This is a genomic window from Paraburkholderia acidicola, from assembly GCF_002362315.1.
GTDB classification, from domain to species: domain Bacteria; phylum Pseudomonadota; class Gammaproteobacteria; order Burkholderiales; family Burkholderiaceae; genus Paraburkholderia; species Paraburkholderia acidicola.
Genome location: NZ_MTZV01000001.1, coordinates 288,358 through 346,028 on the forward strand (window position 1 = coordinate 288,358; position 57,671 = coordinate 346,028).

The following is a 57,671-nucleotide window of genomic DNA, read 5'->3' on the forward strand; positions in this document are numbered from 1 at the left end:
CTGCGCTTCACGAGCGATATCAGCCACTGGGTGGTGGTCTGCGAGCGCCTGCTCGATGATGCCGCTGACGATCTCACGCCGTTCGTCGAGCGCGTCCATCACATCCAGGCACGCGTCGGCTACGACCAGGGGCCGCAGGTCCCGCACCCGGGCGCGCCTGAATACGCGGCGGCGCTCGCGTTCCATCAGCGGCATTGGGAAGCGGTGTGGCATGCACAGCGGGCGCGCGGCTACACGCACAGCACGCTGACACCCGAATTCGGCGCCGATGGCTATCTACACCACCTGCCGTTCACCGATGTGCCAGTCGCCGACCTGGCCGCGCTCAACGCATGGATGGTGCACACCGAACGCGAACATTTTCATCGGGCAATGAGCCTGCACTGAACCCAGGAGAACCACGCGATGCAAGCCGCTCCGATCCCGCACCTCACTCCGGCCAGTCATTTCACGTCGATTCCGGTCGTCGATATTGCCGGCCTCTTCAGCGAGCAAGTGGCCGACCGCGAAGCCGTCGCCGCGCAGCTCGGTCAGGCTGCACGCGATGTCGGCTTTCTGTATATCTCGGGCCACGGCATCGATACGGAAGTGATCGACGGTCTGCGTCAGGCGGCGAAGGATTACTTCGCGCAGTCGTTCGAACAGAAGATGGCGCATTACATCGGCACGTCGGAAACGCACAAGGGTTTCGTGCCCGAAGGCGAGGAAGTCTACGCAAAAGGGAAGCCGGACCATAAGGAAGCGTTCGACGTCGGCTACGAATTGCGCGCAGACGATCCGCTCGTGCTGGCCGGTACACCGTTGCTCGGCCCGAACCACTGGCCCGAGCTCGCGGGTTTCAAACCCGCGGTGCAGCGCTACTACGACCAGGTGTTCGCGCTCGGGCGCCGGTTGTTCGGCGGTTTCGCGCTCGCGCTCGGTCTGCCCGAGGATCACTTCGATGCGCTCGTCACGCGGCCACCGTCGAAGCTGCGTCTGATCCACTACCCGTTCGACGGCGCGGCACAGGACGCGCCTGGTATCGGTGCGCATACCGACTACGAATGCTTCACGATCCTGCACGCCGACGCGCCCGGTCTCGAAGTGATGAACGGACTCGGCCAGTGGATCGACACGCCACCGCTGCCGGGCAGCTTCGTCGTGAACATCGGCGACATGCTCGAAGTGATGACGGCGGGCGCATTCGTCGCTACGGCACACCGCGTGCGCACCGTCGGCGAAGAGCGTTACTCGTTCCCGCTCTTCTATGCGTGCGATTACCACACGTTGATCAAGCCGCTGCCCGCTTTCGCGCAGGACGGTGAGTCCTATGAAGCGATCACGATCGGTGAGCACATGTATGGGCAGGCGCTGCAGACGTACCAGTACCTGCGCAAACGCGTCGCGCTCGGAGAAGCAACGTTGCCGGCGCAGGCGCGCAAGCCGGCCAGCTTCGGCCATCTGAAGAAAAGCAATCAGCCGGGCTGAGCGACACCGAGTAACCCGCACGCGACCTTAAGCCTCGCCATGTCACATTCGAAACACCACTACCACGACCGGAGCACCACCATGACCTTCAAGCGAAACACGACACGCGTGCTGGCCGCTTTCGCCGCTAGCAGCCTCTTCGCCGCGTTCGCGTGCGCAGGTGCGGCCGCACAGACAGGCGACGCGGTCGCGACGCTGGCACCGGGACAGTTCAAGGTCGGCATGGAGATCACCTACCCGCCGTTCGAGTCGTATGACGGCGACAAGGTCGTGGGCTCCGATCCCGATCTTTCCCGGGCGCTCGCGAAACAACTGGGTGCGAACCCGAGCTTCGTCGATACGCGTTTCTCGGGGTTGATCCTCGGGCTCAATGCGCGTCACTACGACGCGATCATCTCCGGGATGTACGTGACGCCCGAGCGTGTCGCCCAGGCACAGGCGATTCCGTATGCGCAGACCGGAGCGGCGATCATGGTTCCGACGGCGAGTCCGCTCAAACCCAAAACCGCCGAAGACCTGTGCGGGCTGCGCGTCGGACTCGAACAGGGCACCACGTGGGTCGCGCAGTTGCAGTCACTGTCGACGTCGTATTGCAAGGCCAACGGCAAAGGGCCGATCGTCGTCAGCGAATATCCGTCCGCTCCCGAAGTGCTGCAGGCGCTGCTGTCGAACAACGTGCAGGCGCAGATGGAAATCGCCGGCGCGGCGCATGCGCTGTCCGCGAAATCGTCGGGGCGCGTGATCGTCTCATCGACGCAGCTGATCTATCCGCAGACGCTCGGCATCTATGTGCGTAAGGACAACAAGCCGCTCTTCGACGCACTGACGCGCGCACTCGACGCGCTGAAGAAGAACGGCGAATACGACGCGGTGCTGAAAAAGTACGACCTCGCGCCGCCTGCGGCAAAAGCCTCCTGATTCCATCGTTTTCTGCCTGCGTTACCGCGCACTGCGAGTTCGTCATGCACTTCGACTTCAGCTATTTCCTGTCGCTGTTCGCCCTGCCCGCGTTCTGGCAAGCCAGCGTCACCGTGGTCGAACTGAGCGCGCTGTCGTGGTCGATCGGTATGGTGCTGGGCTTTCCGCTTGCGGTTGCGAAGATGTCCGGTGTGCGCTGGCTCGCCGCACCCGCCGTGCTGTATATCTGGTTCTTTCGCAGCGTGCCGCTGCTGGTCCTCGTTGTCTTCGTCTACAACCTGCCGCAGTTGATTCCGTCCGCCGGCGTTGCGTTGTCGCATCCGTTCTTCTCCGGCCTGGTCGCGCTAGTGCTGACCGAGACCGCCTATATGGCGGAGATTCATCGCGGCGGATTGCTGGCGGTTGCAAAAGGTCAGCAGGAAGCCGGTACTGCGCTCGGTATCGGACGGCTGGGACTGCGTCGGTTGATCGTGATTCCACAGGCGTTCCGGGTCGCGCTGCCGACGCTGATCAACGAGTTCATCACCAACGTGAAGCTGACATCACTGGTGTCGGTCATCTCGCTGACCGAACTGCTGATGGTCGGCCAACGCCTGTATTCGCAGAACTTTCTCGTGATGGAAACGCTGTCCGCGATCGCGATCTACTACGTGCTGATCGTCACGGTGTTCGGCTGGTTGTTGCAATACTTCGAACGGTCGCTCGATCTGACGCGGCGCAAACCACACACGCTCGACGACACCGCGCTCGCAGCGCTGCGTTCGCGTCTGCCTGTGGCGGCACGCACGCGCACCGCTGTAGCCGGCGGTGGCGGGTCGCCCGATGCGCTGCTGCTCAAAGACCTGCACAAACGCTACGGCAACCATGAAGTGCTAAAGGGCATCGATCTCGCGGTCAGCGCAGGCGAAGTGATTTCGATCATCGGACCGTCGGGCTCGGGCAAGACTTCGCTGATCCGCACGATCAACGCACTCGAATCCATCGATCGCGGCGAAATCGTCCTGTTCGGCGAGGCGTTCATCGCCGCTGCGGACCGTCCCGGTATCCGTCGCGTGCGCGATGGCGTGACCCGCATCGGCATGGTGTTCCAGAGCTTCAACCTGTTTCCGCACCGGACCATCGTCGACAACGTCGCGCTCGCGCCGCGCTACCATCGCCGCGGCACGCGCGAGCAAACAACGCTGCGCGCGTTAGCGTTGCTCGACAAGGTGGGCCTGCTCGCGCATGCGTACAAATATCCGCATCAATTGTCGGGCGGCCAGCAGCAGCGCGTCGCAATCGCACGCGCGCTCGCGATGGACCCGGCGATCATGCTGTTCGACGAACCGACTTCGGCGCTCGATCCGGAACTGGTCGGCGACGTGCTCAATGTGATTCGCGCGCTCGCCGCGGAAGGCATGACGATGCTGATCGTCACACATGAAATGGACTTCGCAATGTCGTTGTCCGACCGGATCGTCTTCATGGAGAACGGCGTGATCGCGTTCGATGGAACGCCGCAAGCGATCGATGAATTGGCTTGCGCGGAGCGCGTGCGTCGCTTCATCGGTGTCGAATCGCATGACACGGTCGTGCCGGCCGCTGCGCCCACACAGATTCAAGCCGGCAATGCGCGCCGCAACGTTTCGCGAAACTTCAGCACTAGCGGTTCCTTCGACCGCCCTCTGCGTACAGCAAGCGAGAACGGCGCCTGATAGCCGAACGCGGACGGTGCCAGCACGCGCAGACTGCCGTCATCGACACGCGACTGCGCGAAATGCTCGGGCAGAAAACCGATGTAGGCGCCGGAGAGAATCAGGATCAACTGGCCTTCCATGCTGTCGACGGTTGCTTCGCTACGCTTGAAGCCCTGGCGTGCCAGCTCGGTCTGACTCCAGTACGCGCGCCCTACCATGCGCTGCTGGCTGATCACTTCGGCGGGGATGCTGCGCTCGTTGAATAGCGCGTGACGTCGGCTGCAATACAGCCAGTGCTGCTCGCGATGCAGCGCGTGATAGACGAGCCCGTTCATGCGGATCGGAAACGCGCCGATCGCCATGTCGAGACGATTGCCAAGCACGCTCAATTGCAATTCGTAGGGGCTCTGGACATGTAGATGCAGATGCACCGACGGGTGCTCGCGTGTGAATTCGCCGACGACATCGGGTAGCGGTAACGCGCTGTCGGTGACCGTCGCATCGAGCACACCGAGTTTCAGATTGCCGCGCAGCTCACCACGCAACCCTGCTGCATAGCGCTCGAACCCGTCGACCTCGCCGAGCAGCCTGAGCGCTTCCTGATGAAACTCTTCGCCCTTCGGCGTCAGGCTGAAACCGCCGCGTCCGCGATGACACAGCACCACACCGACCAGCGTTTCGAGTTGACCCATGTAGGTGCTGATTGCCGAGGTCGACAGGTTCAGTTCCTGCTGGGCGGCCGCGAACCCCTGATGACGCACGACACAGGTGAAGATGCGCAACAGTCGCGCTTCTGGCAGAACGGTGGCCAAGCCCGGTCCTCGTGAATGATGTGTGAGTTGAAGTGGTCATGCGGCGCAGTGGCGCCTCAGTGGGGAGCGTTACCTATACTTTAGAAATAACTGAACTAAATATTTCGCGCCAGCCATTTTTCCGCGGCGAGGACGTCGTCAGTATTGAACCTGTCCTGAACCTGTCAAGCCTGCACACACGCTACGAAAGAGCACGAGGAACAACATGGAAAAGCAGTTGTATCAACCGCTCGGCGGCAACGAAATGCCGCGCTTCGGCGGGATCGCGACGATGTTGCGGCTACCGCAGCGCGACTCCGCGGCCGGACTGGATGCGGCGTTTGTCGGTGTACCGCTCGACGTGGGTACCTCGCTGCGCCCCGGCACACGCTTCGGACCGCGTGGCATTCGCGCGGAGTCGGTGATGATCCGGCCGTACAACATGGCGACCGGCGCGGCACCGTTCGACTCACTTGCGGTCGCCGATATCGGCGACGTCGCGATCAATACGTTCAACCTGCTCGACTCGGTGCGCATCATCGAGCAGGCCTACGACGGCATCCTCGAACACGGCACGATTCCGCTCACACTCGGTGGCGATCACACGATCACCCTGCCGATCCTGCGCGCGATCAAACGTCGGCACGGCAAGGTTGGCCTCGTGCATGTCGACGCGCATGCAGACGTCAACGACCATATGTTCGGCGAGAAGATCGCGCATGGCACGACGTTCCGGCGTGCAGTCGAAGAAGAGTTACTCGACTGCGAACGCGTGGTGCAGATCGGCTTGCGCGCGCAAGGCTACACGGCAAACGATTTCAACTGGAGTCGCGAACAGGGTTTTCGCGTCGTGCAGGCCGAGGAATGCTGGCACAAGTCGCTCGAACCGCTGATGGCCGAAGTGCGGCGCAAAGTGGACGGCGGCCCGGTGTATCTGAGCTTCGATATCGACGGGATCGATCCGGCGTGGGCGCCGGGAACCGGTACGCCGGAGATCGGTGGCTTGACGACGATCCAGGCGATCGAGATCATCCGCGGTTGTCAGGGGCTCGATCTGGTCGGCTGCGATCTCGTCGAAGTGTCGCCGCCTTACGATACGACAGGCAATACGTCGTTACTCGGCGCGAACCTGCTGTACGAGATGTTGTGCGTGCTGCCAGGGGTGGTTCGTCGTTAGAGCGAGCGCTGGTAGTCGCGCCGCCGCCTCACCACAGGTGGCGCTGCGAACCTGTGTGAATCCGGTACATGGGCACCGCGTGAAATCCGCTTACGCTTGTCGAGCGAGGCCGCAGCTCCGTGTCAGTTCACCGCACCCGGAGGTTGCACCGGCACCTTCGGCGCAAGCTTGCGCAACCGGCCCGCAAACCGGTGCGACGGCCGCTCGACGGCAAGATAGAACGCGTAGCTCAGCGCAAATGCAAAAGCGACGGTCGCGAGCCAGGTCCACGCCGGTCCGGCCGGGTAACCCGCGGCGCTGAGTATCGCGAGCGCGAGTTTGTGGCACAGATAAAGGCTGTACGACCACGCGCCGAGCGCCCCAAGCCGCGCCCACACGCCGCGTGCTGCTTCGCGCGCCGGTGTCGCCGTTTCCGCGGCGATCCATGCGGCGGCAAAGAACTGGAACAGCGTCAACGAGATGTCGGGACCGACGGTCGGCAGAAACGCCGGCTTGATGTGCGACGACGACGCGAGCACGAAGGTCAGCGAGCCCGCCGCGACCAGGGCGACGCGTGCCACGACCAGTTGCGCGGACAGTGCGCGTACGGCGACCCGCAACCCACGCACAATCCATCCGGTCACTTTCGAATACGCGCGGCGGCCATCGATACCCCCGCGAGCACGCTGCATATCAGCAATCAGGCTGCCGAGCAGCCAGCCCGGGAAGTACAGCAGCGACGTGCCGGCAACGCCATAGTTCTGATAGACACAGTGATCGCACACGACCCGCGCCTGCATATGCGTGAGCCACACCATCAACGCCCCGCCGATCAACGCGCAGACGATCATCTCGCCGACCCGATGAAAACGCTGCCGAACGAGCGGATACACGGTGTAGTAGACCAGCTCGCAATACAGCGACCACAGCACCGATTCCAGCAGCGTCGCCGCGTCGCCGACCGGCTGCGAGACCAGCGCGACGACCGCGAGCGGAATCCCGATCCGCACGTAGCGGGACACGAAATAGCTGACCGGCCGCAGGCTCGCATCGCGATGGTAGGCGTTGTGAATGCAGTAACCGGAAATCACGAAGAACACGATGACCGCGGCCGGGCCGGCAAACAGCACGACCAGACCTGACCACAGCGCGCCACCCAGCGACGCCAGATGGCCCGTGAAAATCGACTTGAACGGCGGCGGCCCGAAATGATAGAAAACGACCCAGGCGGCCGCCATGAAGCGGATCGCGTCGATTTTCAGCGATTTCGCGGACTGCACCGGAACGGATGGATTTGCGCGCATGAAGCGCCTCTTTAAATGCCTCGGGAAAGGCTACCCCCGCCGGGCGTAAAGAAAATCCGAAATAAATCGGCGGATTGTGGCTTGGGGCTTGGGGCTTGGGGCTTGGGGCTTGGGGCTTGGCGCCGCGGGGAGTGCCCGGAACGCGGGTCGCGCAGGTTGACTGGAAGCCGCCCGACCCAGCCTGCGCCAACGGCCGCCGACGCCCGGCCAGCCGAACGGAAACCCCAGTTTGTGCGATGATTCGGGATAGCTAGAAATCCAGGTCCGGCGACACCTCCGGCACCCACATCGATCCAACCGCCGCTCGCGCGGGAGATCGAGTCTTTTATATGCACGATCGCGTCTGTTGCCGGCGCGAAACGATCTATTGAGTACAGCCGCCGGTGTCACCCGGGCGGTGTGACACGGTTATTGAGGAGAATTCCCAGTATGGCAGTGCCAATTTCGCAGGCATGGACGGTTGCCACCTATGTCCTGAAGCAAAAATTATTGCGTCGCAGCCGCTATCCGCTCGTGCTGATGCTCGAGCCGTTGATGCGCTGCAATCTGGCCTGTGCAGGGTGCGGCAAGATCCAGTACCCGGCCCACGTGCTGAAGTCGGAACTCACCCCCGAGCAGTGCTTCAAGGCCGTCGAGGAATGCGGCACGCCGATGGTCGCGATTCCGGGCGGCGAGCCGCTGCTGCATCCGCAGATGCCGGAAATCGTCGCTGGTCTCGTGGCGCGCAAGAAGTACGTGTACATGTGCACGAACGCGCTGCTGCTGGCCAAGCAACTGCATCTGTTCACGCCGAGCAAGTACCTGTCGTTCTCGGTCCACGTCGACGGCCAGCGCGAGCACCACGATTTCGCGGTATGCCGCGAAGGTGGCTACGACATCGCGATGGAAGGTGTGCGCGCCGCGGTCGCAGCGGGCTTCCGCGTCACGACCAACACGACGCTTTTCGATGGCGCCGATCCGAACAGCGTACGTCTGCACTTCGACGAAATGATGACGGCGGGCGTGGAAAGCATGATGGTGTCGCCGGGCTACACGTACGACAAGGCACCGGACCAGAAGCATTTTCTCGGCCGTGCCCGTTCGAAGAAGCTGTTCCGCGCGATCCTGTCGAACCGTAAAAAAAGCTGGCGCTTCAATGCATCGCCCATCTTCATGGAATTCCTGATGGGCAAGAAGCAGCTCACCTGCACGCCGTGGGGCATGCCGACGTACAGCATCTTCGGCTGGCAGAAGCCGTGCTACCTGCTGCAGGACGGTTATGCGGACACCTTCGACGAACTGATGGAAAGCGTGAAGTGGTCCGAATACGGCACCGAAAGCGGCAATCCGAAATGTGCGAACTGCATGGTGCACTCGGGCTACGAGGCGAGCGGTGTGAACTACACGTTCGGTTCGTTCAAGGGGCTGTTCCAGACCGTCAAGGCGATGGTGCTCAATCGCTACAAGGACCCGGAAGCGACCGAGATGCTCGCAGGCTGGAAGTCTCCTTCGCGCGAAGTGCCGATGGTGTTCGTTCCCACGCCGCCGCGGGCCGCTCAGGTTGCTGATGCTGCCGCGGCTCAAATCGCCGAACCGGTCGTAGCCAGTGCACCTGCGCAGGTTGCGCCGGTTGCTTCGGTCAACCCCGACCAGATGGAAACGGCTGCGGGTACGGTGCACGAAAAGCTCGAAGGCTGGACGCCGCCGCTCACGACCGAAGCCGAAGTGCGCGAAGCGCTCGAAAAAGCCTTTGATTATCGCGGCGACGTGACGATCACGCGCAAGAGCGGCGTCGTGGTGAAAGGTTATCTGTACGACCGGCAATACGGCGCGGCTTTCAAGGACTGCTTCGTGCGGATCATTCCGACCGGCACGCAGACGAAGGAAGTGATTCCGTACGCGGACATCGCCGTACTCGGCTTTACCGGCAAGGATACGGCGGCCGGCAAGACCTTCGAATCGTGGGTCAAGCGGTACTGGGAGAAGAAGGCCGCGGGTGAGAAGAACATCCAGATCGAGCCGGAGTACCTGGGCGAGTAATGCCCGCGGGAGCGACAGCGTTTGTAACTCTGGCGCTTCCCTACCCCTGGCTGGGCTCTCGCGGCACATGGCAGGCAGACCGCATCGGCGGATGCCTGCTACTAAAACGCTATCGGTCACCAGGGGGAATCTGTCATGAAGATCGAATCGCAATGGGTTTTTGAGTGCCAGCCGCAGCACGTGTGGCCGCACTTCCTGCACGCCCAGATGGATTCGTCCCGCCCCGTACTGTTCTGGTTCGGCATTCCGAAGCCGATGAGCTGTCGTGTGCTCGAAGGCGTGGCGGCAGTCGGCAACACGCGTCAGTGCACCACTGACCGCGGCACGATCGACCAACGCATCCTGCAACTCGAGCCCAACCGGCTGCTGCAATACCAGATGCAGCAAAGCACGGTGTGGTGCCGCGCATGGGTCGGCAAACTGATCGACACCTTCACGCTCGAAGCACTCGACGACCACCGGACGCTCGTGCGCCGCACGACCGAATTCGAGGCCACCGGGCTGTTGAGAGCGTTGCGGCTCGTTGGGCTGTGGGCCGCATTGCGCCAGGCTCATGCCTATGCCGCGAAGAACTGGCGAAGGCTCGCGCAGGACGCGAAAATTGCCGAGCGTCAGACAACGGCTTTGACCGCCTGACCGCATCGCGCGAGTCGCGCCGCAGCAACTGCCAGGTACAGACTTCGTTCGCAAACCGCGTTTCGCCCGCCTCCATTCCCCCTGCCAGACAGACTCCGCCACGCCGCGTGCGCCGCCGACGCGTACCTACCTGCCCCATAAACCAATAAAAGCACCTCGAACCCGCCGTTATCCGAACACGGCAAACCTCTCCAGATTTGTCTTCCGCGACTCAAGATGTCATACGACGTCTTATCTAAATATGGCACACCCGCCATCTTGTCTGACTCATTTCAGCGTAAAACATGTCCACTAGGCGTACTTACGAGAAAAAGTGTCGAATTTACGCTAAATGTTCGTCGTGTAAACCCTGATGTCACCACTATTGTCTCCGGACATCGTATGACTTAGCATGGCCCCAGTCGAGTCATGCTACCGGTTCTTCCGCTCCGGTACGTGTGGCCGCAAGAGTGCCCTCATAGAAAACACACGGAGACACACAACACATGGCGCACAAGATAAAGGGCCTTCGCTGGTGGATGATCGGCCTGCTCACGCTCGGGACCGTGATGAACTACCTCGCGCGCAGTTCGCTTAGCGTCGCGGCGCCCACGGTCATGCAGGACCTGCATATCAGCACCGCGCAATACGGCTGGATCACCGGTGCGTTTCTCGTGATGTATCCGATCGGTGGCCCGATCACCGGTTATCTGATGGACCGTATCGGTCTGCGCTTTGGTTTTCTGCTGTGCGGCGTGTTGTGGTCCATCGTGTGTATGGCGCACGGTTTGGCGAACGGTTGGGTCGGGCTCTTCGTGCTGCGCGGCATGCTCGGTCTCGTCGAAGCGTCGTTTATCCCCGCCGGCATGCGCGCCGCGGCATTCTGGTTTCCCGCGCACGAACGCGGGATCGCAGCGGGCGTGTTCAACATCGGCACATCGGTGGGTGCGATCGCGGCGCCGCCGCTCATCGCGTGGTCGATCCTGCGCTACAACTGGGAAACCGCGTTCGTGATCGCCGGTGCGCTTGGTCTCGTGTGGGCCGTGCTGTGGCTCGTGCTGTACCGGCATCCGAGCGAACACAAGGCGCTGTCGCAGGAGGAAGCCGCCTATATCGCCGGTGATGAACGCGTCGTGCCGGTGCCGGACGGCGATCGTCCGCGCATCAGCCGCATCTTCAAACAGCGCAATTTCTGGGGCATTGCGCTGCCGCGCTTCTTCGCCGACCCGGTGTGGGGCACGCTCGTGTTCTGGATGCCTCTCTATCTGCACCAGGCGCGCGGCTTCGACCTGAAGGCGATTGCGATGACCGCGTGGCTGCCGTTCGTCGCCGCCGACGTCGGCTGCATGATGGGCGGCACGATCTCGATGTTTCTGAACAGGCGCTTCAACATCGCGATCCTGAACGGCAAGCGCATCGTCTTCACGATCGGTGCGGTCATCATGATCTCGATGGCCGGCGTCGGTTACGTGAAAGACCCGGGGATGGCGATCTTCCTGCTGTGCCTCGGCGGCTTCGCCCACCAGACCCTGTCGGTCACCGTCATCTCGATGTCCGCCGATCTCTTCCCGAAGCAGGAAGTGGCCACCGTCACCGGCTTCGCGGCGCTGGCGGCTGGCATCGGCAACCTGCTCTTCACCCTGACGATCGGCGCACTCGTCGCGACCATCGGCTACACACCGTTCTTCGTTGCGCTTGGTTTCGGTGATCTGATCGGGGTCGCGCTGATCTGGTCGCTAGTCAAGCCAGCGGTCACGCGCGGGCTTGCACCGGCGGGCAAACCAGTCAACGCATAACCGTCTCGCGGCGGACCGCGCGGTCCGCCGTCGCTCACCTCTCGTTTCCGGCCCGCGAGCTGCCAACGCTCCGCGCCTGGGACGGGCTTCGCCGATCGAATCATGCAACTGGACGCTCAGCATCGATGCTGAGCCGGTCCGGGGCGGGGTTCGTCCGTTCTCATCAGGAGAAGGTCATGCGTAATCTGCGTCGCGATCATCGATACGCGTTTTTCACTGCCGCCTCTAGCGCTATGGACGCTGTGCCACCCGTCGCGGCACGGCGTCGCGCACTCGCTGCACTAGGCGCCGGTTCGCTCGGTCTGCTGCTGTACGGCTGTGGCGGTGTCGATGCCACGTTGCCGGCCACTGCATCGTCGACAACCGGATCGCAGAGCACACCGCCTGTCACACCGCCGCCTGCTGCGCCTACCCCACCCCGCGTCTTCACACTCGACGCGAACGAAATGCTCAAGGCAAAGCAGCTTATCGCCGCTGCCAACCCGTCGTTGCAAACGTCCTGGTCCGCCCTGCTCGCCAGCGCGAATGCTGCTCTTCAGCTTGCGCCGTTCTCGGTCGTCGACAAGAACATGGTGCCGCCGAGCGGCGACAAACACGACTACCTCAGCCTCGCACCGTACTGGTGGCCCGACCCCACCAAGCCCAATGGGTTGCCGTATATCCAGCGCGACGGCCAGATCAATCCATCGTCGAAGAACAACGATTCGGATTCCGTGCGGATGCAGGCGTTCTGTTCGGCCATCGGCACACTGACCACCGCGTGGTTTCTCAGCGGCGATGCGCGCTATGCCGACAAGGCGGCATCGCTGCTGCGCACGTGGTTCATCGACCCGACCACGCGCATGAATCCGAATCTCAACTATGGTCAGGGCATTCCAGGCATTACGACTGGCCGCGGCATCGGCATCATCGACACGCGCAACTTCTGGCAGATCACCGATGGCATCGGCCTGCTCGCCTCGTCGAATGCACTCAGCGCAAGCGACCTCAGCGCCCTGAACCTGTGGTTTGCGGATTACCTGAACTGGCTTCTGACCAGCAGCAACGGCACTGACGAAGCTGCGGCGCCGAACAACCACGGCACCTTCTACGACGCACAGGTCACGAACCTCGCGCTCTTCACCAGCGACACCGCGACCGCGCAGAACGCGCTCAATCACGCGCTAACCAAACTGCTGCCGACACAGTTCGACAAAACCGGCAAGGAACCGCTCGAGCTGTCGCGCACCCGGCCGTTTCACTACAGCGTGTTCAACCTCGTTGCGTTCCTGCGGCTCGCGAAATACGGCGCGGCGGCGAACGTGGACATTGCGCACGCGTCGGCGGTTGCGGGTAGTCCGCAATCGCTACAGGCATCGGTCGCGTTCCTTGCGCCGTACGTCGCGAATCCGTCGAGCTGGCCATACCAGGACCTGACGGGCATCGAGTACGACGGCGATGGCAACGAATTCGACGGCGTGCTGCCGGTGCTCCAGCAGGCGGTGCTGCTATACGGCGCTACCCCTCAACTGACGGCCGCACTCGATGCGGTGCGCAGTCACCTGCCCAATGCCGTGAGCTGGCTGCAATGGCCGCTCACGACGACGAGCTAGCTACACCTCACCTCAAACGCCTCAACTCGCACGCATTTCCCTCCGACAAAAAAGGAAAGCACGACAATGACCCGACGACAACATCGCAACCCGTCAGCCCCGACCGGCAAACTCAACGTAACGAGCCGCGCATCGGGCTTCAATAGTCTGTGCATCGGCGCGCTGCTCGGCACACTGCCGCTGCTCGCCCACGCGCAAAGCAGCGTGACGCTATACGGGATTCTCGACGATTCGATTTCCTGGCAGAGCAGCCAGACGTCGCTGGGCTCGACATCGGGCGGCCGTTCGAGCGTGAAGCTCGGCTCAGGCGTATGGGCGGGTAGCCGCTTCGGGCTCAAGGGCAGCGAAGATCTCGGCGGCGGGACGAAGGCGGTCTTCCAGCTCGAGTCGGGCTTCAACGTGAACACCGGCGGTGCGCAATACACCAACGCGCTGTTTGGACGCCAGGCATGGGTCGGTTTGAGCAATGCGACGTACGGTACGCTCACTGCGGGCCGGCAATACACGCCATATTTCCTGCTGCTCTCGCCGTATAGCCCGACCACCTGGCTCACGGGTTACTACGGTGCGCATCCGGGCGATCTCGATTCGCTCGATACGCTGTACCGCGCCAATAACACGCTGATGTACACGTCGCCGAACATTCGCGGCCTCGTGGTCAGTGCGTCGTACTCGCTAGGCGGCGTGCCGGGCACGCTGTCGCAAGGCTCGACGTGGAGCGGCGCGTTGCAGTACATCAACGGTCCGTTCGGCATTGCAGCGGGTTTTGTGCGCACGAAGAATTCGACGATCGGCGGCGGCCCATGGGGCAGCGACTCGACGATGAACAGCGGCGGCGAATCGGGGATCTCGGCGGTAACCAACGGTTACCAGGACGCGCAGTCGCAGCAACGATTTGCGGTGACGGGCGGCTACAAGTTCAACAGCGCGTGGGACATCTCCGTGTCCTACTCGAATGTCCAGTACATTCCCGGCGTCAATTCGCGCTTCACCGATTCGGCGATCTTCAATACAGCGGGCGCCGTACTGCACTGGAAGCCCGTCGTCGCGTGGGACTTCGCGACCGGCTACAGCTACACGCGTGCGACTAAAGCCAACGGTATTACGAGTCCGGCGCAGTATCAGCAGGTGAATCTCTCCGAGTACTACTCGCTGTCCAAACGCACGGGTCTGTATGCGTTGCAGGCGTTCCAGCGCGCGAACGGCAAGACGCTTGGCACGCCTTCGTTGAACCCGGCTACGGTCAATCAGCAGATCAACGCTACCCCGAGCATCGGCGACGGTTATCAGAGTTCTCCGGCTTCGTCGCGTAGTCAGTTTGCTGCGGGCGTGGGCATCATTCACCGCTTCTAACCAGCGCCGGGCTTCCGGGTCCGGCTGACCAGAATCAGGCGATTCTGGTCGCACCTCTGGAAAGTCCAAAGCTAAATGAACCCACCTCCGCTTCATGTCGCCATGCGCTAGTGCGGTGTGACGACATGAGTGGGTCTGCCCTCGACGAACGCCACGATATTGCCAATCAACTGATCGGCGAGACACTGGATTGCCTCGTCGCTTGCCCAGGCCACGTGAGGGGTCAGGATAAACGCCGGATGGTCGAGCACATCATTGAACGGATGGTCTGCCGGCAGCGGTTCCGTTGTGACGACGTCGAACCCTGCGCCAGCAATATGACCTGCCTTCAGTGCGGCGACCACGGCAGATTCATCGACAAGCCCCCCGCGGGCGGTATTCACGATCAGCGGCCGCCGGCCTCCCCGATCGATCAGTGCGAACTGAGGTTCGCCGATCAGGTTTCGCGTGGCCGGCGTCAACGGGCAATGCAGCGTGATGACGTCGGACTGTTGCAGCAGTTCGTCGAACGGCGTGTAGAGCGGCCCCATGTCCGTCCGGTCCTTGTACGCGGAGAAGAGCACGCGCATGCCGAGTGCCCTTCCGATGTCGGCGACGGCCCGACCCAACACGCCATCGCCGATGATCCCGAGCGTCGCCCCCTTCAGGTCCCTGATCGGAAAATCGAAGAAGCAAAACTGACCCGACTCGAGCCAGCGCCCCGCGCGTACGGCGTCGCGGTAGGCGACGAGGCTTCGCCGCAACGCGAAGATCAGCGCGAACGTATGCTCCGGTACCGTTTGCACGGCGTAGTTGCGAATGTTGCTCACCATCACATCGCGTGCGACGCAAGCCTGCAGGTCGACATGGTCCGTGCCCGTTGCTGCTACGGCGACCATCTTCAGGTTCTTCGCGCCCGCGATATCGTGCGCGGTCAGGCGGACCTTGTTGGTGATGACGATGTCTGCGGACTGGATGCGTGACGGGACTTGTGCGGCCGGCGTGCCGTCGAAGAGTTCGAACTCGTGCGGGAACGGCAGTTCTTTTAATATCGTCTGCGGCGAAATCGTCGCCCGGTCGAGAAAGACCACGCGCAGGGGACGTGCGGCGCTTTGCATATCGGAATCTCCTGTTGAACAAAGGCATTCGGGCAGTGAGGCGCCGCGACCTCAACGACGAACACCTGCGAAAGGCATTGTGCACAGGTCCATGCATAGTTCGGTTGCCGCTTGTTCCACCATGCTTGCCGAACGGGAAAGGATTGGCGACCCGCAGGTTCCCCTTCGAAGCAGGCAGAGTAGACTTTGTGCGGTCACCCACCCAAATCGCATCCGCTCGAATTCCTGCAATGGTCAACCCGACACACTTCGACCTCCAGTCCCTCAGAGTTTTTCTGCTCGTGGCCGAACACGGCAGCCTCACGAAAGCGGCCGAGCATGGCCAGTTGACGCTCTCGGCAATCAGTAAGCGCATCGCCGACCTCGAGAGCGTAACGGATTGCACGCTGCTGATTCGCCGGCCGCGTGGCGTCGAGCTGACGGCAGCGGGACGGGGTCTGCTAGAGCACGCGGGCCGCGTACTCGACCGGGTGAACAGTATGGCTAACGAAATGAGCGATTACGCCGTTGGCGTGCGCGGACACGTGAGCTTGTGGGCCAATACATCGTCGATTGTCCAGTTCCTTCCGGTCGATCTCGCGCGCTTCCTCGACGCGAACCAGGCCATCAAGATCAGTCTTGAAGAACGGTCGAGCAACGAGATCGTCGAAGCCCTGAAGTCGGGAAAAGCCGATCTCGGCGTGTTTGCGGACAACGTGCCGGCGCACGGCATCGAACGACGCCCGTACCGGCAGGACGAACTGGTGTTGCTCGTTCCACGGGCTCACCGACTCGCGAACGAAGAAGCGATCGGCTTCGCGCAGACGCTCGATGAAGACTACGTCGGGCTGCATGCCGGCAGCTCGCTGCTCGCAAGAATGACCGACGCAGCATTCGATGCCGGGCGGCCACTCAAGGTCAGGATTCAGATGTCGAGCTTCGACGGCATTTGTCGCATGATCGAGGCCGGGCTCGGAATCGGCATTCTGCCGAGCGCGGCAATCAGACCGGAGCTGGTCGCCGCAAAGTTGCGGATGATCAAACTCACGGATCCGTGGGCGACCCGAACGTTGTGGGTCGGTGCGAGTGATTCCGCCACGTCCGCGCCGGAGGTCATCCGACTGTTCGACTTCCTGTCCGGCGAGTCGGACGCGTGGGCGACGGGCGCTTCGCTCTGATTAGTCCGTGCGGACGGCGATCCTCCCATGCCGCGCGCGGCTCCTGATCTTCTTTGCCTGCGGCCTTCACACGGGGTTGATTTCGTCCTGGCTGCGTCGCGTGGTCAGCGGGCCCAACACGCGAACCACGCATGCCACGATCGCGAGTGCAACCGAGATGACGCCAAACATGGCGCCGGCACCGTACTGATTCAACACCGGCAACAGAAGGAATGGCAACGCGCCGCTCACGATGCGCGACAGCGCATACGTGCTGCCGATCGCCGTCGAACGCACACGCGCAGGAAAAATCTCAGCCTGGTAGACGTGGTACGCGTTGCTGAACACGTTCGATGCGCAGGTGGTCAACACCCCGAATGTGACGATCAGAACCGTGTTGCCGGAATACGCGAAGCCGAGACCAAACACAGCGATCGCCAAGATGGCCGTGATGACGAGTGTGCGGCGTTCGATCCAGTTGAGCAGCGGTATCGACAGTAGCGAGCCGACCGGATAGCCGAGAAACGACAGGGCCATAAATAGCGTCCCACCGGTCACGTCGAAGCCTCTGCTTTTCACCACGGTGCTGGCCAGCGTGCCGAAGCCGTAATAACCGAAGGCCTGAAACAGATGGAAGATGGCGAGCATCAGGTACCGCTTGCCGTAGGGCGCCTGTCGCAGTTCGGCGATGCGTTCGCCGATGCCCATCGAGCGCGGCCTGGCCGACACTTCGGCAACGATGGTGGGCAGGCGCATACCGGCGCTGTCAGCGAAACGACGCAACTCCGCGTGGGCTTCGTCGACGCGGCCGCGCGCGAGCAGCCAGCGCGGGCTTTCCGGCAACCGGTGCTGGACGAACAGCACGAACACCGCACCGAGGCTGCCGATCGCGAGAATGATGCGCCATCCCGCGATGGTGCCGAGCTGCAGTGGATTGAGCCAGACCGCGAGAAAACCCACCAGCGGCACTGCGACGTAAGACGTGGTGTAAGCCCATGCGGCCAGCCGACCTCTGCGCTCCTTCGGCAGGATTTCGGACAGGTAGCTGTCCGCGATCGGGTAGATCGCGCCCACGCCGATACCCGTGAGAAGCCGGCTGATCACGAGCATGCTGGCGTCGACCGACAATGCGCCGATCAGCGAGAAGGCGCTGTACCAGACGAGACTGAAGACGAATGCCTTGCGGCGACCAATGCGATCGGCGAGGCTGCCGAGGCACAGCGAACCGAAGAACATACCGATAAAGGCCGACGCCAGCAGCAGCTTGAAATCGGCGCTTTGCCGGTTGATGCCGAACTCGTGTTGCAGCGCAGACCCGATCGAGCTGACGAGAAATATCTCGTACATATCGAAGAAGAGACCAATACCGACGACCCAGACGACGAACCGGTGTAATGCGCCGACCGGCATGTCGTCCATCACGCTGCCGAGCGTCGCTCCATGGGTGCTGTGGTGAACGGAGCCGTGCGCGTTGCTGTCGCCAGCGAGCGGTAAGCTCGTAGCCACGTCGCCGCGCAGGTCGAGCGGATTGATGCCCATGATGTCTCCTTGATAAGTATGGGTACGTCTGTGCCGCCCGGGGTCTTTGCCCCGGTGCAAAAGCGGCGGCTGTGCTGCTATTTCGAGAGTTCGGAAATCTCAATCAGGTTCAGATCAGGGTCGCGCACGTAGACCGAACGGATTTTCTGCGTCGCACCCGTGCGCGCGACAGGACCTTCGATGATGGGCCATTCCATCCGGTTCAGATGGGCGATGACATCATCGAGCGGAACGGTGGCGATAAAGCAGAGATCCAGCGCCCCAGGTACGGGCACATGCGCCTTGGGCTCGAATTCCGCGCCGCGTACGTGCAGATTGATCTTCTGGTTGCCGAAGCGGAATGCCGTCCGGCCAGCGCCAAACGTTTCCAGTTCCATCTGCAACACGCGGGTATAGAAGTCTTTCGTCGCCTCGGGGTCCACACATGTGAGAACGAGGTGATCAAGATGGTCAATCAAAGCCATTTCATGCTCCTTGCTGCGCGAATGCGCGTTGTTCGGGAATGCCATCGCCTGCGGTGGCGGGCATCGGGTGAAGATCGAGACGGCGACCGGCCTTCAGTAACTGGCTCGGGACGTCATGACCGATCAGATCCGGTAGAAGCGTCGCTGCGTCGAGTAGCGCAGCAAGATCGACGCCGGTGTCGTATCCATCGAGTTCCAGCATATGCACGAGTTCTTCCGTGCAGACGTTGCCGGTCGCACCGGGCGCGTAGGGGCAACCGCCGAGCCCGCCGAGCGAAGCATCGAATCGATCGATACCTGCGTCGAGCGCCGCGAGCGTGTTGGCGAGCGCCATGCCGCGGGTATTGTGGAAATGCAACGTCAGTTCGAGCTGTGGAAAAGCAGCGATCGCCTCGCGGCACAGCTCGCCGACCTGCGACGGAAAAGCCATGCCTGTCGTATCGCACAGCGTGATGCCATGGACGCCGAGATCGGCGAAGCGCCCCATCCAGCCGAGCACTTCCGCAGCGGGCACGTCGCCTTCCATCGGGCAACCCATTGCGGTGGACAACGACACATTGATGGCAACTTCTGTCTGCCGCACGAGCGCAACGACATCGGCAAGCTGGGCAAAAGACTGCTCGCGTGTCATGCGCAGATTGGTCCGGTTGTGGCTTTCGCTCACCGACATCACCAGGTTGACCTCGTCGACACCGCTCGACAGCGCGCGCGCCGCACCGCGCAGGTTGGGCACGAGCACCGTATAGATCACGCCCGGCACGCGCGTGATCTGCTGCATGACTGCTTCGGCGTCGCGCAGTGCCGGGATGGCTTTGGGCGAAGTGAACGAGGTGACTTCGATTTTGGCGAAACCGCACTGGCTCAAACGATTGATCAGTGCAATCTTCGCGTCCGTATCGACGAAGCGCGCTTCGTTCTGAAAGCCGTCGCGGGTGGCGACTTCGTGGAGGTAGAGTTTCTTGTGTGCTGTCGACATGTCGTGGGCTCCTTGCTAGATCACGCTGCGCGCGCGCCATGCGGCGCGGGTGTCGGCATCGATGCCCAGATCACCGAGCACTTCGTCGGTGTGGTCGCCGAGTGCCGGCGCGGCATGGACGATCGCACCTGGCGTCGCACTGAGCTTCGGCACGATGCCGGGTACCTGGATCGGTGTCCCGTCCGGGAGCTGGGCATCCACGATCATTCCGCGCGCCTTGTAGTGCGGGTCGGCCGCGATGTCGGCGACGTCGTAGATGCGGCCGGCGGGAATCCGCATCTCGGTGAGCGCAGCCAGCACGTCTTCGAGCGAACGCTGGGCCGTCCATTCGCTGATCGCGGCGTCGATGCGCTCCACGTGCTTCACGCGGCCGTCGTTCTGTGCGAGCGCCGGGTCGTCGCCGAGATCGGATCGGCCGATCAACTCCATGAGTCGGAGAAAGATGCTGTCGCCGTTACCGGCGATCAGCGCGTATTTGCCGTCGCGGCACTGATACGCATTGGTCGGTGCGATGCCGGGCAGGCTGCTGCCGGCGGACTCGCGAACGACACCGAATGCCGAATACTCGGGAAGCAGGCTCTCCATCATGTTGAAGACGGACTCGTAGAGTGCAACGTCGACCACCTGTCCCTGGCCGTCCTGTTGTTCCCGATGCCGCAGCGCCAGCAGGATGCCGATCACGCCGTGTAGTGCCGAGAGTGAGTCGCCGAGCGAGACGCCGACGCGCACAGGCGTGCGGCCCGGTTCGCCGGTCAGATGCCGCAATCCCCCCATCGCTTCCGCGACAACGCCGAAGCCGGGCCGGTCGCGATAGGGCCCGGACTGTCCGTATCCGGAGACGCGCAGCATGATGAGACCGGGGTTGATCTGTTGCAGCTCGTCCCAGCCGAGGTTCCAGCCTTCAAGTGTGCCAGGCCGAAAATTCTCGATCAGTACATCGCTTTGCGCGATCAGCTGGCGCGCGACGTCCTGACCTTCGGTGGAACGCAGATCGAGCGTGACGGATTTCTTGTTGCGGGACTGCACGGCCCACCAGACAGAGGTGCCTTCATGCAGCAGGCGCCATTTACGCAGCGGGTCGCCGGTTCCAGGCGGCTCGATCTTGATCACGTCGGCGCCAAACTCCGCCAGCATTTTCCCGGCGAACGGTCCGGCGATGAGTTGCCCCATCTCGAGTACCCGAATTCCTTCCAAAGGCCGCTTCATCACCGTGTCTCCGTCTGTCGACTTTATGACGGCCATGTTGCAGGATTTCCGCGGACGCGATAATCGATGGATCATCAAGCATCCTTTCCTGGCGGGAAAGTCACGAGGAACGCGGTCGGTCTGCCGCCGAACTCGCTTACACGAACGCTTTCAGGTTTCGCAATGCCGGGGAATCGTCCTCCCGCCGCCAGGCGAGCGCCAGCCTGGCTCGCAGGGCGCTCCCCTGCACGTCCAGATAGCGCACGCCTTTCATACGAACCTGCGTAATTGCCGCCGGCACGATCGATACGCCTAACCCGGCCGCGACGAGACTGACCACCGATGCAATCTGCGGCGCCGACTGCGTCAACTTCGGACTAAAACCGACTTTGCCGCAGGCCCGCACAATTTCGTCATAGAGGGCAATCCCGGCCGGTCCGGGTACCAGCACGAAATTCTCATTCCTGAGAGCAGCAAGCGGTAACCGTTTCTCGGCGGCCAGCGGATGACTCGAGGGCAATACGATTTTCATCGGCTCGTCCGGGAAGCGATGCAATCCGATGCCCTCTGGCTGTTCGCCGCCCGGCCGCAGAAACACCGCGTCAAGCTGGCCGTCGAGTAATCCCCGAAGCAGGACCGGTGTGTTCGCTTCCTCCAGCGTCAACTCGACTTCCGGATACGCGCGCTGGAAACGATGGATCGTGGTGGGCACAACTGGATTGAAGGCCGCCGAGCCCGTGAAGCCCAGACGAAGTCGTCCCGTTTCGCCGCGGTCGGCACGCCTCGCCACGTATATGGCGCGCTCTGCATCCGCGAGGACAAGCTTTGCCTCGATGAGAAAAGCGTTGCCTGCGTCTGTCAGGTTAACGCCGTGCGCGGTGCGACGAAACAACTGGACGCCGAGCTCCCGTTCGAGCGACTTGATCTGCTGGCTCAGTGGCGGTTGCCCGATCCCAAGACTTTCAGCCGCACGCGTGACATTACCTTCAGCCGCGACGGCCACGAAATATCGAAGGTGGCGGAGTTCCATGATAGTTTAAATATGTATGGCGTTATGCAGTTCCATATATTGGACAGTATAACTATCTGGCAGGACAATCGTGTTCACGATATTCGCAACTCACAAGAGGAGCGCTCCAGATGAACACGGACACCATGCCGGCAACACCATGCCAACCCACTCCCTACGCTGCCGACGAAGCGGCATGGGTCATCCCCGGATCGACCGCATACCGGCGCATCAGCGTAGCCCTGTTTCTGGCCGGTTTTGCGACGTTCTCGTTGCTCTATTGCGTGCAGCCCCTACTCCCGGTCTTTGCTCACGAATTCGGTATCGGCGCAGCCCAGAGCTCGCTCGCCCTGTCGTTGTCCACCGGATTCCTCGCATTCTCGATCCTGTGCGCAAGCGTGCTTTCCGAACGATTCGGACGGCGCGGGATGATGTTCACCTCGATGGCAATCGCGGCCGTTCTAAACCTGGCTGCCGCACTGGCGCCGGACTGGCATAGCTTTCTGATTGCCCGCGCACTGGAGGGATTGGGCCTCGGCGGCGTACCCGCCATCGCGATGGCCTACCTTGCCGAAGAAGTTCACCCGCGTGGCCTCGGTTTTTCGATGGGGCTCTATGTGGGTGGCACGGCCTTCGGTGGCATGGTCGGACGCGTCGGCATGAGCATCATGCTGGACCACTTCCCCTGGCGCACCACCATGTGGGCGCTAGGCGCACTCGACCTGGCGGTCGCCATTGCTTTCGTTTTGCTACTGCCCGCGCCGCGCAAACTTCTCAGGTCCAGCGCCGCGCAGTCGGTCAATCACCTCGCCCTGTGGCGCGGGCACCTGTCCCAGACCAGGCTCAGCGCGGTGTTTGGAATTGGATGCCTCGTCATGGGTGTGTTCGTGGCGGTCTACAACTACGCGGGCTTTCGGCTCATGGCACCGCCGTTTAGCCTGAGCGCAACCCAGACTGGCCTGATTTTCTGTTCATATGTGTTCGGGATCGTTGCTTCGTCCGCCGCCGGGGCATGCGCGGACCGCTTCGGTCGAGGCATGATCCTGTTTGCCGGCCTCGCCGTTGCGATAGCGGGTGTCACGCTCACGCTCTCTCACGCGCTCCCCCTGGTGGTCGCCGGTATCGTCGTTCTGACGATTGGCTTCTTTATCACGCACTCGGTCGCGAGCAGCTGGGTTGGCTTGCTGGCGCAAGGGGCCAAGGGACATGCGTCGTCGCTATACCTGCTTGCCTACTACGCCGGATCGAGCGTGCTTGGCTCGCTTGGAGGCTGGTTCTGGCAAAACGGCGGATGGACGAGCGTCGCCATGTTCTCCTACGTCTTGCTTGCAATGTGCGTAGTGCTAGCGATGCACACCGCGTCAATCACGCGCCGCGCGCCGGCTCCGCAAAAGTCAGCGTAACGGCAAAGCCGCCGCCAGGCGCATTCCCCGCGGCAAACGCACCGCCGTTGTAACGCGCGAGCCGCCGCACGATCGCGAGACCCAACCCGCAATGCGCGTTACCGCCGCGCGCGGCATCGAGCCGCACGAACGGCCGCAAGGCTCGTTCGAGCTGATCCGCGGGAATGCCCGCGCCGTGATCACGGATCGTCAGCGTGTAGCCGCCGTGATGGGCCGCCGTCGTCAGTTCGACCGGGGCTTCGCCATAGGTCAGCGCGTTCTCGATCAGGTTCGCGAGGATGCGGTCGAGATCGACGAGCGGCAGGCTAAAACCGTCGCCTGCCTGCAGGTTCAGTGTGACCAGTGCTTCGTCGGCCAGGCTGTCGCCGTAGTGCCGCCGGCAGTGCGTATCGACGGCCGTGCGCGGCGACGTATCGGCGGTATCGCGTGCGAAGTCGAGAAACTGCGTCACGATGCCCGACAGCGATTCGGCATCGCGCAGGAATCCGGCGCGATTGGCCTCGTCGGGCAGCAGATCCGCGCGCACCTGCATGCGTGTAATTGGCGCACGTAGATCGTGCGCGAGACCGGCCAGCATCACGGCGCGTTCCTGTTCGCTCTGTTCGAGTTCATGGACCATGTTGTTGAAATCGCCGATCAACTCCCGCACTTCGCGCGGGCCGCTCGTCTGCACGACCGGTGCGCGATGGCCGACGCGAAACTCGCGCGCGGCACGCGCGAGCTGGCGCAACGGCCGCTGCAGCCACCACGCGCCGAGCACGGCGATCGCGATGGCAAGCACGAGCATCAAGCTCGATGCGCCGAGATAACGGCCGAACGGCAGCATGATGTGGTGTAACGCGATCCAGTCGCCGCCCGACGGAAAGCGGACCCACACGGTGCCGTCGTCAGCCGCACCGACGACATGACTACCCGGCGGCAGGTGCCTGCGCAGATTGTTTTCGTATGGGCCGTGCGTGTCGGTGCACGGTGCAGGACAGCCGTACGCAATCGCGTCGTGTGGATCGACGTAGTTGAGATCGAGGATCCCGGAAACGGTCGACGACGCTTCGTTGTGCCTGGTCCGCACCAGCATCGCGAGCGACAGCACCCGGCTCACCTGACTGACATCGAGCGAGGCGCGGTCCCGCTCGATCATCAGCATCGACGTCAGGTGGACGAGCACGATCAGGCTCACCGTCATCAACGCAAGCCTGCCGAACAGCGTGTTAAAGGGATTCTTCATTGATGCTTTCGACGGGCACAAACATGTAGCCGATGCCACGCAGCGTCTGGATCAGACGCGGCTGCGACGGGTTGTCTTCGAGCAGGCGGCGCAGCCGCCAGATCGGCACATCGATCCCGCGTTCGGTCAGCTCCGCGTACGGCCCGTGCAACATGTCGAGCAGCTTCGCACGCGAGAGCGCCTCGCGCGGATGGCGCACCAGCACTTCCAGCAGCGCATATTCGCTGCCGGTCAGCTTGATGGCCTTGCCGTCGCGAAAGAGCGTGCGCACGCCGAAGTCGACGCGAAAACGGCCGAAGCGAACCGGGTCGTTGCTCCCGGGTGAGCGCGGTTCGGGCTCGCGCCTTTGGCGCCGTAGCACCGCGTGAATCCGCGCGAGCAGTTCCTGCGGCATGAACGGCTTGCCGAGATAGTCGTCCGCGCCGAGTTCGAGGCCAACTACGCGATCGATGCCTTCCGCGCGCGCGGTCAGCATGATCACCGGGATCGTATCGCCGCCGGCACGCAGCTGCTTGAGCGCAGTGAGCCCGTCGACATTCGGCATCATCAGGTCGAGCACGATGATCGACGGACGCTCGCGTTCGAGCCGGCGCTGCAGATGCGCGCCATCGTGCAGGACCGAGAATTCGATGCCGCGTTGCTGGAAAAAGGTTCTCAACAGGTCGCGCAACTCGGTGTCGTCGTCGACGAGCAGGACCTGGACAGGCGTGTCGGACATGATCGTGATGAAGGAGCGAGCGGTGTGTCCAGTGGGCTGTGCCGCGATGAATTGCCGGTCTGGCCGATGGACGGGGTCAATGAAGAGTCGACTATAGCAATCTGCCCCTACGGGCAGGTTGCCGGTTCTTAGCGAATATTAACGTCGATTACAGGGCGCGGCGCGCTTCGTTCCGGTCCTGCCAGGCCGGCGTTGCCCCGCTTCAGACGTCCCGCCAGTCGCGGAAAGTGGCAGCCTGACCACGGTACACGCCGTCGCGATTGAGGAGATTCCAGACCGTCGCGTTCTCGATCCAGAAGCGCCGCCCCGACTTCGCGATGCGCAAGCCGCGATAGTCGCTGATGAAACCGCGCGTGCGCACCGATTCGAGCAGGCGCTCGCGTTCCTCACGGTTCGGTTGCTCGGCGGAGAGCCGCGAATGCAGCCTGGTCATCTCCGCCCAGTCGTATTCGAAGCAACGTTGCGCGGCGCAGTTCGCATAGACGAACCGCGGATCGGCGTCCGTGTTGTGCGCGACCACGCAAAACGGCGCGTCTTCGTAAAGCCAGCGTGCCGCGTCGGCACGTGCGAGAGCGGGATCGAGCAATGGTGTGCCGACCCGGTCGAGGTAGCTATCGGCTAGCAGCGCACAAAAGTCAGCATCGAGAGGAAGCGCCATCGTCAGGGAGCCAGGTTTGTCATCGGGATTGTCATGTTATCCGCAGATCATCCGCGATGCTTTATAACGACTCTGTTATGCAGGCGATAACAAATCGAAATGTTTCCGCGAAAATTGGCTCGCGACCATGCCTGTTGACCACTTGTTCATCTTGTTCATCCATCGCAGCCTGTTCACGCCCCGGAGATTTCATGAAAGACCAGACGGCTCGCGTCTTCCGTCATCCGCTACGCATCGCGGCCACCCTCCTCGTCAGCCTGGCCAGCGTCGCGCTACTCGGCACCGCCACCACGTGCAGTGCAGCCGCCGCGGCCAGCGAACCGCTCGGCATCGCCTTCGTGTATCTCGGCAATCCCGGCGACGCGGGCTGGACCTACGCGCACGAACAAGGCGTCAAGGCCATCGAGGCGAAGTTCGGCAGCAAGATCAAGGTCACGCGTGTCGAAGACGTACCGGAATCCGCGGATTCGGAGCGGGTCTTTCGCGACCTTGCCGCGAAGGGCAACAAGATCATCGTCGGTTCGAGCTTCGGCTTCCAGGACTTCGAACTGAAGGTCGCGAAGGACTACCCGGACATCGTGTTCGAACACGCGACCGGCTACAAGAAGGCCGCGAATTTCGCCACCTATGACGTGCGCACCTACCAGAGCGCGTATCTCGCGGGCGTTGTCGGCGGTTATACAACGAAGACCAACACGCTCGGCTTCGTCGGCTCGGTTCCGGTACCGGAGGTGGTCCGCAACATCAATGCGTTCACGATGGGCGCGCGCTCGGTCAACCCGAACGCGAAGGTGAAAGTGCTCTGGATCAATACGTGGTTCGATCCGGGCCGCGAGAAACAGGCCGCGGAAACGCTGATCGGCGGAGGCGCGGACGTGCTGATCCAGAACACCGATTCGACGGCGACGATGCAGACCGCCGAGCAGAAGAAGGTGCACGCGTTCGGCTGGGATTCCAACATGAAGAAGTTCGGCCCGAACGCGCAACTCGGTGCCTGTGTGAGCAACTGGGGCGTCTACTACTCGCATCTGGTCGAACAGGTGCAGGCCGGTACCTGGACCAACGCGCCGACCTGGTGGGGCTTGAAGGAAAAGGCCATCGATCTCGCCGACATCAATACGAGCGCGGTTTCGGCCATCGCGCAGAAGGCGGTCAACCAGAAACGCGACGACATCGTGGCCGGCCGGTTCGATCCATTTGCGGGGCCAATCAAGGATCAGTCGGGTGCGATCAAGGTCGCGGCCGGCAAGTCGTTGAGCGATGCCGATCTGCTGCGGCTGAACTGGTTTGTCGAGGGTGTGGACGGGACCCTGCCGAAGTGATGCATCCCACCGGAGAGCGCATGTGATTACCGTTGCATCGGAACCACCAGCAGGCGGGCCATCTGCGTGGCCGCCTCAGGGCCTCACGCCGACCCACGCGCAACTGATCCGCCATCTACGTCACGCATGCGTCGTCGCGGAGCGTGCCACGTTGCTCGGACATCATCCGTTCGGCGCGATACTCGTCGGGCCGGATCAGGAAACGGTGCTGATGGAACAGGGCAACGTCGACACGGTTAACCACGCGGAATCGGTGCTGGCGCGGGTCGCGGCGATGAACTTTACGCCGCAGTATCTGTGGGGCTGCACGCTGTACACGACCGTCGAGCCCTGCTGCATGTGTGCTGGTACCGCGTACTGGGCGAACATCGGTCGCGTGGTATTCGGCATGACCGAAGAGCGATTGCTCGAAGCGACCGGCGATCATCACGAGAACCCGACCATGAGTGTGTCGTCGCGCTACGTGTTCGAGCATGGGCAGAAGGCGATCGAACTGATCGGCCCGGTTGTGGAAATCGAGGATGAGGTGATGCGGGTACAGCGGGCGTTCTGGGCGGCGCGGAGGTGATGCTGTTGAAGCGATGTGCCGCGTCAGGATTCAGCTTTCGGGATTCAGCCAGTCAACCAGGCCTTCTCTTGCATTGACCTCGACAAACGACGGCAAAGCACGCATCCGCGTGATGTAGGGCGCAAGGTGCGGCCAGGTGGTTGCTGGGGTAGGCATGTTACGGGACCAGCGCATTAGCATCACGGCGAGGAAATCGACCGTGCTGAGTTTCCCGCCCACCAGGTAAGCGCGACGATCAGCCAGATGTCCGTCTAAGCGTTCCCATGCCCCTTCAATCCGTCGACGCGCAAGCGCCCTGACCGCTTCGGCACCGGCAGGTTCTCCATCCTCGTCCGCGTAAAACCAGTCGCGCATGGCGGGAAGAACCGTATTCGCGAGGTAGATCATCAGTTCCATCCACTCCGGGCGATCCGATGATCCAGGTGCGGGTGCCAGGTCTTTGCCAGGATGGCGCTCGGCCAGCAACATCAACAGTGCGGCCGACTCATGCCGCGGAACACCATCGACGATCAGTGTAGGAACCCGGCCCGCCGGATTCAGCCGCAGATATTCGGCGCTCCGCTGAGCGCCGGTATCGATATCGGTAAGCCGGGCCTCGAACGCAACGTCCATTTCGATCAACATCCAATGGACCGCCATGCTTGCGCCACTCGGCGAATAGTAGAGTGTGTAGCTCACGGGGCGGCTCCTTGAATTCGATCTTGTTTAACGTCGAGGTGGCCGTCATTCTCTCCCAGATGGTTAGCTGATGCAAAGCCGCGCTCACCCGTTTCACTCCTGCGTCGCCGACGCAACTCCCGCAGCCGGCACCGTCCCTCTTGCAGTGAGTTGCTCATACACATCGTGCGAGAGTTCGCGCAGTTCCTTGCGATCGATGGCACCCGACACCGCATACCCAAAATCACCGTCGATCCAGTAGAACACGTTCACCGGTCCGTCCTGGTACAGCTTGAACTCCGTCACGTCGCTACTCGTCTTGCGGTGTGAAATGCACAGCGTGATGCGTTCGCCGCGCGTGTTGTGATACATGAACTGCGCGACCGGACCATCGTTGCCGGGCAGCATCCGCCCGCCCATCAGTTCGAAACCCGTACGCGTGAGGATCGGTGGACGCACATCGGTGCCAAGCCGGCTCGATACCCACGTCACGAGTTCCTGTTCGCGGTCGACGCCGACTTCGACGGGACGCAGCACTTCAGGTGCATACATCACGTGGGCAATCGCAGACTGCCGCGCGAACGATTCGCCTTCTCCACCCACGGCACTGACCAGGTGCTCGTTCGCTCCCGCCGAGCGTCCCGCCACCTGCATCTGGCGGCCCATATCGGTGCCAATCCCGATGCCGATACCGAGCACCAGCGCTGCTGCCATCCCCGCGAACTGCGGCCAGTTCGCGGCAATGCGCGAGCGTTTCTTTTCCGGCATCTGCAGACGCACAGGCACCGGCTCCGCGAGCACGCGGTCGTAGCGCTCATGGAACATGTTGTTCAAGGCGAAGTAGTCGCTGATGCGCGCGGCGAGTTCGTCGTTGCTCTCGAGCAGCGTGTCGATCTGCTCGCGACGATGCGCCGCCAGCGATCCGTCGACATACGCGTGCAGTTCTTCGTCGCTGATCGGGTTTGATTGTTCGTTCATCGCACCACCTTCAGTTTCACGCCGGGCTGTGCGCCCGCCATCAGGGTCCGTAGCCGCTCGCGGCCGCGCGAGAGCCGCGACATCACGGTGCCGATCGGCACACCGAGCGCGAGCGCGACATCCGCGTAGCTCATCTCTTCGAGTCCCACCAGCAGCACGACTTCGCGTTGTTCGTCGGGCAGACGCTGCAGCGCGTAGTCGAGATCGCGAACTTCCAGCGACTGCGCCTGGTTGCCGGCCACCGCGAACTCGCCTTCGGGCACGTCGTCGTCGACCGACAGATGCACGGCACGCGAGCTTGCCTTGCGTATCTGATTGACGAATACGTTGTGCATGATCGTGAAGAGCCATGCGCGCAGATCCGTGCCCTGCTGGAACTGCGCGGCGTTGCGCAGTGCGCGTTCGAGCGTGTCCTGGACGAGATCGTCGGCCAGTTCGCGATTGTTGATCAACGCGCGCGCATACCGTCGCAGACGCGGCACGTGATCCATCAGTCCGTCACGGACGTTCATCGCCCTTCCCTTTTCAGTGAGTCCGACTAACCGCAGGAACGCCGATGATCAGGAGTCCAGGCGTGTCGGGATAGCCTGTGAACACTACGCCATCCGGTTTATTCCCGCTGCGCGCTTTTTTCGCTTTTTTTGCTTTTGCCGATATCAGCGCATCGTCATCAGATCCGCCGCGCGCATCAGGCCGCGCATCTGCGCGCGCCCGGCCAGCACGAACCGCGTATGCGCCGTTGTCCAGCCCAGCAGACGCACTTCACCGACCCGTCGTGCCTGCCATTGCGGCTGGGCCGGCGCAGTCCAGTCCCGCACCGACAGCAATACGGCAAAGTCGCCGGCTGAATTCCGGTAGATAAAACCATTGGCACGTGCAAATGGTCCGACCTGCGCCGTGCTGCGCTCGACAGGCTGCCAGCCGAGGCTCGACAGGTCCGGCGCAGTGGTATGCAGCAGGGGCGCAGCCGCAGCGGCTGGCACACTGGCCGGTTGCAGCACGTGTTCCAGCACCATCAGCGCACCCGCGTCGAGCACCGTGGCGGGTACCCGCGTCGCCCACACCCAGCCGCCGGCCGCGCACACCGCCAGCAGCAGTGCCGCAACGATTGCGCGTAGGTGCTGACGCAGCCAGCCGGTGCAGCCAGCAACGATCAGCGAGAACCTGGCGAGCGTGGCGAACGGCGGCTGCGCCACATCGCCATCGATGTGCTCGAACGATTGCTGCATCTCCCGGTTCAACCGCTCGTAGAACCCCACGCGGCGCGCTTCGTCTGGGCGCGTGCGCAGATAGCGCTGCACCTGTTCGTTACGCTCGGGAGAAAGACTGCCGTCGACGAAAGCCTGGACATCGGCTTCCGACAGCACGTCAGGGTCGGTGAAGGGAGTGGTTCGCATGTCCATGTGTGCATCGGGAAACTGCCATGACAGGGCGAACACGGTTGCGACGGGTTTATTCCAGCGGCTGGACGATAAGTCAGGATGGGCCGCAGACCGGGGTTGTAGGGGCAGCTGGTGTGTTGCGCGCATCGAGCCACGCCTTCGTGTCCGCCAGCAACTGGTCGGATAACGCCGGATCGTCGACGATCCGCGCCAGCATCACCGCGCCGATCATCGCGGCCCACGCGCCGGTGGCGGCCTGCCGACGCTCGTCGGCGGTCTCTCCCGGCGCGCTCTCGCTGAACTTCCCGATCTGGCTCTGAACGCTGAGCGTCAGTGTGTGGCGTGCTTCGCCGGACGCGCGCACCGCTTCAGATCCCAACGTCGAGAACAGACAGGCACCGCCCGGGGCATCGCGATGGGCGGCACTCAGATAGAGCGCGGCAAATTCCGTCAGGTCTTCGGGGAGTCTAGGTGCCGATCCGTCTGCCGGCGGCGTCAGCACATGCGCCAACGCCTGGGCAATCAGGTCGTCCTTCGACGTGAAATGCCCGTAGAACGCCCCGTGCGTAAGGCCCGCGGCACTCATGACTTCGGCCACCGTCACGTCCTCGAAGCCGCGCTCACGAAACATACGCGCGGCCGCTTCGAGTATGCGCTGGCGGTTCTCCGCCACCTGCTCCCGACTGATTTTCATCGCCTACCCCTTCATTTGATGCTTGACATTATACATTACGATCATCATGATTGTAATGCTGATGTTCGTAATGATTAAGCATGGGCCGCCGTACTGGGCCCTCGATACACCCCCTTAGCTAACGCCCTTAACTGGAATCGATCATGACTCAACAGACCAAAACCACCGCGCTCGTCACAGGCGCTTCTGCCGGCATCGGCGCCGTTTATGCCGACCGTCTGGCCCACCGCGGATACGACCTCGTGCTGGTTGCACGAGACGGCGCACGCATGGAAGCCCTCGCGGCCCGTTTGCGCAAGGAAACCGGCGTAGGCATCGACATCATCGCCGCCGATCTCACGAAACCCGCCGAGCGGGAAAAAGTCGAGGCACGCCTGCGCGACGACAGCAACATCGGGCTACTCGTCAACAACGCCGGCGCTGCGGCACCGGGCGGATTCGAGGGCGGCGACGTCGAAGCGCAGGATCGTCTGATCCAGCTCAACGTCACGGCCGTCACGCGGCTCGCTGCCGCGGTGATTCCGCGGTTCATCGCGCGTGGAGAAGGTTCGATTGTGAATATCGCGTCGGTGGTGGCGCTCGCTCCCGAGTTTCCGCTCGGCATGTACGGTGCGACCAAGGCCTACGTGCTGATGTATTCGCAGACGCTGCAGCAGGAGCTGGGTGGACGCGGACTGTATGTGCAAGCCGTGCTGCCGGCCGCGACGCGCACTGAGATCTGGGAACGTTCGGGCCGCGATGTCGACGCGCTGCAGGGTGTGATGGATGTGGGCGAACTCGTCGATGCGGCGCTCGTCGGCTTCGATCGCCGCGAAGCCGTGACGATCCCGTCGCTGCCCGACGTCAAACAGTGGGAAGCGCTGGCTGCCGCGCGCGTGGCGATGGTGCCGAACTTCGCGCAGACGCATGCCGCGCAGCGGTATCAACGGTAAAGTGACTGCGGCGTTTTTGCCGCAAGCAACATCGTGTCACCTCGCCGTCGCGTAGCTACGTAACGAGCCGGCGGCGAGGCAACGACGTGCTTCGACAACTCAGCGTGTGACCGTATCGCCGAGCACGATGCCTTCGCGACGCGGATCGGTACCGCCCTGGAGCAGGGTCCCCGAGCCGCTCGTGATCACCAGCACGGTGTTGACGCCGCTCGCCTGCGCGGACGTCGACACCTGATGACCAAGCGCTATCAGTCCGGCGATCAGCGGATCGTGCGCGCCGTTGTCGGTGGCATTGATGTCCGGATGTTCGCCCCCTACCGTCGTCGTCGGACTGTTGCTCGCGCCGAAGTCGACGAGTCCCGCCGACTGCTGCGCATCGAGCCCCCAGTCCAGCGTTCCGACCAGCGTCTTCAACACGTACTGCGGAATCGTGCCGCCGCCCGGCGACCCGGTCGCCATCACGAAGTCACCCTTCGAACCATCGGCAGCCTGTTTGAATACGAGCGTAGGCGCCATCGAACTGCGCGGACGCTTGCCCGGCTGCAGCCGGTTGGCGACCGGATTGCCGTTGCTGTCGTTCGGGTTCGCAGAGAAGTCGGTTAGCTGGTTGTTCAGCAGGAAGCCGTTGGTCATGTGGAACGACCCCATGCTCGATTCGACGGTCGTCGTCGCGGTCAGCACGTTGCCTTCACCATCGACGATCGTGAACTGGTTCGTCCCGTGCTCGATCAGCGTGCGATCGACACCGAGCGGCACCGCGCCGAAATTGCCGGGCTGCGCGGTCCCCATGCTGCGGGCGGGATTGATCAGCGCGGCGCGCGTGCGCAGGTACGGTTTGTTGAGCAGCGTGTCCCAGGTGCCGCCGGGCAGCGGTACGAAGTCGGTGTCCGCGACGTACATGTCACGATCGGCGTACGCGAGCCGCTCCGCTTCGGTGACGAGGTGCACGCCCGCGACGGTCGGCTTGCCGCCTTCGAGATCGATCGACGTGGGCTTCAGCGACTTGAGATCGAAGTTCTCGAGAATGCCGAGCGCGGACGCAACCGCGATCCCGCCCGACGACGGCGGCGGCATGCCGCATACCCAGTAAGTCCGATAGGTCGTGCAGACCGGTTCGCGCCGCTTCGCCTGATAGGCGGCAAGATCCGCAACGGTGGTCTTGCCCGGCGTGATCGTCGAGCCGTCCGCACCGCGCGCCACCGCGATCTTCGCGACGATGTCCTGCGCGATCGGTCCGGTGTACAGCGCGTTCGAACCGTTCTGCGCCATGAGCGACAGCGTGTGCGCATAGGCAGGATTCTTGAGCACGGTGCCGAGCACCTTCGGCGATCCATCGGCATTGAGGAAGTACGCAGCCGCGTCGGGATCGCGCTTCAGGCTCGCCGCATTCGATGCAATCGCGCTCGCGAGGCGCCCGCCTATCGGGAAGCCGTTCGTCGCGAGCGTAATCGCATCGCCGAACAGATCTTTCCATTGCAGCTTGCCGTGGTCCTGCTGCAACGTCTCGATCAGACGGGGCACGCCGATCGTGCCGATCGAGCGGCCGCTCGCGCGCGCGCTCGGCACCGGTACCGAGTGATCGGCAGCGTCGTCGACATAGCGCAGGTAGTTCTCGGTCGCAGCGGCGGGCGCGGTTTCGCGTCCGTCGTAGGCCTGTACGGTCTTTTTGGCTGCGTCGTAATAGAGCAGCACGCCGCCGGAGCCAAGACCGGTCGCCTCGGGCACGGTCAGCCCAAGCACGGCCTGGACCGCGACGGCCGCATCGGCAGCGGTGCCGCCCTGCTTCAGTACCTTGCAGCCCGCCGCACTCGCATACGCATTCGATGTCACCACCATGTAGGTCTTCGCGTAAACGGCCTTGAGACCGGTCCGGTAGCCGGACGCCGCTTCCGGCAGCGATGGGTCGCCCGGCTGGTTCGAGCCGACCACGACGGCTGAGCCGCTGTTGTCGACCGCGAGGCAACTGACGTCTTTTACAGGCGCGGGGCCTGCGCTGCTTCCAATGTCTCCTCCGCACGAGGTCAGCAGCGTCGCCGCCAACACCGCCGACAGGTACGGCCGGATTGTCTTGTGGTTCATTTCTTTGGTTCGTTGATTGAGATGGATGGGTTCTGCATGAACACCGCGTGACGCTCACGTCGCTTGCGAAATATTACAAACCGGGAAGGATTGGATGGTCCAGCGAAAGTTTTTTGTTTGCAATCGGAAAATTCGACATGTGCCGCGCCGCACCGGCAATCCGCAGCCCCTCCATCGATTAATGGCGAATTATTTTTCCGTTTTTTTCGTCTACCTTGCTACGGGTGACAGAAGCGGTTCGCAGGACGGACCCATTACGCTCCCCCAAGGATCGAGGCGAAGCCATGACGACCCAGCTGAAGGTTTCCATTTGCGTGCCGACGTACAACCGGCCGGAATTGATTACGCAGTGCATCGATTCGTGCCTGGCACAGACGCACGCGAATATCGAGGTCGTCATCGGCGACGACTCGAAAGACGATCGCACCGAAGCGCTGATTGCGAGCCGCTATGCGCACGATGCGCGCATCCGTTATCTGCGCAACACGCCCTCACTCGGCCAGGCGCGCAACGTCGCGAGTCTGTTTGCGCGGGCCACCGGTGACAAGATCCTGCTGATCCACGACGACGATTACCTTGCCGAAGACGGCGTCGAGCGTCTGCTCGCACCGTGGCAGACCCATCCGCTTCTTGAAGTCGCGTTCGGCAACCAGTACGAAGTTGCGGTGGACGGAACCGTCGACAGCGCCGTCAGTGACAAGCTGAACGCCGATTTCCATCGTGTGAAAGAAGCAGCCGGTATCCAGCCGCTCGCCGGCAAAACCGGGCTGATCCAGATGTTTCCGAACAATGGCTGGCTCGCCAACGCAGATCTCGTGAAGCGAATCGGCTACAGCGAGCAGTACGGCATGTGCTGCGACTATGCGTTCGGCGTGGAGTTGTGCCTCGCCGCGCGGCAGGTTTACTACGTGCCCGAGTACGTGTCGTACTACCGCATAACCGCGGTATCGGTGTCGACGACTACGCGTGGTTCGACCACCTCGGCCTCCGTCAGCGCGTACGCGTTCCTCGACACACTGACATTGCCCGCCGCACTTGAGCCGGCTCGCAAAACCGCGTTACGGCGGATCGTACCGATCGTCGTGTCGGTCTATGCGAAGAATGCCGCGCCGTGGCGCGGATTGCGCGTCGCGCTCACTCATCTCTACGCCTATCGCTATGGCTTGAGCGCGCGCTTCTACTATCACCTTGCGATGCTCGCGCGTGCGACTGTCGCGGCAAAACCTTAAAAACGTGGGGAGACCTGGGCGGCGCCCGGCGACGTTGTGCCGGGCGCATTCGCCAGTGTGCTGGCTGGGGACTGACTCGGCAGGTGCCGGTTAACCGGTTGCGTCGGCTTGAGTGAGTAATGCACCGGGACGCTATCCCAGCGTGTCGTTGAGCACGCCGGTGGCGCTACGCTCGGGTCGTGGGTCCCCGGCGATCGTCGTGCTACCTTGGGATTTTCACAGGCGTGCGCGGACGGCTACCCCGGTGTCCCGTCGCGTGCATCCGCGCCACGTCCGGCCAGTATGTCGCGCCCAGCGGTGTGTACGCCAGATGCCGCTACGCGTGCCGGCCGTGTGAGCCAGTACATCGCAAGTCGATCGAGCGCCGTGCACATCACCAGATAGATCAAACCGACGAACAGGAAAATCTGCGCCGGGTACACCATCAGCCGGTTGCTGATCTGCGTCGCGACGAACGACAGTTCGCCCACGCCGACGATATAGGCCAGCGACGTATCCTTCACGAGCGACACCCACTGGTTCACGAACGAAGGCGCCATGATGCGGATAGCCTGCGGCAGCAGCACGTAGCGCAGCGCCTCGACACGCGTAAAGCCGAGCGACAGCGCCGCCTGCCACTGCCCATCGCCAACCGCGAGAATCCCCGCATGCACCGAGTGCGCCAGGTACGCCCCGCCGATCAGCGACAGCGCGCACACCACAGCGGCAAGCCCCGGCACGTCGACATGAAACACGACCGGTAAAAGAAAGTAAGTCCAGAAGATCAGCATCAGCACGGGGATCGCGCGGAAGAAACCGATCACCGCGAGCAGCGGAATGCGCAGCACGCGCCCCGTCAATGCCAGCGCGATGCCACCTGCGAGACCAAGCAGCGCTGATGCGAACGCAGACGTTGCAGCCAGTACGAGCGTCAACGCAGCGCCGCCGAGCGGCCCGTCAGGAAACGCCCCGACCAGCAGGTACGGCAGATTCGTGGCGAACAGCGACCATTGCATGTTCAACGCCTTCCGAACGAACGCAGCGAGCGGTCGCGCGCGTGGGCGACAACGTGCGAGACCGATTCAATGGTCGCGACGGCGGCAATGTAGAGGATCGTTGCAATGCCGAACGCCGCAAACGTTTTGAACGTTTCGGTTTCGACCTGACGCGACGCATACGATAGTTCGGCGAGGCCGATCGCCATCGTTAGCGACGAATTTTTGATGAGGTTCATGTACTGGCCGAACAGCGGCGGCAACGCGATGCGCACGGCCTGCGGCAGCACGACATAGCGGAACGCCTGCAACGGCGACAAGCCGAGCGCCGCCGCGGCCAGATGCTGCGCCTCGCGAACACCGCGCAGGCCCGCCTGGAATTCCTGTGCGATAAACGCAGCGGTATAGCAGCTCAGCCCGACCCAACCCGCGACGAATTCAAACGACGGCCAGCGCAACGAAAACGCCGCAAGGTGTACGACGTGCGGCGCGTTGAGCCATTGCATGACTGCATCGGGCAACAACGTTGCCACACCGAAATACCAGAACAGCAACTGCACGAGCAGCGGCGTATTGCGAAACGCCAGCACGTAGGCACCCACCGCACGACGTACCGCGCCGTACGGCGACTGACGTACCAGCGCCAGCATGAAGCCCGCAGCCGTCGCGGTGACGGCTGCGCACAACGCGAGCCCAACGGTCACGCCGAAGCCCTGCCACAACCACATCAGATACTTCGGAGCGAGCGAGACCTGCATCGTCGGATCGTGCTCAGGTCTTGTCGCCGATCTTGAAGATGCGCGCGAGCGGCGTCTTCGTTTGCGGACCGAACCAGCGGTTGTAGATCTTCGCCGCCGAGCCGTCGGCTTCGAGGCCCTTCAGCGTATCGTTGACGAACGCGGTCAGGCGCGTCTCGCCCTTCGGAATGCCGACGCCCATGTAGTCGTTCGAGAACGTGAACGCAGGGATCTCGTAGTTCTGCTTGTCCGGCACGTTGGCGAGCAGACCGACCAGCTTCGGACCATCCTGTGTGATCGCCTGGACGTTGCCCGCGCGCAGCGCGGCGAATGCGAACGGCGTGTCGTCATAGGCGACGATGGTTGCCTGCGGGAATTTCTCGCGCAGCGTGATCTCGTTGGTTGTGCCTTTATCGGCGCCGACGCGAAGACCGTTGATCTGGTCGGCGGATTTCAGCACGCCTTTCTTCGCGAGAAACTGCTGGCCCGACGAGAAGTACGGAATGCTGAAATCGACCTGCTTCGCGCGTTCGTCGGTGATCGTGAAGTTTGCAAGCACGAGGTCGACTTTCTTCGACGCGAGGAATGGAATGCGGTTGGCCGGATTGGTCGGTTGCAGCTCGAGCTTCACGCCGAGCTTGTCGGCGATCGCTTTCGCGTAGTCGACATCGAGACCGACGATATGGTTGCTTGCCGGATCAACGAAGCCGAATGGCGGGTTGCTGTCGAACGTTGCGACGCGCAGTACGCCGGCTTTCTTGATGTCGTCGAGCCGGTCGGCGTGTGCAACGCCCGACACCGCGACCATCAACCCCATCAGGCATGTAGCGAGAGTTTTGAATTTCATTTTTATGGACCTTCTTGTTCGAGAGACGTTATCGGTTATCGATTGGCAGACCCGTGTGCACCGCTTGTGACGATGCACGGGTCGCTACGATAACAGCCGCCTGTCGAGCGCAGAACCAAGCATTGGTCCTGTAAAAAGCGTGTTTTCTGCTAAAGCGCGGGTTCATGCGCCTGCGTGCGAACGGCGCGTTTCGGCATGCGGCCACGCGAGTTCCATGAACACCGCGCACAGCGCTTCCATGCCGCGCGCGTCGTCTTCGTCGAAACGGTTCAGCACCGGACTATCGACATCCCACACACCGACGAGCGTGCCGTCCGCTGCGACGAGCGGCACCACGATTTCCGATTCTGACGCAGCATCACACGCGATGTGGCCAGGGAACGCGTGCACATCGCGCACCAGTTGCGTCGTGCGGCTTTGCGCGGCGGTGCCGCACACGCCACGGCCGAGTGCGATCCGCACGCAGGCCGGTTTGCCCTGGAACGGACCGACCACCAGCTCGCGGCCGTCGTGGAAATAGAAACCGGCCCAGTTCACATCGGCCAGCGAATGAAACACCAGCGATGAAAAATTCGCGGCGTTGGCGATCAGATCATGCTCGTCGGCGAGCAGCGAGCGCGTTTGCGCGACGAGTTCGGCGTAGTGATCGGGTTTGGACTGCGATGATGCTGGGGTCTGGAGCGCGAACATGATGGAGACGACCGAGGTGACAGGTAGAGAGGGAAGGATAACGTGTTGAGCGCAAACGCATCGGTGCGAGCGTCATAGAACAGTTCCGTCGACGGCTCCAAGCACACCTTTCATTTGCATACATGGATTTCTCGTTTGGCCGCGCGTTCCCCGGCCGCTACGATGGCGCTCATCCGGTGCTGCGATCCAGCGCCGCATCGCGAGGAATATCGCCATGTCCGAGAGTGCCTGTTTCACACCACGTGTCGTTGAACCCGTGGTCGACAATCAACCCGAGGGCCTCGGGCTCGCTGTCGAACTGTGGCTCCTGCGCCCCGTCGATGGTCTGGAAGGCCACGCGCTGCGCATCCATCTGCGCAGCAACGCGCGCATGCCGCAGGCGGAAGCGCTGCGCGATCTGCTGCACGAACTCGCGACGGACATCGTCGTCGCGTGACGCGGCGATCGCCGCAGCACCACACACTCAGAACGGCTCGTCGCCTTCGATCGTCGTGCGATACATCTTGCGACGCAGATGATCGGGCGTGCCCGCGGCGAGGTGCATCAGCGAGCGGTTGTCCCAGAAGACCATGTCGTGCTCGGCCCACACGTGCCGGTACAGATGCGCTTCAAGCACGCTGTGCGTGAACAACTCGGCGAGCAGTGCAGCGCTTTCGTCTTCCGGCAGATCGACGATGCGCGTCGTGAAATGCTCGCTGACGAAGAGCGCCTTGCGGCCCGTTTCCGGATGCGTGCGCACGACAGGGTGCACCACCGGCTTCACCTGCGCGACCTGTTCCGCGGACAGGTTCGGCCGCCACGGGCTGCGTTGCTGCAATTCTGCGTACTTCGCGAGATAGGTGTGTTCGGCGCGTCGACCTTCCACGGCGCTGCGCAGATGCGCGGGCAACGTGTCCCACGCCAGATGCATGTTGGCGAACAGCGTATCGCCGCCCTCTGCCGGCAGTTCCTGCGCATGCAGCAGCGAACCGAGACTCGGCTTCTCCTTGTACGACAGGTCCGAATGCCAGAAGTAACCAGCGTCGCCGAGTCCGATCGGCTTGCCGTTCTCGACGACGTTCGACACCACCAGTACTTCGGGATGCCCCGACAACTGGAATTGATGCAGCACGTGGATCTGCAGCGGGCCGAAGCGTCGGCTGAACGCGATCTGCTGATCGGGCGTGATGCGCTGATCGCGAAACACCAGCACGTGGTGATCGAGATGCGCGCGATGGATGCGCGTGAAATCGGCGGCGCTGAGCGGCTGGTTCAGATCGAGTCCCAACACTTCGGCACCGAGCGGGCCGTCGAAGGCACGGATCTCGATCGGCGACGGTTCGTTGGTATGAAGGGCTGCGGCCGATGGGCCGGTGGTCGTAGCAAAGGAAGGAGCGGTCGTCACGGGAATGTCCGGTCGGGTCGGTGTGGGCCAGCTTGATGTCGTGTCCAGCTCGAGCCGACATCTCGCGCGTGGCTCATTGAAGTACACAATGCGCAGTACCGCTTTGCGGCAAGTTGTCGAATCTACCGCCCGGCTTGCGTGCGGGCAACCAAGCAAATCGGATACGGTTATCTGCTGAAATGATAAACCCGCTGCTGGACTGGATGCAGCGGCGCTGCACCTGAGCCGTTCGTGAACGCCGCCAGAAACGAAAACGGCGGCCCGGAACACTCGGGGCCGCCGTCGGTTGGCGATGATCGCTTGCGAAACGCTTACGGTTCGTGCCGCAGATACCCTTCCTTCGACGGATCGCGCATCCGCAGGGACACGAGCCCGGAAATCGCGCATAGCGCGGTGACGTACCAGTAGAACATCGGCTCGCTACCGGCCTGCTTCAGCCACAGCGCAACGTATTCCGCCGAACCGCCGAACACCGCATTGGCCACCGCATACGAGAGCCCGACGCCGAGCGCACGCACTTCCGGCGGAAACATTTCAGCCTTGATCAACCCGCTGATCGATGTATAGAAGCTGACGATCGCAAGCGCGACCACGACGAGCCCGAACGCCATATACGGATTCGTCACGTCCTTCAACGCGTGCAGCAGTGGCACCGTCCCGATCGTTGCGAAGAAGCCGAAGAACAGCATCGACTGGCGCCGGCCGATGCGATCCGACAGCGCGCCGAACAGCGGCTGCATCAGCATGTAGACGAACAGCGCGCCGGTCATCACGTTACTGGCCGTCTTCGCGTGCATGCCAGCCGTGTTGACGAGGTACTTCTGCATGTACGTCGTGAACGTGTAGAAAATCAGCGAGCCGCCGGCCGTGAAGCCGACCACCGTGAGAAACGCCTTGCGGTGGATCCACAGGCCGCGCAGCGTGCCTGCTTCCTTGCGCTGGCGCGTTGCCGCGGTCGTGGTTTCCTCGAGCGATTTGCGCAGATAGAGCGCGACCAGCGCCGCGATCGCACCGACGACGAACGGAATGCGCCAGCCCCACGCCTTCAGTTCTTCGGTGCTCAGCGACTGTTGCAGGATCACGAGCACGAGCAGCGCGCACAACTGGCCGCCGATCAGCGTCACGTACTGGAACGACGCGAAGAAGCCGCGCCGCCCCTTCAACGCGACCTCGCTCATGTAGGTCGCGCTCGTGCCGTACTCGCCGCCCACCGACAGCCCCTGGAACAGCCGCGCCACCAGCAGCAACGCCGGCGCGAGCGCGCCGATCTGCGCGTAGGTGGGCAGCACGGCGATCACGAGCGAGCCGCCACACATCATGAACACCGACACCATCATCGCAGTGCGGCGGCCGCGCTTGTCCGCAAGACGCCCGAAGAACCAGCCGCCGATCGGGCGCATCAGGAAGCCCGCAGCGAACACGCCGGCGGTATTCAGTAGCTGGGTCGTCGTATTGCCGCTCGGAAAGAACGCCGGCGCGAAATACAGCGCGCAAAACGAATACACGTAGAAGTCGAACCACTCCACGAGGTTGCCCGACGAGGCCCCGACGATCGCAAAGATGCGTCGCCGGGTGTCGTGCGCGGAGAGGACGGTTTGGTCGGTTGGGTCGGTCTGGACGGTCATGCTGATGTGTTTCCTTGAACTGGAACGGAAGACAGCGGTCGTATCGCCGCTTTGGCGGACTTGAGGTCGCGCGCGTTGAATTTTACAGAGTTGAAAGGTTTGAGGGATCGGTATGTTACCGGATAGCGGCATGGCACCGGCTGTGATCCGGCGGGAACGGCATAAAAAAGCCAGCCCGAAGGCTGGCTTGATTACCTGTACGCGTTAGTGGAACGCTAAACCCGGATGCTCGGCGGCACATACCGGCAATCGTAGCGCTTTCTCACCGTCCCGTTCTCGTCGACGCTTTCAAGAAACACATCGAACTGCCATAGCCGCGCCATATGCTTCAGTACTTCTTCGCTATCGCCGGACAGGTGCCGGTTGTCGCTCATGAAATGACGCAGCGTGAGGCTGCGGTCGCCGCGTGTATTCACCGACCAGACCTGGATGTTCGGCTCGCGATGATGCATGTCGTACTGCCGCGACAAGGCCTGGCGAACGTACTGGTAACCGTTGTCATCGTGAATCGCCGACACTTCGAGCGCATCGCGCATGTCGTCGTCGAGCACCGAGAAAAGACGCATCTCGCGGATCAGATGCGGCGACAGGTACTGCGCGACAAAACTCTCGTCCTTGAAGTTGCGCATGGCGTAGTGCATCGCCGGCAACCACGGGCTACCGGCCAGTTCGGGAAACCACTTGCGGTCTTCGTCGGTCGGGTTTTCGCAGATACGACGGATGTCGCTCATCATCGAAAAACCAAGCGCATACGGATTGATACCGCTGTAATACGGTTTCGTGACAGGCGGCTGATAGACGACGTTGCTGTGCGAATGGAGAAACTCCATCATGAAGCCGTCTTCGAGCTTGCCCTGGTTATAGAGTGTGTTGAGCAACGTGTAATGCCAGAACGTCGCCCAGCCTTCGTTCATCACCTGGGTCTGCCGCTGCGGATAGAAATACTGCCCCACCTTGCGAACGATACGGATCACCTCACGTTCCCACGGTTCGAGCAACGGCGCATTCTTCTCCGCGAAATACAGCAGGTTCTCCTGCGGCTCGGGCGGATAGCGCTCTTCCGTTTCCTCAGGCAGCGGCGTGTGCGTAGCCGGCAGCGTGCGCCACAGTTCGTTGACCTGCGACTGCAGATACGCTTCGCGCTCGCGCCGCGCCTCCGACTCCTTGACGAGCGACAGCTTCTGCGGCCGCTTGTAGCGATCGACGCCGTAGTTCATCAGCGCATGGCACGAGTCGAGCAACTCCTCGACGCGATCGAGGCCAAAGCGCTCCTCGCATTCCGCGATGTAGTTCTTCGCGTAGACCAGGTAATCGATGATCGCGTGCGCATCGGTCCACAGCTTGAACAGGTAGTTGCCCTTGAAGAACGAGTTGTGTCCGTAAGCCGCATGCGCGATGACGAGCGCCTGCATCGTCATCGTGTTCTCTTCCATCAGATACGCGATACACGGATTCGAGTTGATGACGATCTCGTACGCGAGCCCCATCTGGCCGCGACGATAGCTTTTTTCGGTGGAAAGGAAGTGTTTGCCGAACGACCAGTGCCGGTAGTTGACCGGCATGCCGACGGACGCGTAGGCATCCATCATCTGTTCGGCGCTGATGAGTTCGAGCTGGATCGGGTAGACGTCCAGCTCATATTGCTCCGCAACATGGGCAATATGGGTGTCGTACTCCTCGATCAGCTCGAAGGTCCAGTCGGACGGGCACGGCAGAGGCCGTCTATCAGCTACGTTCATACGGACTTCCCTTTGCCCGTCGCCGGGCATCGCGGTGGGCTGTCTGCTTGACCCTTCATTGGGCCTTTCTATGGACCCTTCTGTGGCCCCTTCAGCGGCGGCCCCGGCCTGCGCAGGTTCCGCACGCTTCGACTGACTCTTGCTACGCTCCGGCTGATAACCGCGCGCTTCGTTGTGCAGATGCTTGCTGGTCATGAAGACGCGACCTGTTTCTCGAACAACTCCCGGAACACCGGGTAGATATCCGCAGCCGTTTCGACCTTCTTCATCGCCATCTGCGGCGCCGTCAGCGCCAGTTGTGCATATTCGAGCCACAGGTTCTGCTCTTCGGGCGTCACCTGAATATACGCAAAATAGCGCACCTTCGTCAGGATGTCATCTTCGAGGATCTTGCGGCATTTCGGCGAGTCGTCGGTCCAGTTGTCGCCGTCCGACGCCTGCGCGCCGTAAATATTCCACTCGCTCGGTGAATAGCGCTCGTTCATGACCTTCTTCATCAACTCGAGCGCGCTCGATACCACCGTGCCGCCACTCTCGGTCGAATGAAAGAACGTGTCTTCGTCGACTTCTTCCGCACGCGTGTGGTGGCGAATGAAGACCACTTCGATCTTCTCGTAATTGCGCTTGAGGAACAGGTACAGCAGGATGAAAAACCGCTTGGACAGATCCTTGCGCTGCTCGTCCATCGAACCCGACACATCCATCAGGCAGAACATCACCGCCTGGCTCGACGGCTGCGGCTGCTTGACGCGGTTCACGTAACGCAAATCGAACGGATCGATAAACGGAATGCGCCAGATGCGGCCGCGCAGACGATGTATCTCTTCTTCGAGCAACTTGATTTCGTCGCGACGGTCGGCCGGGTCGGCCTTCATCGCTTCAAGTTTCTCTTCGAGTGCATGGAGTTCGTTGACGAGCGGTGCGCCGAGCGCGATGCGTCGACCGAGTGCGCTTCTCAGCGAGCGTACGACGTCGATGTTATTCGGCGTACCTTCGGCGGCCCAGCCTGCGCGGATGCTCTTCCACGTCGGCACGGCAAGCAGATGGGTTTTCACGAGACGCGGCAGTTCGAGGTCGTCGAAGAAGTACTGCATGAATTCTTCGCGGCTCAGTTCGAATACGAAGTCGTCCTGCCCTTCGCCTTCGTTGCTGGCGCTGTTGCCGCCGCCCCCGCCTCCGCCGCCAGGCGGCCGCGGAATCTTGTCGCCGCGAATATAGTCGGCGTTGCCCGGGTGCACCATTTCGCGCTTGCCACCGGGACCATGACGGAATGATGGCTCCGCGATGTCCTTACGTGGAATCGTGATGCTCTGGGTGTTCTGTATGTCCTTGATGCTGCGATCGCGCACCGCTTCCGATACGGCGCGCCGAATGTAGTTCTTTACGCGGCGCAGAAAGCGTTCGCGGTTTGCAATGCTCTTGTTCTTGCCTGCCAGCCTGCGGTCGATGATTTGATGAAGCACATCCAGTCTCCCATCCCATGCAGAGCTGTCGATCGGAGTATGTGCAGCTCATTTGCAGCTCACTGACTCCGACCGCATGCAGCTGCGCTAATTTCGGGCGCGCGAGACACAGTGGCCATGCTGATTCATGTCCAACCCGCTTGCGCCTCGCCGGGTGCCTGCGCGGTGTCACCGCGCAGGCGGTACGCCAACCCTCTCATGACGACTTGCGCACGCGCAGATACCAGTCACACAGCAGCCGCACCTGCTTCGGCGTGTAGCCCTTGGCGACCATCCGGTTGACGAAGTCTTCGTGCTTGCGCTGCTCCTCCGCCGACCCTTTTGCATTGAACGAGATGACCGGCAGAAGTTCTTCGGTATTCGAGAACATTTTCTTCTCGATCACGACACGCAACTTCTCGTAGCTGATCCACGCCGGATTCTTGCCTGCATTGCCGGCGCGCGCACGCAACACGAAATTGACGATCTCGTTGCGGAAGTCCTTCGGGTTGCTGATGCCTGCGGGCTTTTCGATCTTCTCGAGTTCGGCGTTCAGTGCCGCACGGTCGAAGCTCTCGCCGGTGTCGTGATCGCGGAACTCCTGGTCCTGGATCCAGAAGTCTGCGTACGTCACATAGCGGTCGAAGATGTTTTGCCCGTACTCGGAATACGACTCCAGATACGCGGTCTGAATTTCCTTGCCGATGAATTCCGCGTAGCGCGAGGCGAGCACGTCCTTGATGAAAGACAGATACTTCTGCTCGGTTTCCGGTGGGAACTGCTCGCGTTCGATCTGCTGTTCGAGCACGTACATCAGGTGCACAGGGTTCGCCGCGACCTCGGTTGAGTCGAAGTTGAACACGCGCGACAGAATCTTGAACGCGAAGCGCGTCGACACGCCCGTCATGCCCTCGTCGACGCCACCGAAGTCGCGATACTCCTGATACGACTTGGCCTTCGGATCGGTGTCTTTCAGGTTCTCACCGTCGTACACCTGCATCTTCGAAAAGAGGCTTGAATTTTCGGGCTCCTGCAAACGCGTGAGCACCGACATCTGCGCCATCATCTTCAACGTGCCCGGCGCGCACACTGCGTTGGACAGCGACGAGTTGCGGATCAGCTTCTCGTAGATCTTGATCTCTTCCGAATAACGCAGGCAGTACGGCACTTTCACGACGAAGATCCGGTCGAGCAGCGCCTCATTATTGCGGTTATTGCGGAAAGCCTTCCACTCAGACTCGTTCGAGTGCGCAAGAATGACGCCGTCGAACGGAATCGCACCGAACCCTTCCGTGCCCTTGAAGTTGCCTTCCTGGGTCGCCGTGAGCAACGGATGCAGCACCTTGATCGGCGCCTTGAACATTTCGACGAATTCGAGCAACCCTTGATTCGCGAGGCACAGGCCACCGGAGTAGCTGTACGCATCGGCATCGTCCTGCGCATACTGTTCGAGCTTGCGGATATCGACCTTACCGACCAGCGACGAAATGTCCTGGTTGTTTTCGTCACCCGGCTCGGTCTTCGCAATACCGATCTGCCGCAGGATGGAAGGATAGCGACGCACCACGCTGAACTTGCGGATGTCGCCGTTGTACTCGTGCAGGCGTTTCACCGCCCACGGGCTCAAAATGCTTTTCAGGTAGCGGCGTGGAATACCGTATTGTTCTTCGAGGATGGGACCATCTTCGTCGTAGTCGAACAGCCCGAGCGGCGATTCGTTGACGGGCGAGCCCTTGATTGCATAGAGCGGCACGCGTTCCATCAACTGCTTCAAACGCTCGGCAATCGACGACTTGCCGCCGCCCACCGGACCTAGCAGATAGAGGATCTGCTTCTTTTCTTCGAGCCCTTGCGCCGAGTGCCGGAAATAAGCCACGACCTGCTCGATCACTTCTTCCATTCCGTAGAACTCACGGAACGCGGGGTATACCTTGATCACCTTGTTCGCGAAGATACGCGACAGACGCGTGTCGTTGCGAGTATCGATCTGTTCCGGCTCCCCGATTGCCGTCAACATGCGTTCGCCGGCAGTGGCGTACGCGGCGGGATTGTCTTTGCAGAGCGCGAGATACTCTTCAAGCGAGAGTTCATCTTCTCGCGTTTTCTCGAAGCGGCTCGCGAAACTGCTGTAGATATCCATGCTACCTCCTCGCCGAAGTCTGGATCGATGTCGTGCGCGGCGCGCTAATCGGAAACGACATCGCTCGAATTCATCCTAAACCCTTTCTAATTTTTTTTCACGAACTACGTTACGAAAATCAGGCCATCGCGTGTTCGTGACATCCCTCTCTTGGAAACACAGATTCGGTCACTTACAATCTTCGTTCCAGACCGCAAAAAATTGCATCGATAACAACGGTCTTCGCTGCTGTCGCACACGGACGTCCTCTGTACTGGAATACGAGGCAACGGTCGCGCGTTGTAACACCTGCGATGTAACACGCGCGGTGTAACGCGATATGCACCCGCACCCTTTCCTTGTTCCTCAACGCGCAACAACGCGCTTTCGACTACATCGCAACCATCCGTTACAAACAAACGTTAAATCGGCTGCAGCAAGTGGGCTGCGGTGCGCGCTCCAGACGTTCGTCCGTGCGTTTCGCATTTCGTTCCGTGCGGCGCGGTGCGTGATACACGCGGCGGATGCGTGAATACCCGCGCGGACCACATGGTCTGAAGCGGGTACCAGGATGAAGGATGATCAGCGGCGACTGCAACGTACGCGTTGCCGGACGCAGGCGGCAATCGCGCAGTCGAAGAGGTAGAAGCTCGTGCGCCACAGATATGTGCTCAGCGCAAACAGAGCGGGTTCGTGCGCCCGAAACTACGTCAGCTCGACTTCCACTTCGCCAAGCCCGTCGATATGGCCATGCACGATACCGCGCTGCCCGATCGGATGCGCGCCGACGTAAGAGCCGGTCGTAATGGTCCATCCAGGTTCGATCGCGATGCCCATCGCGGCGCAATGGTTGACGAACCAGACCAGCAACTCACGCGGATCGCCGGCCGGATTGCCCGGCGCATCGGGCACGAGCGAGGTGCCGTCGAAGGTCAGTTCGAGTTGCGGCGACACAAAGTCGAACTGGCGCGCAAAGCCCGCATACGGCACCGGGTGACCGGTAATCAATGCACCGTTGTTCTGCGCATCGGCCAGTTGTGCGAGCGGCGCAATATCCGGCCATTCGGCGAAGCGGCTGTCGACGATCTCGATAGCCGGCAACACCGTGCCGACCCGGGCCAGCACTTCGTCGCGCGCATAGGCTTCGCCGCGGGGCGCGATCGGTTCTGCAAAGCGAAAAGCGATTTCGAGTTCGACCAGCACGCGGAAAAAACCGTCGTAACCGGCTTGCGCGGGCGACTCGAGCACCAGTGGCGCCGGAATCGGCGCTCCGTTTGCCGCACCGCCCGGCGAGCGCGCGCCGATTTTCCACGCACCAGTCGGCGTTCCGAGCCCGGCGAGTACCGCCTGCTGGATCGCATAGGCCGTCGCCGCGTCGGGCGGCAGGCTGGCCGGCCGCAATACGTCGATCAGCCGATGCTGACGGCGAGCCTCCACGAGGCGGAGCGCAAGGTCTTGATGCGTCATGTCGGTCCTTTAGGCAGGCGTGCGGGCGCAGGGTCAAGAAGGGATCGCGCGGGGCGAGCGGTGATGAAAAACACGGCCGCCGGGTGGCGACTGCGCCCGTCAATGTACCGGAACAGAAGTCGATCCAGGGCGCACCTTTGTTGCGGAGCATGAAAAAAAGACCGTGGTTGCCTCAGCAACGACGGTCCCGATTATCCCGACAGCGATACCTATCGCTATCGATGCGCATGGATTATTCCGTTGTGACAGGCATCGCCACGCCGCGCCGGCTCAAATGCACGCGATCACGCCGCATGACATGAGTTAGCGCGCCCAAACATGCGCCCTGCTGGTGCACGATCAGAACGTCTCCCAGTCGCGCTCCGTGCCGGTGCCCGCTACCGCCATCGCAAGCGGTCTGGTCGCAGTCGCAGGCGCGAGGCGCGTCCTGGCGTTTGTCGCAAGCGCTTTTACCGGCGTACGCACCGGCGCAGGCGCAGGCTCACGCCGACGCAGCATTTCACTCGCCACCGCCCCCGCCGAAGCCTCATCACCGAGCTGGAACACCGAAACCGCCGTACGCAGCTTCGTCGCCTGATCCTCCAGCGATTGCGCGGCGGCCGCCGCTTCCTCGACCAGCGCCGCGTTCTGCTGCGTGACCTCGTCCATCTGCGTGACCGCCCGCGCAACCTGATCGATCCCGCTGCTCTGTTCCGTCGACGCCGCCGCGATCTCGCCCATGATGTCCGTCACGCGCTGCACCGCGCCGATGATCTCGGTCATCGTGCGGCCGGCCTGGTCGACCAGCGCCGAGCCCGCCTGCACACGCTCCACCGAGGTATCGATCAGCGCCTTGATCTCCTTGGCCGCCGCCGACGAGCGTTGCGCGAGACTGCGCACCTCGCCGGCCACGACCGCGAAGCCGCGCCCTTCCTCGCCGGCGCGCGCTGCCTCAACGGCTGCGTTCAGCGCGAGGATGTTGGTCTGGAACGCAATGCCCTCGATGATTGAAATGATGTCCGCGATCTTTGCAGAACTCTGATTGATGTCGCCCATCGTGCCGACCACCTGGCCGACCACCGCGTTGCCGCGGCTGGCGATCTCCGACGCATTCGCAGCCAGCGAACTGGCCTGGCGGGCGTTGTCTGCGTTCTGCTTCACGGTACCGGTCAGCTGCTCCATGCTGGAGGCCGTCTGCTGGAGTGCCGAGGCCTGTTCTTCGGTACGCGACGACAGGTCCAGATTGCCGGCCGAAATCTGCCGCGTGGCCGTCGCAATCGATTCACTGCCCATGCGCACCGAGCGCACCGTGCCGGTCAGGCTGCGCTGCATCTTCGCGACGCCTTGCAGCAACTGGCCCATTTCATCGGTCGAGTGGACGACGATCTCGCGCCGCAGGTCGCCGGCGGCGATCGCCTCGAAATGTCCCAGCGCGTCGGCGAGCGGCCGGCCAATGGCGCGGCGCAGCGTCAGGTACGAGAACACGGCGGCGGCAAGACCGGCGATGAGCGCGCCGAAACCCACCAGGCGGAACGTGTCGAACGTGCTCTGCGCCTGGGTGAAGCCTTTGTCGGCCGCGGCGAACTGGAACGCCCGCAGGGCGTCGTCGTCGACGGACATCTCGGTGTAGACAGCCTGCAGGCGTTTCGCGCCATCCACGAGGCTGGAAGGATCGTTTGCGATCACGGTCGCGGCAAACGCCTGCATCACCTGATGCAGTTCCTCACGTTTCGCGGCGACGGCCTGGGCGAGCCGGTCTTCGTCGGCGTCGCGCGGCAGCGCCAGATACTTTTTCCACCACTCGTCGGCGTTCTTGCGCATGAAGTGGGAACGATCGATCGAGCCTGCGGCCTCGGCCGTGCCCATCATGAAGGCCGCACGATCGAGCGCCAGCCGTTCGCGCGCCGCATACAGCTCGGCATTGTCGATGGCGACGGCACTCGGCATCTGGTTCATAAAGGTGGCGCGGTATGCATCGTTCGAACTGCTCATACCGAACAGCCCCAGCACGCCGATCGCGACCAGCAGTGCGGCGAGAAAAGCCATCGTCAGGCCGATGCGCGCCCGGATGGTGATGCCCTTGTTCATGTGCTTCCCTGTGAGAGTGACATATGGAGAGGTACGGCTGCACGGCGCCTGGGGTTATGCGCTCTGGCTGCGGACGTGTGGGCTGCGGCCCTCACTCCCTGCCCGCTTCTTTCTCCGTTTACGGCACCCACCAGGGTGAACTTGAAGCTTTTATATGATCGGAGGAATTTCTCGAAAGGAGTCAGTACAAGTTACAACGGCGGTTCGCGCCGGCCGTATCTTTTGACACGGCAGCGCAGTTTCAGCCACGTTGTGGAGGCGACGGCCGGCTAGTTATCCAGTTCGGCGCGGGTCGGGATCGACGGTTGCGCGCCCGCGCGCGTCACCGAAATGGCCGCGGCTCGCTGCGCAAAGCGGATTGCATCGTCGACCAGCGCGCCGCCTGCGAGCTGCGCAGCAAAACCCCCGATAAACGTATCGCCGGCGCCTGTCGTATCGATCGCGTCGACGCGCGGCGCGGGGTAATGCGTCGCCTCGCCGTGTTCGAGCGCGACGTACACGCCCTGGGCGCCGAGCGTCACGATCACGTTGCGCGCGCCGGCATCGCGCAGCGCCGCGGCCGCAAGCGCCGCATCGGCGGCGGAAGCGACCGGCACACCACTGAGGGTGGCCACTTCGAGCTCGTTCGGAATCAGGTAGTCGATCAGCGGAAACCAGGCCGCCGGTAGCGGACCGGTCGCGGGTGCCGGGTTCAGGATCGTCGTCTTGCCGAGCCGGCGCGCGGTGGCAAGCGCCGCCTCGACGGTCGGATTCGGGGTTTCGAGCTGGCAGATCACGACGTCGGCCTCGGCGAGCACGGCTTCGTGCCGCGCGATCGAGACCGGCGTCACCTCGCCGTTGCTGCCCGCGACGATCACGATCGCGTTCTGGCTGCTGTCATCGACGACAATCAGCGCGACACCGGTCGGCGCGCCCGGGCTGGTATCGAGCGCCGTGCAGTCGATCCCTTCCACTTCGAGCCCCGCGCGCAACTGCGCACCGTTCGCATCGGCGCCCACGCAGCCGAGCATCGCGACCCGGGCGCCGAGCCGGGCGGCAGCGACCGCCTGGTTGCCGCCCTTGCCGCCGGCGACCTGGGCGAACGCGTGGCCCGCGAGCGTCTCGCCGGGGCGCGGCAGACGCGGTGCGCGCGCCACGAGATCCATGTTCAGGCTGCCGACTACTGCGACCCGCCCTTGTGCTGCTGTGTTCGTCACGTCTTTCTCCCATCCCGTCCAGAGCGGCCGACCCGTGTTAGCGCTCGATCTGTCGGCCACCGTCAGTGCTTCAGCGCAATCTAGAGTCCATGCCGCGCTGCTTTAGGGCGCATTGCCCGGTTTCTTGTTTCATGTCGATCCGCGGTTCGCCACAGCGCACGCGCGTTACGCCAGCGTCTCACATCACGCGGCCAGCCCGTGATGACCCGCATCGCTACCGCTCCACGCGGCCGTCGATTCACGCAGGATCAACTTCGGCGCCACAACGCGGCGCCGCGCCGGCGCGCCCTGGCCGCCCGCCGCCGTACCAGTGATGCGCTCGATCAGCGTCTGCGCGGCCATATCGCCGAGGGCCCGCACCGACTGCCCGACCGTCGACAGCGCCGGATAGGTAAAGCGCCCCAGTTCGATGTCGTCGAAGCCGATGATCGAGCAGTCGGTGGGCACGCGGATGCCGCGCTCCGCGGCTGCGCGCAACGCGCCGATACCCATCATGTCGTTGCCCGCGAAAATCGCGCTCGGCTTCACGGTATCGAACAGCTGACCCGCGGCACGATAGCCACCAGTGCCCGAGAAATCGCTCTCGACGATCGCGTCCGGTGCAATCTCGATACCGCGCTCGGCCATCGCACGGATAAAACCATGCACGCGCATCGCGCTCACGGCCGTCGCGATCGGCCCGGTAATACAACCGATCTTCACGTGTCCGAGTTCGAGCAGATGACGCGTGGCCAGATAACCGCCTTTCTCGTGATCGATCTGCACGAGATCGGCATTCAGCCCTTCGATGTTCCGGTCGACCACGACGAGCGGTTCGCGCGAATGCGCGAGCGTCTGCGCCAGCACCGCATCGTCGCCGGCCGACGCGACGATCAGCCCGTCGATACGTTTTTCCTGCAGCACGCGCAGATAGTTGCGCTGCTTCGCGGGGTCGTCGTCGGAGTTGCAGAAGAACACGCAATAGCCGTTGCGCGAACAACCGTCTTCGATGCCGCGCGCCAGTTCCGCGAAATACGGATTCGTGCTGTTCGGCACCACGAGCCCGATGGTTGCGGTGGCGCGCGCTTTCAGCGAGCGCGCGACCGCCGACGGCACGTAATGCAACTGGCGGATCGCATGCTCCACTCTCGCGCGCACGACGGCCGACACCGGCCGCGAGTTGTTCACGACGTGCGATACCGTCGTGAACGACACGCCGGCCACGGCCGCTACATCCTTGATCGTCGCCATAACCCGTTGCTCTCCTGCCCGTTATCCGTATTGTCGTCGCTGTCCTGCGCGCCGTGCGCGTGCACCCTTTGCACACGACGCGTTGCCCGGTAACAGCCTCTCTTGATTGCGCCGTGCGCGCTAGCTGCGCTTGCGCCGGCTGCGATAGGTATCCAGCACCACGGCTACGACGATCACCGCACCGGTGATGATCCGCTTGGTCGGCTCGCTGGCACCGATCTGCGCGAGACCGGCCGCGAGCACCGAAATGATCAACACGCCGAAGAACGTGCTGATCACCGACCCACGACCGCCCATCAAACTCGTTCCGCCGATTACGACCGCCGCGATCACCTGGAGTTCGAGCCCGTCGCCAGCGTTCGGATCAGCGGCTTCGAGGCGCGAGATCTGGAACAGCGCGGCCAGCCCCGACAGCGCGCCCATCAGCGCGAACACGATGATCTTGTACGGCCGCGGATTGACGCCCGCGAGCCGCACGGCTTCCTCGTTGGTGCCGATGCCGACCAGATAGCGGCCGAACACGGTACGCGTCAGCACGAACTGCGCGACGATCATCACGACGACCGCGATCAGGAAAGCCGGCGAGATGCCGAACGCGATCGGATTCGACAGGACGTCGAAGGCGTCGCCGATATAGGCGGTGCGCGAATTCGTCATCTGGTAGGCAATGCCGCGCGCGCCTTCGAGCACGCCGAGCGACACGATGAACGACGGAATCCGCCAGCCGACCGTGACAGCACCGGTGAAGGTACCCGTCAACGCTGCGGCGATCATGCCGAGCAGCGCGGACGGTATCGGCCCCCAGCCCCACTTCAGCGCCGCGACGCTGACCACCGAGCCGCCGAGCGCGAGCACCGAGCCCACCGACAGGTCGATTCCCGCGATGATCAGCACGAACGTCATGCCCACCGACATCACGACCAGGTCCGGGATCTGGTTGGCAATCGTGCTGAACGTGTCGTAGCTCAGAAAATGCGAACTGAGCAGCGAAAACAGGACGATCATCGCGAGCAGTGCGCCGGCGAGACCGAGGTAGTTCGAAAAGCCGAAGCGCGTGCCGACCGGTTTACTGGCTTGTTTATCGGCTGCGCTCACTGCCTGGTTTGTGCCGCCTTGCGGCACCGGTTGATTCGTCATTACAGGCTCCCTGCTTCTTGCTTGTCGTTGCCGTGGTGGCTATCGTGGCTGTCCAGCAAGGCGTCGCGACTGCGATAGCCCGCGAACGCGGCGGCGAGCAGTGCATCCTGCGACCACTCGTCGCGCCGGAAAACACCGGTCATGCGGCCCGCGGACATCACACCGATCCGGTCGCAGATCAGCATCAGTTCGCGCAGGTCGCTCGACACCACGACAAGCGCCCGACCCTCGCGGGCGAGCGCTCCCATCAATCCATAGATATCGAACTTCGCGCCGACGTCGATGCCGCGCGTAGGTTCGTCGAACAGCAGCACGCGGCAGTCGCGTGCCAGCCAGCGGCCGATCACGACCTTCTGCTGGTTACCGCCGGACAGCTCGCCGACCGGTTGCGCCGGACCCGAGGTGCGAATGCGCATCGCGTCGATCTGCTGCTGCGCGAGCGCGTTCTCGCGTTTCGCATCGACGACGCCGTGACGCGAAACACTCCCAATGTTGCCGAGCGATACGTTCGCGGCAATCGGTTGCGGCAGCAGCAGGCCCTCGCCCTTGCGGTCTTCGGTAATCAGCGCGATGCCGTTGCGCACCGCGTCGGCGGGCGTGTCGATCTGCACCGGCAGCGGCGCTTCGCCCGGTGTGCGTGCCAGCGACACCGTGCCGCGGTCCTTGCGGTCCGCGCCGTAGATCAGGCGCATCAGTTCGGTCCGGCCCGCGCCGATCAACCCGCTAATGCCGAAGATCTCGCCCGCCTTCACTTCGAACGACACATCGTTGACGACTTTCGCCCGACCGAGGCCAGCCACTTTCAGCAACGGCTCACCGATGTTGCGCACACCGAGATCGATGCGCTCGCCGATCTCGCGGCCGACCATCAGCGTGACGATACGATCGCTCGACAGGTTCGCCATTGCGTCGACGTGTACGAGCTTGCCGTCGCGCAGCACGGCGACGCGCTCCGCAACCTTCGCAAGTTCTTCGAGCCGGTGCGAGATGTACACCAATGCGACACCGCGTGCCTTGAGCCGCTCGATCTGCACGAACAGCAGATCGACTTCGCGGGCCGTCAGCATCGCAGTCGGTTCATCGAGGATCAGCACACGGCAGTCGCCGATCAGATTGCGCGCGATCTCGACCATCTGTTGATGGCCGATGCCCAGTTCGCCGACGAGCGTATCGGGATCGATTGCGTCGAGCCCGACCTGCGCCATCGCCGCGCGCGCGTCTTCGCGCAACTTACGCCGGTCGATCCAGCCGAGTCGCAGCGGACCCGCCTGCGGCAGGCGATTCAGGAACAGGTTCTCCGCAACCGACAGCGTCGGTAGCAGGTTCAGCTCCTGCATCACCATGCGCACGCCGAGCGCTTCGGCCTCGGTGCGGCTCGCCGGCGCGTACGGTGCGCCGCCAAGCGTCATCGTGCCGGTGGTCGGCACGACCAGCCCGCCGACGATCTTCGATAGCGTGCTCTTGCCCGCGCCGTTCTCGCCGGTCAGCGCGAGCGCTTCACCGGCCCGCAAGGTCAGGCTCACGTCCGCGAGCACCGGCTCGGCATAAGTCTTGCCGATGCCGGTAACGGACAGTACGGCAGACGATGCGTCGTTGTCGGTCAAATCCATTGCAATCCTGGTTCCGGAGCCGTCGTGCGGAGCCTCGCCGGTGGTGACCGGACGAAGGTCTGTGCAGGCGGCCTCGTGTGTCATGACGCGCTCGACAGGCTGCGTGCGGCAGCCGGCCGTTACGCGTTTCGCTGGCAACCGACGATGCGACGAGGTGCGGCGACGTGCAATGCAGGCAGCACGTGCTACCTGCACCACCATGACGCTTTCCTCTGGAATATCGGCTGCGTAGCGGGTTTCTTGAGCGCTGGTTGGGCGGCAGCGGTGCGGGCCGCGAAGCCCGCGCCGTTGCGTTGCTCGCTACGTTCCTGGTTACGTTACTTCGTGACCAGATCGACCGGCGTCTCGACGATGCCGGACAACTCCGACTGCTTCTTGTGCTCGGAGATCGCCTTCAATGCCGTGTCGATACCGAATACCGCCTGCTTCGCGGCGTATTGATCGGCGGTGGCGAGTACGCGGCCGTCCTTCAGCATCGGCTTGATCGCGGTGATGTTGTCGTAGCCGACCACGTAGACCTTGCCCTGCTTGCCGGCCGCACGCACTGCCGAAACCGCGCCGATTGCCATGTTGTCGTTACCGGCCAGCAGTGCCTTCAGGTTCGGGTACTCGTTGAGCATCGCCGATGCAACCGCATTGCCCTTGTCGATTTCCCATTCGCCCGACTGCACCGACACGACGTTCGCGCCGACCTTCTGCATCGCGTCCTTGAAGCCGGCCGTACGTTGCTGCGCGTTGGTAGTCGTCGACACGCCTTCGATAATGCCGACCTGGTCACCGGCCTTCAGCTTCTGGGCCAGGTAGTCGCCGATCTTCTGCGCGCCCTTGCGATTGTCCGGGCCAACGAACGGCACGTTCAGATCCTTCGACTTCAGCACGTCCGGATCGAGCTTGTTATCGATGTTCACGACGATGATGCCGGCGTCGACCGCCTTCTTGACGACCGGCACGAGTGCCTTCGAATCGGCCGGCGCCAGCACGATCGCGTCGACCTTCGAGACGATCATCTGCTCGACGATGCGGATCTGGTTGGCGGTGTCGGTTTCGTCCTTGATGCCGTTCGTCACGAGATCGAACATGGCCGGGTTGTGCTTCTGATAATCCTTCGCGCCGGTTTCCATGGTCAGGAAGAATTCGTTGGCGAGGGATTTCATCACGAGCGCGACTTTGGGTTTCTTCGCGGGCTGGGCCTGGGCGGCGGCGGTGAGCGGCAGGGAAACGACTGCGGTGAGCGCGACAGCTGCCGCGAGCACGCGGCGGCGAATGCGGTGGTTCATGCGTTATCTCCAGTTGTTGGGTTCAGGGAAAACCCTATTTTTCGTACGCGCAAACGTTTGCGAGCGCCTATTCTCGACGCAGCTTATGCGCAATGTCAACTTTTCGCAGTGTTGCGCTGCATCGGCGGACAACTCTTTCTTCCCGTGCGGCGGGTACTGCGTGTTGTGGACACGACGCGTCGCGAGGCGGCG

The 57,671-nt window shown here is 62.6% G+C and carries 50 protein-coding genes (1 of these 50 running past the window's edge); 17 read left to right on the forward strand and 33 right to left on the reverse strand.

Features of this window, described 5'->3' with window-relative positions; genetic code table 11:
* The 4 genes from BWP39_RS00920 to BWP39_RS00935 form a co-directional block, all read left to right on the forward strand.
* Positions 1-387: the 3' portion of a sugar phosphate isomerase/epimerase family protein gene (locus tag BWP39_RS00920; RefSeq protein WP_096716507.1), read on the forward strand. It extends 459 nt beyond the left edge of the window; only the last 387 of its 846 coding nucleotides appear in the window; the start codon falls outside the window, past its left edge; it ends in the stop codon at positions 385-387.
* An 18-nt stretch (positions 388-405) separates the two neighbouring features.
* Positions 406-1,467, forward strand: a complete 1,062-nt coding sequence (locus BWP39_RS00925; RefSeq protein ID WP_096716508.1) for an isopenicillin N synthase family dioxygenase — start codon at positions 406-408, stop codon at positions 1,465-1,467.
* 81 nt (positions 1,468-1,548) lie between these two features.
* Positions 1,549-2,385, forward strand: a complete 837-nt coding sequence (locus BWP39_RS00930) for an ABC transporter substrate-binding protein (RefSeq protein ID WP_096716509.1) — start codon at positions 1,549-1,551, stop codon at positions 2,383-2,385.
* 44 nt (positions 2,386-2,429) lie between these two features.
* Positions 2,430-4,079, forward strand: coding sequence for an amino acid ABC transporter permease/ATP-binding protein (locus BWP39_RS00935; RefSeq protein WP_096716510.1), 1,650 nt, complete (start codon positions 2,430-2,432; stop codon positions 4,077-4,079).
* Here the strand turns inward: BWP39_RS00935 and BWP39_RS00940 are convergent.
* Complete coding sequence (locus BWP39_RS00940) at positions 3,983-4,873, reverse strand: LysR family transcriptional regulator (protein ID WP_096716511.1); 891 nt, start codon at positions 4,871-4,873, stop codon at positions 3,983-3,985. The two genes, BWP39_RS00935 and BWP39_RS00940, sit on opposite strands and share 97 nt — an antisense overlap.
* Before the next feature lie 205 nt (positions 4,874-5,078).
* Between BWP39_RS00940 and speB the strand changes: the two genes are divergently transcribed.
* Positions 5,079-6,029 (forward strand): agmatinase, encoded by a 951-nt coding sequence (gene speB, locus BWP39_RS00945; protein ID WP_096716512.1) that lies wholly within the window; start codon positions 5,079-5,081, stop codon positions 6,027-6,029.
* A 122-nt stretch (positions 6,030-6,151) separates the two neighbouring features.
* Here speB and BWP39_RS00950 read toward each other — a convergent pair whose 3' ends face one another.
* Entirely contained in the window at positions 6,152-7,312 is a 1,161-nt protein-coding gene (locus tag BWP39_RS00950) for an acyltransferase family protein (RefSeq protein WP_096716513.1), read from the reverse strand.
* Positions 7,313-7,741: 429 nt separating this feature from the next.
* On the opposite strand from BWP39_RS00950, the gene hpnH reads away from it, so the two are divergent.
* The 5 genes from hpnH to BWP39_RS00975 all read left to right on the forward strand — a co-directional run bounded on the left by hpnH (position 7,742) and on the right by BWP39_RS00975 (position 14,687).
* Positions 7,742-9,331, forward strand: a complete 1,590-nt coding sequence (gene hpnH, locus BWP39_RS00955; RefSeq protein ID WP_170043817.1) for an adenosyl-hopene transferase HpnH — start codon at positions 7,742-7,744, stop codon at positions 9,329-9,331.
* 135 nt (positions 9,332-9,466) lie between these two features.
* Positions 9,467-9,967, forward strand: a complete 501-nt coding sequence (locus BWP39_RS00960) for an SRPBCC family protein (RefSeq protein WP_096716514.1) — start codon at positions 9,467-9,469, stop codon at positions 9,965-9,967.
* A 485-nt stretch (positions 9,968-10,452) separates the two neighbouring features.
* Positions 10,453-11,742 (forward strand): MFS transporter, encoded by a 1,290-nt coding sequence (locus tag BWP39_RS00965; RefSeq protein WP_096716515.1) that lies wholly within the window; start codon positions 10,453-10,455, stop codon positions 11,740-11,742.
* Between the two features lie 176 nt (positions 11,743-11,918).
* On the forward strand, positions 11,919-13,334 hold the full coding sequence (locus BWP39_RS00970; protein ID WP_157915113.1) for an alginate lyase family protein: 1,416 nt from the start codon (positions 11,919-11,921) through the stop codon (positions 13,332-13,334).
* A 66-nt stretch (positions 13,335-13,400) separates the two neighbouring features.
* Positions 13,401-14,687, forward strand: coding sequence for a porin (locus BWP39_RS00975; RefSeq protein WP_096716517.1), 1,287 nt, complete (start codon positions 13,401-13,403; stop codon positions 14,685-14,687).
* Between the two features lie 107 nt (positions 14,688-14,794).
* Here the strand turns inward: BWP39_RS00975 and BWP39_RS00980 are convergent, their stop codons facing one another.
* Positions 14,795-15,784, reverse strand: coding sequence for a D-2-hydroxyacid dehydrogenase (locus BWP39_RS00980; RefSeq protein WP_096716518.1), 990 nt, complete (start codon positions 15,782-15,784; stop codon positions 14,795-14,797).
* Between the two features lie 230 nt (positions 15,785-16,014).
* Here BWP39_RS00980 and BWP39_RS00985 point away from each other — a divergent pair, with 230 nt between their 5' ends.
* Entirely contained in the window at positions 16,015-16,941 is a 927-nt protein-coding gene (locus tag BWP39_RS00985) for a LysR family transcriptional regulator (RefSeq protein WP_096716519.1), read from the forward strand.
* A gap of 66 nt (positions 16,942-17,007) precedes the next feature.
* On the opposite strand, the gene BWP39_RS00990 is transcribed toward BWP39_RS00985, so the two are convergent.
* The 5 genes from BWP39_RS00990 to BWP39_RS01010 all read right to left on the reverse strand — a co-directional run bounded on the left by BWP39_RS00990 (position 17,008) and on the right by BWP39_RS01010 (position 22,114).
* Complete coding sequence (locus BWP39_RS00990) at positions 17,008-18,459, reverse strand: MFS transporter (RefSeq protein WP_207556518.1); 1,452 nt, start codon at positions 18,457-18,459, stop codon at positions 17,008-17,010.
* 77 nt (positions 18,460-18,536) lie between these two features.
* Entirely contained in the window at positions 18,537-18,923 is a 387-nt protein-coding gene (locus BWP39_RS00995; protein ID WP_096716520.1) for a VOC family protein, read from the reverse strand.
* Position 18,924: 1 nt separating this feature from the next.
* Entirely contained in the window at positions 18,925-19,899 is a 975-nt protein-coding gene (locus BWP39_RS01000) for a hydroxymethylglutaryl-CoA lyase (RefSeq protein WP_096716521.1), read from the reverse strand.
* Between the two features lie 15 nt (positions 19,900-19,914).
* Complete coding sequence (locus tag BWP39_RS01005; protein ID WP_096716719.1) at positions 19,915-21,105, reverse strand: CaiB/BaiF CoA transferase family protein; 1,191 nt, start codon at positions 21,103-21,105, stop codon at positions 19,915-19,917.
* A 136-nt stretch (positions 21,106-21,241) separates the two neighbouring features.
* On the reverse strand, positions 21,242-22,114 hold the full coding sequence (locus BWP39_RS01010) for a LysR family transcriptional regulator (RefSeq protein ID WP_096716522.1): 873 nt from the start codon (positions 22,112-22,114) through the stop codon (positions 21,242-21,244).
* Positions 22,115-22,239: 125 nt separating this feature from the next.
* Here BWP39_RS01010 and BWP39_RS01015 point away from each other — a divergent pair, with 125 nt between their 5' ends.
* Positions 22,240-23,496 carry an MFS transporter gene (locus BWP39_RS01015; protein ID WP_407944769.1) on the forward strand — a complete coding sequence of 419 codons (1,257 nt, stop codon included), beginning with the start codon at positions 22,240-22,242 and terminating at the stop codon, positions 23,494-23,496.
* Here the strand turns inward: BWP39_RS01015 and BWP39_RS01020 are convergent.
* The 3 genes from BWP39_RS01020 to BWP39_RS01030 form a co-directional block, all read right to left on the reverse strand.
* Complete coding sequence (locus BWP39_RS01020) at positions 23,459-24,721, reverse strand: ATP-binding protein (RefSeq protein ID WP_096716524.1); 1,263 nt, start codon at positions 24,719-24,721, stop codon at positions 23,459-23,461. The genes BWP39_RS01015 and BWP39_RS01020 overlap by 38 nt on opposite strands.
* Positions 24,705-25,439 (reverse strand): response regulator, encoded by a 735-nt coding sequence (locus BWP39_RS01025; RefSeq protein ID WP_096716525.1) that lies wholly within the window; start codon positions 25,437-25,439, stop codon positions 24,705-24,707. Before BWP39_RS01025 ends, BWP39_RS01020 begins: the two co-directional genes overlap by 17 nt.
* A gap of 202 nt (positions 25,440-25,641) precedes the next feature.
* On the reverse strand, positions 25,642-26,097 hold the full coding sequence (locus BWP39_RS01030) for an MEKHLA domain-containing protein (protein WP_096716526.1): 456 nt from the start codon (positions 26,095-26,097) through the stop codon (positions 25,642-25,644).
* Between the two features lie 191 nt (positions 26,098-26,288).
* Between BWP39_RS01030 and BWP39_RS01035 the strand changes: the two genes are divergently transcribed.
* Positions 26,289-27,419, forward strand: a complete 1,131-nt coding sequence (locus BWP39_RS01035) for a BMP family ABC transporter substrate-binding protein (protein WP_096716527.1) — start codon at positions 26,289-26,291, stop codon at positions 27,417-27,419.
* A 22-nt stretch (positions 27,420-27,441) separates the two neighbouring features.
* On the forward strand, positions 27,442-27,987 hold the full coding sequence (locus BWP39_RS01040; RefSeq protein WP_235851348.1) for a nucleoside deaminase: 546 nt from the start codon (positions 27,442-27,444) through the stop codon (positions 27,985-27,987).
* Between the two features lie 30 nt (positions 27,988-28,017).
* On the opposite strand, the gene BWP39_RS01045 is transcribed toward BWP39_RS01040, so the two are convergent.
* The 5 genes from BWP39_RS01045 to BWP39_RS01065 all read right to left on the reverse strand — a co-directional run bounded on the left by BWP39_RS01045 (position 28,018) and on the right by BWP39_RS01065 (position 31,698).
* The gene (locus BWP39_RS01045) at positions 28,018-28,665 is read right to left on the reverse strand and encodes a glutathione S-transferase family protein (protein ID WP_096716528.1); all 648 of its coding nucleotides are present in this window, start codon (positions 28,663-28,665) and stop codon (positions 28,018-28,020) included.
* A gap of 93 nt (positions 28,666-28,758) precedes the next feature.
* Positions 28,759-29,622, reverse strand: a complete 864-nt coding sequence (locus BWP39_RS01050) for an anti-sigma factor family protein (RefSeq protein WP_096716529.1) — start codon at positions 29,620-29,622, stop codon at positions 28,759-28,761.
* The gene (locus BWP39_RS01055; protein ID WP_096716530.1) at positions 29,619-30,134 is read right to left on the reverse strand and encodes an RNA polymerase sigma factor; all 516 of its coding nucleotides are present in this window, start codon (positions 30,132-30,134) and stop codon (positions 29,619-29,621) included. Before BWP39_RS01055 ends, BWP39_RS01050 begins: the two co-directional genes overlap by 4 nt.
* A gap of 144 nt (positions 30,135-30,278) precedes the next feature.
* Positions 30,279-31,019 (reverse strand): anti-sigma factor family protein, encoded by a 741-nt coding sequence (locus BWP39_RS01060; protein ID WP_133116809.1) that lies wholly within the window; start codon positions 31,017-31,019, stop codon positions 30,279-30,281.
* A gap of 79 nt (positions 31,020-31,098) precedes the next feature.
* Positions 31,099-31,698 (reverse strand): TetR/AcrR family transcriptional regulator, encoded by a 600-nt coding sequence (locus BWP39_RS01065; RefSeq protein WP_096716532.1) that lies wholly within the window; start codon positions 31,696-31,698, stop codon positions 31,099-31,101.
* Between the two features lie 143 nt (positions 31,699-31,841).
* On the opposite strand from BWP39_RS01065, the gene BWP39_RS01070 reads away from it, so the two are divergent.
* Positions 31,842-32,630, forward strand: coding sequence for an SDR family NAD(P)-dependent oxidoreductase (locus BWP39_RS01070; protein WP_096716533.1), 789 nt, complete (start codon positions 31,842-31,844; stop codon positions 32,628-32,630).
* Positions 32,631-32,729: 99 nt separating this feature from the next.
* Here the strand turns inward: BWP39_RS01070 and BWP39_RS01075 are convergent, their stop codons facing one another.
* On the reverse strand, positions 32,730-34,709 hold the full coding sequence (locus tag BWP39_RS01075; RefSeq protein ID WP_096716534.1) for a gamma-glutamyltransferase family protein: 1,980 nt from the start codon (positions 34,707-34,709) through the stop codon (positions 32,730-32,732).
* Between the two features lie 284 nt (positions 34,710-34,993).
* Between BWP39_RS01075 and BWP39_RS01080 the strand changes: the two genes are divergently transcribed.
* Positions 34,994-35,938, forward strand: coding sequence for a glycosyltransferase family 2 protein (locus BWP39_RS01080; RefSeq protein ID WP_096716535.1), 945 nt, complete (start codon positions 34,994-34,996; stop codon positions 35,936-35,938).
* A gap of 236 nt (positions 35,939-36,174) precedes the next feature.
* Here BWP39_RS01080 and BWP39_RS01085 read toward each other — a convergent pair whose 3' ends face one another.
* From BWP39_RS01085 to BWP39_RS01100, 4 genes are all read right to left on the reverse strand, one after another.
* A complete protein-coding gene (locus BWP39_RS01085; RefSeq protein ID WP_096716536.1) occupies positions 36,175-36,933 on the reverse strand; it encodes an amino acid ABC transporter permease in 759 nt (252 codons plus the stop codon).
* Positions 36,934-36,935: 2 nt separating this feature from the next.
* Entirely contained in the window at positions 36,936-37,670 is a 735-nt protein-coding gene (locus BWP39_RS01090; RefSeq protein WP_096716537.1) for an amino acid ABC transporter permease, read from the reverse strand.
* Positions 37,671-37,683: 13 nt separating this feature from the next.
* On the reverse strand, positions 37,684-38,496 hold the full coding sequence (locus tag BWP39_RS01095) for an ABC transporter substrate-binding protein (protein WP_096716538.1): 813 nt from the start codon (positions 38,494-38,496) through the stop codon (positions 37,684-37,686).
* A 162-nt stretch (positions 38,497-38,658) separates the two neighbouring features.
* Positions 38,659-39,186, reverse strand: coding sequence for a GAF domain-containing protein (locus BWP39_RS01100; RefSeq protein WP_096716539.1), 528 nt, complete (start codon positions 39,184-39,186; stop codon positions 38,659-38,661).
* Between the two features lie 214 nt (positions 39,187-39,400).
* On the opposite strand from BWP39_RS01100, the gene BWP39_RS01105 reads away from it, so the two are divergent.
* Positions 39,401-39,622: a hypothetical protein gene (locus tag BWP39_RS01105; RefSeq protein WP_091013382.1), complete on the forward strand. Its 222-nt coding sequence runs from the start codon at positions 39,401-39,403 to the stop codon at positions 39,620-39,622.
* A gap of 27 nt (positions 39,623-39,649) precedes the next feature.
* Here the strand turns inward: BWP39_RS01105 and BWP39_RS32215 are convergent, their stop codons facing one another.
* The 12 genes from BWP39_RS32215 to BWP39_RS01165 form a co-directional block, all read right to left on the reverse strand.
* On the reverse strand, positions 39,650-40,495 hold the full coding sequence (locus BWP39_RS32215) for a TauD/TfdA dioxygenase family protein (RefSeq protein WP_235851361.1): 846 nt from the start codon (positions 40,493-40,495) through the stop codon (positions 39,650-39,652).
* Between the two features lie 386 nt (positions 40,496-40,881).
* Entirely contained in the window at positions 40,882-42,195 is a 1,314-nt protein-coding gene (locus BWP39_RS01115) for an MFS family transporter (protein ID WP_096716540.1), read from the reverse strand.
* Between the two features lie 215 nt (positions 42,196-42,410).
* Entirely contained in the window at positions 42,411-44,129 is a 1,719-nt protein-coding gene (locus BWP39_RS01120; protein WP_096716541.1) for a SpoVR family protein, read from the reverse strand.
* Positions 44,126-45,397, reverse strand: coding sequence for a YeaH/YhbH family protein (locus BWP39_RS01125; RefSeq protein WP_096716542.1), 1,272 nt, complete (start codon positions 45,395-45,397; stop codon positions 44,126-44,128). The genes BWP39_RS01120 and BWP39_RS01125 overlap by 4 nt, the downstream gene beginning before the upstream one ends.
* A 196-nt stretch (positions 45,398-45,593) precedes the next feature.
* Complete coding sequence (locus tag BWP39_RS01130; RefSeq protein WP_091013392.1) at positions 45,594-47,516, reverse strand: PrkA family serine protein kinase; 1,923 nt, start codon at positions 47,514-47,516, stop codon at positions 45,594-45,596.
* Positions 47,517-48,200: 684 nt separating this feature from the next.
* Positions 48,201-48,962, reverse strand: coding sequence for a 2-keto-4-pentenoate hydratase (locus tag BWP39_RS01135; protein ID WP_096716543.1), 762 nt, complete (start codon positions 48,960-48,962; stop codon positions 48,201-48,203).
* Positions 48,963-49,301: 339 nt separating this feature from the next.
* On the reverse strand, positions 49,302-51,029 hold the full coding sequence (locus BWP39_RS01140; protein ID WP_096716544.1) for a methyl-accepting chemotaxis protein: 1,728 nt from the start codon (positions 51,027-51,029) through the stop codon (positions 49,302-49,304).
* A gap of 269 nt (positions 51,030-51,298) precedes the next feature.
* Positions 51,299-52,225, reverse strand: coding sequence for a ribokinase (rbsK, locus tag BWP39_RS01145; protein ID WP_096716722.1), 927 nt, complete (start codon positions 52,223-52,225; stop codon positions 51,299-51,301).
* Positions 52,226-52,408: 183 nt separating this feature from the next.
* Entirely contained in the window at positions 52,409-53,455 is a 1,047-nt protein-coding gene (locus BWP39_RS01150) for a LacI family DNA-binding transcriptional regulator (RefSeq protein ID WP_096716545.1), read from the reverse strand.
* A 120-nt stretch (positions 53,456-53,575) separates the two neighbouring features.
* On the reverse strand, positions 53,576-54,592 hold the full coding sequence (locus BWP39_RS01155) for an ABC transporter permease (RefSeq protein ID WP_096716546.1): 1,017 nt from the start codon (positions 54,590-54,592) through the stop codon (positions 53,576-53,578).
* Positions 54,592-56,202 (reverse strand): sugar ABC transporter ATP-binding protein, encoded by a 1,611-nt coding sequence (locus BWP39_RS01160; protein WP_096716723.1) that lies wholly within the window; start codon positions 56,200-56,202, stop codon positions 54,592-54,594. The genes BWP39_RS01155 and BWP39_RS01160 overlap by 1 nt, the downstream gene beginning before the upstream one ends.
* A gap of 317 nt (positions 56,203-56,519) precedes the next feature.
* On the reverse strand, positions 56,520-57,479 hold the full coding sequence (locus BWP39_RS01165) for a sugar ABC transporter substrate-binding protein (RefSeq protein ID WP_096716547.1): 960 nt from the start codon (positions 57,477-57,479) through the stop codon (positions 56,520-56,522).
* Positions 57,480-57,671: the final 192 nt, after the last annotated feature.

Bases quoted from the DNA above. Each gene is read 5' to 3' on its own strand.
- BWP39_RS00970 (WP_157915113.1), top strand. From the start codon at position 11,919: ATGCGTAATCTGCGTCGCGATCATCGATACGCGTTTTTCACTGCCGCC.
- BWP39_RS01155 (WP_096716546.1), bottom strand. From the start codon at position 54,592: ATGACGAATCAACCGGTGCCGCAAGGCGGCACAAACCAGGCAGTGAGC.
- BWP39_RS00990 (WP_207556518.1), bottom strand. From the start codon at position 18,459: ATGGGCATCAATCCGCTCGACCTGCGCGGCGACGTGGCTACGAGCTTA.
- BWP39_RS01065 (WP_096716532.1), bottom strand. From the start codon at position 31,698: ATGAAAATCAGTCGGGAGCAGGTGGCGGAGAACCGCCAGCGCATACTC.
- speB (WP_096716512.1), top strand. From the start codon at position 5,079: ATGGAAAAGCAGTTGTATCAACCGCTCGGCGGCAACGAAATGCCGCGC.
- BWP39_RS01000 (WP_096716521.1), bottom strand. From the start codon at position 19,899: ATGTCGACAGCACACAAGAAACTCTACCTCCACGAAGTCGCCACCCGC.
- BWP39_RS01130 (WP_091013392.1), bottom strand. From the start codon at position 47,516: ATGGATATCTACAGCAGTTTCGCGAGCCGCTTCGAGAAAACGCGAGAA.
- BWP39_RS00950 (WP_096716513.1), bottom strand. From the start codon at position 7,312: ATGCGCGCAAATCCATCCGTTCCGGTGCAGTCCGCGAAATCGCTGAAA.
- BWP39_RS01035 (WP_096716527.1), top strand. From the start codon at position 26,289: ATGAAAGACCAGACGGCTCGCGTCTTCCGTCATCCGCTACGCATCGCG.
- BWP39_RS01160 (WP_096716723.1), bottom strand. From the start codon at position 56,202: ATGGATTTGACCGACAACGACGCATCGTCTGCCGTACTGTCCGTTACC.
- BWP39_RS01075 (WP_096716534.1), bottom strand. From the start codon at position 34,709: ATGAACCACAAGACAATCCGGCCGTACCTGTCGGCGGTGTTGGCGGCG.
- BWP39_RS00975 (WP_096716517.1), top strand. From the start codon at position 13,401: ATGACCCGACGACAACATCGCAACCCGTCAGCCCCGACCGGCAAACTC.
- BWP39_RS00930 (WP_096716509.1), top strand. From the start codon at position 1,549: ATGACCTTCAAGCGAAACACGACACGCGTGCTGGCCGCTTTCGCCGCT.
- BWP39_RS01050 (WP_096716529.1), bottom strand. From the start codon at position 29,622: ATGAACGAACAATCAAACCCGATCAGCGACGAAGAACTGCACGCGTAT.
- BWP39_RS01095 (WP_096716538.1), bottom strand. From the start codon at position 38,496: ATGAAATTCAAAACTCTCGCTACATGCCTGATGGGGTTGATGGTCGCG.
- BWP39_RS01005 (WP_096716719.1), bottom strand. From the start codon at position 21,105: ATGAAGCGGCCTTTGGAAGGAATTCGGGTACTCGAGATGGGGCAACTC.
- BWP39_RS01140 (WP_096716544.1), bottom strand. From the start codon at position 51,029: ATGAACAAGGGCATCACCATCCGGGCGCGCATCGGCCTGACGATGGCT.
- BWP39_RS00925 (WP_096716508.1), top strand. From the start codon at position 406: ATGCAAGCCGCTCCGATCCCGCACCTCACTCCGGCCAGTCATTTCACG.
- BWP39_RS01015 (WP_407944769.1), top strand. From the start codon at position 22,240: ATGCCGGCAACACCATGCCAACCCACTCCCTACGCTGCCGACGAAGCG.
- BWP39_RS00980 (WP_096716518.1), bottom strand. From the start codon at position 15,784: ATGCAAAGCGCCGCACGTCCCCTGCGCGTGGTCTTTCTCGACCGGGCG.
- BWP39_RS01100 (WP_096716539.1), bottom strand. From the start codon at position 39,186: ATGTTCGCGCTCCAGACCCCAGCATCATCGCAGTCCAAACCCGATCAC.
- BWP39_RS01030 (WP_096716526.1), bottom strand. From the start codon at position 26,097: ATGGCGCTTCCTCTCGATGCTGACTTTTGTGCGCTGCTAGCCGATAGC.
- BWP39_RS00995 (WP_096716520.1), bottom strand. From the start codon at position 18,923: ATGGCTTTGATTGACCATCTTGATCACCTCGTTCTCACATGTGTGGAC.
- BWP39_RS01025 (WP_096716525.1), bottom strand. From the start codon at position 25,439: ATGTCCGACACGCCTGTCCAGGTCCTGCTCGTCGACGACGACACCGAG.
- BWP39_RS01080 (WP_096716535.1), top strand. From the start codon at position 34,994: ATGACGACCCAGCTGAAGGTTTCCATTTGCGTGCCGACGTACAACCGG.
- BWP39_RS01135 (WP_096716543.1), bottom strand. From the start codon at position 48,962: ATGACGCATCAAGACCTTGCGCTCCGCCTCGTGGAGGCTCGCCGTCAG.
- BWP39_RS01090 (WP_096716537.1), bottom strand. From the start codon at position 37,670: ATGCAGGTCTCGCTCGCTCCGAAGTATCTGATGTGGTTGTGGCAGGGC.
- BWP39_RS01115 (WP_096716540.1), bottom strand. From the start codon at position 42,195: ATGACCGTCCAGACCGACCCAACCGACCAAACCGTCCTCTCCGCGCAC.
- BWP39_RS00965 (WP_096716515.1), top strand. From the start codon at position 10,453: ATGGCGCACAAGATAAAGGGCCTTCGCTGGTGGATGATCGGCCTGCTC.
- BWP39_RS01165 (WP_096716547.1), bottom strand. From the start codon at position 57,479: ATGAACCACCGCATTCGCCGCCGCGTGCTCGCGGCAGCTGTCGCGCTC.
- BWP39_RS01010 (WP_096716522.1), bottom strand. From the start codon at position 22,114: ATGGAACTCCGCCACCTTCGATATTTCGTGGCCGTCGCGGCTGAAGGT.
- BWP39_RS00935 (WP_096716510.1), top strand. From the start codon at position 2,430: ATGCACTTCGACTTCAGCTATTTCCTGTCGCTGTTCGCCCTGCCCGCG.
- BWP39_RS01150 (WP_096716545.1), bottom strand. From the start codon at position 53,455: ATGGCGACGATCAAGGATGTAGCGGCCGTGGCCGGCGTGTCGTTCACG.
- hpnH (WP_170043817.1), top strand. From the start codon at position 7,742: ATGGCAGTGCCAATTTCGCAGGCATGGACGGTTGCCACCTATGTCCTG.
- BWP39_RS01070 (WP_096716533.1), top strand. From the start codon at position 31,842: ATGACTCAACAGACCAAAACCACCGCGCTCGTCACAGGCGCTTCTGCC.
- BWP39_RS01055 (WP_096716530.1), bottom strand. From the start codon at position 30,134: ATGAACGTCCGTGACGGACTGATGGATCACGTGCCGCGTCTGCGACGG.
- BWP39_RS01085 (WP_096716536.1), bottom strand. From the start codon at position 36,933: ATGCAATGGTCGCTGTTCGCCACGAATCTGCCGTACCTGCTGGTCGGG.
- BWP39_RS01105 (WP_091013382.1), top strand. From the start codon at position 39,401: ATGTCCGAGAGTGCCTGTTTCACACCACGTGTCGTTGAACCCGTGGTC.
- BWP39_RS01020 (WP_096716524.1), bottom strand. From the start codon at position 24,721: ATGAAGAATCCCTTTAACACGCTGTTCGGCAGGCTTGCGTTGATGACG.
- BWP39_RS01120 (WP_096716541.1), bottom strand. From the start codon at position 44,129: ATGACCAGCAAGCATCTGCACAACGAAGCGCGCGGTTATCAGCCGGAG.
- BWP39_RS01060 (WP_133116809.1), bottom strand. From the start codon at position 31,019: ATGCGAACCACTCCCTTCACCGACCCTGACGTGCTGTCGGAAGCCGAT.
- BWP39_RS00985 (WP_096716519.1), top strand. From the start codon at position 16,015: ATGGTCAACCCGACACACTTCGACCTCCAGTCCCTCAGAGTTTTTCTG.
- BWP39_RS00960 (WP_096716514.1), top strand. From the start codon at position 9,467: ATGAAGATCGAATCGCAATGGGTTTTTGAGTGCCAGCCGCAGCACGTG.